We start from the raw sequence: 44,867 nt of genomic DNA on the forward strand, positions 1-44,867 counted from the left end.
GCTGCCCCAAAACAAGACTACTATTTCTTGGGCTGGGCGGAAACACCATCTGCGGCTAATGACGCGACACTTTATGTGCCAAGTGGTTATGGCGCTATCCAAAACAAGTTAAATCCAGTAGATAAAATCTATCTAGGCTATAATGTGAAATCTGAACATGAGATTAAAAATATCACGACAGATAAGACACTCTATGCCGTTTATTATAAAAAATTGAACGCAACAAAAAAAGCAGATGCGGCTCAGCCAACCGATCAAGAGTTCATCTGGAACGATGCCATCTGGCGTGTTGTCAATACAAAAGAGATGGGGAAAATCGTTTAGTTATCAAGTTTTCAGCTTTGACAGCAGATGAAGTGACAGGAATGGGATTTAGTCTTGAAAGCGAAGGTTCTTTAACTACCACAGGTGCTTATCCAGAAGTTACACAAGACAATGCCTTATGGATTCATTTCCAGTCGCAAGATGGTGTAGCAGATACAGATGATGAAACATACTTCTTTAACGGACCTAACGATGATGGCTATGGTCGCTCTCGTGTGAAATCAATCATTGATGCTTATTATAATCATTTAGGAGATAAATCTGCGGTGCAGGCTGTGACTCTCAATACGCCAAACCTGACAGAATTTCTCTCAACTGCCAACAATGGTTTTAATGGTACAGGTAGCACTTACGGTGATTGGAACTGGTCACGTACTAGTAGTAGTCCTTTCTATGATGATAGTTACCACCACCGAGATACACGATTTGAAACAACAGTTGGTAGTGGGAAGAAACAAGCCTTTGCCTTGAGCTATGGAGATATCCATGGGGCTATCGGTGTGCCAACGACACCTACAACGATACATAGTGCGCTTTTTGACTTTATCACTTCTCCCAACACCCACTTCAGTAATTTTTGGCTTCGCTCACCAGGTGCTGGCAGTGGGGATGTTGGTGGTGTCAGTAGACTTAATATGTTGGAAAATAACCTTAAGTACTATAGTGCGGTTCATACCAACAGTCCTGTCCGTCCATCATTATACCTGTCAGTTGATTAAGCTGTCATAAGCTTAAACTTGTTATGATATAGCAACACATGCTTAAATTGAAAGTAGTACTGATAGACTTCGGTCTAACTTTTAATCGACTACTAGTCCCATACCCACGTTAAGCATAAGTCAATTTGGGTATGAAGCTAAAGAATAGAGACTTTCCTAAAAGGAGGGTCTTTTCTGATGGCAAGCTCCCAGCACAAGAGAAAAGTAGCTTAGGTAATCAAATCAAAACGGCCAGTTTGTTTTTCTCTTTTTTGTATTCTTTCTCAGAAAGATTGCCAATTTCCTATGAAAACAGCGCTTTTTTAGACTCTTGTCGTTTTAATGACCTCACGAATTTTTTCAATCGTTTTGACGGCATTTGCCTTTTGATGATTGGCATAAATCAAGAATAGGGCATCAACAATTGTCAGTTGTGCAACCGTTGAGGAGATAGACTCTGGCCGATAGTTGGTCTCCTCAGCTATTGAAAGGAGTGTAACATGACTATTTTTGGCAAGTGGGGAGGAAGGAGAACTCGTGATGGCGATAATCGGGACATGGTTTCCCTGTAAAATATTGACAATCTCTAAGACTTCTTTATTGCGACCTGTATGAGAGACAACAAGGGCAACATCATTTTCATTTAATGTCGCAGCAGTCATCAGCTGGATATGATAATCTTGGTTGAAAAAACATTTGAGAGGTGTTCGAAGGAATTTGTGATAGGCTTCGAGGGTGACAACGCTTGAACCTCCCAGACCAAAAAGCGCCAGTGTATTGGCATTTTGCAGGAGTTTATAGGCTTTTTCTAACAGATTTTCAGAAAGCATACTCCCAGTTGCTTGCAGGGAGGAAATGTTGGTATTAAAAGTTTTACTGGCGATGTTTAAAAGGGTATCATCTTCGTTAATGGATGTGAAGAAGGAGTGTCTGGCAGAAGTGTTATTGCTAAGGGCAAGGCGCATTTCTTGAAAATTTTTATAACCAATTTTCTTAGCGAAACGTGACGTTGTTGCGACTGAAATTCCGATTTTATTTGACAAGTCATGGATAGATTGTCGACTTGCAATATCACTTTCATTCAACAAATAATCAGCTAACGATTTCTCTTTCTTACTTAAATCATGGTAGTAAATTTTAATCCTACTTTGAAATTCGATACTCATGTGAGAGACCTCCTTTATTTTTATTTTATCTGGTGATTACATTATACACTTTTGTAATAAAATTTAAAATGAAAGATAGCCAATTACATCAAACTTGCTGTCTATCAAAATATAAGCTATAATAGGGACATAAGCTTTTTATAGTGAAATCCTGATTATAAAGCCGTTTATCCACAATCCTTAAGCAGAATTCAGACAATAAAAATACTGAAATAAGGTGATGAGATATTTTTTTACAAAATAATGTAAAAAAATTACAAAACACACTTGACAAATGTAATAATTTTACTTATACTTAAAATATCAATTAAGGAAAGTAGGTATATCATGAAAGTAGGTATGATTGGTCTAGGCAAGATGGGCTTAAACCTTGTAACAAATTTACATAACAATGGTATTGAAGTTGTGGCTTATGATATTTCTGAGCAGTTAGTCTCGGAGGCAGAAGCAATTGGCGTAACAGGTGTCCATCGTTTATCCGAATTAATGAAAACGCTGCCATCTCCTCGCATTATCTGGCTAATGGTGCCAGCAGGTGATATCACCAAGCAGTTGGCTCTCGAGTTACTAGCGCTCATGTCTGCTGATGATATCCTAATCGACGGTGGCAATTCATTTTATCAAGATTCCATTGACAACTACCAGCTGGCTGAAGCTAAAGGGATTCATTTCTTTGATGTCGGTAGCTCTGGCGGTCAGGAAGGCGCGCTGCATGGTGGTAACTTTATGATTGGCGGGAACGAAGCGATTTTTCCGAGGATCCAACCGATTTTTGAGAAAATCGCTCAAGCAGAAGGTTATTTATTTACCGGTGCACCGGGCAGTGGTCATTATTTGAAAATGGTGCATAATGGCATTGAATATGGCATGATGGGAGCTATCGGGGAAGGCTTTGAACTACTCGAAAAAAGTCCCTATGCCTATGACAACGCAAAAGTGGCCAAGATGTGGAATCATGGGTCAGTGATTCGTTCGTGGCTAATGGAATTGACCTATTCAGCCTTTAGTAAGGATAATAAGTTGGCAAATGTCGATGGCGTCATGTATAGTTCTGGCGAAGGCAGATGGACAGTGGAAGAAGGCCTAAGATTAGGTGTTCCGATGCCGATTATCACCTCTTCCTTGATGATGCGTTATCGGTCGTTAGAAGACGATACCTTTACTGGGAAAGTTGTCGCATCACTCCGAAATGAATTCGGGGGTCATGCAATGAAAATTAAGAACTAAGTTCAAAAGTGTTGACCAATTCTAAAGTAAATACTTTTCTACTTTAGAAATAGTCAAGTGATAAAATAGAAATTATTATTGCGAATGTAAGCGATTCTAGTAATCGCAAGGAGGAAATTATGCACGTTACAGTCTTTCAAGCACTCATTATTGCCCTTTGGATTGCGGCAGTTATGTCTCGGTCATTCTTCGGTGGTGCAACGACAACGCTTCGTTTCACACCCATGATGACAGGTTTAGTTGTCGGTCTTGTTTTTGGTCAGGTTGCCGATGCAATGATTACCGTTGCGGCGATTCAGTTGATTTATATGGGCGTTTTCTCGCCGGGTGGTCAGATGCCGAGTGAGCCTGCGATTGCGGCAGCAGTAGCCGTTCCAGTTGCCTTGCTTGGTGGTCTAAAACCAGAAGCAGCCATTGCCATTGCAGTCCCCGTTGGTCTTTTAGGGTCTTACCTGTATCAATTTAGATTTTTCATCAATACGATTATTCAACAAAAATACACCGAAAAATACGCAGCAGCAGCAGATGCTAAAGGGATGTTTCGCTCGATTATCTTGTTGCCAATTCTGGTAGCCTTCCTAATTTATGTGCCCTTTATGTTTGTCACCCTGTATTATGGCACACCCGTTATCGCAGATATTGTCAAATCCAACTCAGGAAGTGTGCTCTTTCACATCTTAGAAGTCATCGGTGGTGGACTTGCTGCCATTGGTATCGCTGTAACGGTTTATGTCATTGGTAAGAAGAGCTATATTGCCTTCTTCATGCTTGCCTATTTTATGGCAACCATGCTTAAAAGCCTTGAAATTACAATGGTTACATATGCAATTGTGGGTGCAATTATCGCCTTCATTTATGTCCTTGTGACATCAGAGGCCAAAAGTAAAACAGTCTCTGCGACAGTAGATGCTAGTTCTACGGCTGTAGCATTTGATGAAGATGACGACGATTATTGATGAAAATTAACTAGGAGGTCTTAACATGACAAATGATGTACGAGCACCAAAAAAATTAGCACCAGAAAAATTAACCAAAAAAGATGTCAGTACGGCTTGGGTCAGATTCTATTTTGCCCAAGAAATTGCGCACTCGTTTGACAAATATCTATCACCTGCCCTGACATGGGCCTTAACACCCGTCCTAAAAAAACTCTATAAAGATCCTAAAGATCAGGCTGAAGCTTATCAACGTCATCTCTTATTTTTCAATACACAATTATCTTGGGGTGGTGGGACAATCACTGGGATTATGGCGTCACTTGAAGAAGCTCGGGCACAGGAAGTTTACAAGCAAGAAGAGATTACGATTGATGACGATTTGATTTACAATACAAAGTCTGGTTTAATGGGCGCCTTAGCAGGCATTGGAGATGCCATTGATTCAGGAACCATCCAATACATTTTGATTGCCATTGCCCTGCCTTGGGCGCAAGCTGGCAATGCGATTGGCGCCCTCTTTCCATTCATCGCTTTTTCACTCTATCAACTTGGTATCGGTAATTACTTTGCTCAACTCGGCTATAAACTCGGTCGAACAGCGGCGGGAGAAATCGTTGGCGATAAGATGAAAGGGATTATCGAAGGTTTATCTATCATGGGACTTTTCATGATGGGGATTCTCGCTTCAAGTTATGTCAAGGTAAGTTCAAGTCTGAAATTTAATCTATCTGGTAAAGAATTTGTGATTCAAGAAATTTTAGATAAAATCATGCCGGGCCTTTTACCTCTAGCTGTTGTTGTCGGCGTTTACCTCTTCTTCACACGTAAGGGAATGAATGTGACCAGAGCTTTGATTGGTTTAACCATTATTTTAGGGATTTTAGCTGGTATTGGTATCTTATAATTAAAAAAGAAAAATGGAGAAATAACCATGGGTAAAGTTGTAATCGCGCGTGTTGATGCACGTTTAATTCACGGACAAGTGATGACAAACTTGTCAAAAACGGCTGGTGCCAATGCGATATTTGTAGCAGATGATGCCGCAGCGCATGATGAATTCACGAAAAATATCATCTTAGGTGCTGGTGGACGGACAGGCTTAAAAGTGCGTGTCCTGAAAGAAGAAGGCTCTGTCCGTTATTGGCATGACCGTCAGTATGATAACTACAATGTCATTCTCTTGACGAAAACGATTGATGCCATGGCCACAATTATTGAAAATGGCGTTCCGATTGATGAGCTAAATCTGGGTGGCATCCCACAACGACCAGGTTTGACACCGATTATCAAAGAAGTTGCCATCACACGTGACCAATTAGAACGATTAGTTGCGATTGAAGCAAAATATGGTACTAACATTTATTTCCAAGCCATTCCGTCTTCTAAAAAAGTCACACTCAAAGATGCCATTAAAATTTTTGAAAGTGGGGAAAAAGCATGATCGGGATGATTGTTGTCAGCCACGGTAAAATGGCTGAAGGCGTTAAAGATAGCGTTGAATTAATCTTTGGTCAGCCAGAGCAATTTGAAACCAGCGCACTCGTTGCTGGTCAGGATTTTGAAGACTTCAAAGCAGATGTAGCGGCTAAAATAAAGGCAGTCGATACAGGTGACGGTGTCTTAGCGTTTGTGGATTTATTTGGGGCATCGCCTTATAATGCCGCAATGAAACTTTATCCTGCTTTTAAAGCAGTTGATAGCGAAGTTCGTGTCGTGACTGGCTTGAATTTACCGATGATTATCGAAAGTCTGGGCATGCGTTCGGTTAAACCATCAGTTGAAAGTCTGGCTAAGCAAGCCGTTTTAGCAGGTCGTGATGGGATTCAGGAACCGATTTCAGACTTACTTGCATCACTTGAAACTAATACGGAAGAAGATGACGGTTATTAAAAAGAATAAAAATCAACATGGCAAACATCATCTAAGGGCAATCTGCTTTGACTTAGATGGTCTTTTGCTTGATACGGAACAGACTTATCGAGACGGCTGGCTTGATGCTTTTGAAAAGATGGGGATTGATCAAAGCGCTTATGATATTAACGCTTGGTCAGGGCTTTCTTGGCTACAAACCCGTGCGATTTTAGAAGCATCATTTGGTGCAGCCATGGTAACAGAAATTCGTGAGGCACGTGAAACCTATATTTTGCAACAAATGACTGATGGAAAAATTCCAATCAAGTCAGGTGCTTCCGAAGTTTTACAAGCTGCCAAGAAAAAAGGTCTGCAACTTGCAGTTGTTAGCTCAACTGTCAGTAGCAGAGCCCTGCCTTTACTTGAAAACGCAGGTTTATTAACTTATTTTGATGTCCAAGTTTTTGGAGATGAAGTAATGAAACATAAACCGTTACCAGACCCTTATTTGGTAGCGCTAAGAAAATTAGGTGTCCAAGATTTTCAAGCTATTGCTGTAGAGGATTCTTTAACTGGTGCGCTTTCTGCGACAAATGCTGGTTTGAAGGTATTTGTTGTGCCTGATAAGAGTTTTGATAGAACGTTTTCCGATACAGAATTAGCACAGCTCAATCTTTTTGGAATCGGTAAAGACTTGCATGATCTAGCTGATATGATATGATTAAGAGGTAAATAAAGTAAGGAAAAAGACATGAATTATTGGATTGGCGTTGACATTGGGACAACAGCGACAAAAGCTGTACTTTTTACAGCATCAGGAAAAGTTAAGGCAAGTCATACGATAGCGTATGACCTTTATCGTAATCCTTCAGGGATGGCGGAAGAAGTACCAGAAGATATTTTTGATGCCGTGATTGGCACCATACGAGCGGTATCTGATAGCCTAACAGCAACAGATAAACTAGCTGGCATTGGTTTTTCGGCTCAGCAACATTCATTGATTGGAGCTGCTTATGATTTTAGGCCCCTAACACGCATGATAACATGGGCTGATACACGCGCAAATGAAGAAGCAACAACTTTAAGAAACTCTGCTCAGGGACATGCTATTTTCATGCGGACAGGCACACCGATTCAACCGATGTCACCCTTAGCTAAATTGCTTTGGTTAAAAAACAAGCATCCCGAGCGATTTCAGGCAGTGCGATACTTCATGGATATCAAAACCTATGTGTTTTGCCGTTTATTTGGTGTTTATAAGTTAGATTTATCACTTGCTAGTGCGACAGGTCTTTACCACCTAGAGAATCAGCAGTGGGATTATGAGATTCTTGATATGTTAGGTATCACACGTGATAAGTTGCCTGAGATTGTTTCACCTTACGAGATTGAATCCGGCTTATCATTAGACGATGCGCAAAAAATGAATATTCCACCCGACACACCATTTATCTGGGGCGCAGCCGATGGTCCGATGTCTAACCTAGGCGTTAATGCCATGCAACCGGGCGTTGCGGCTTTGACCATAGGGACATCAGGCGCTATTCGTGTCATGACCGACCAACCTCTTGTTGATGAAAAAGCAAGGACTTTCACTTATGCTCTAGATGAAACACATTGGGTTGTAGGCGGTGCGACAAATTCAGGTGCATCTGTTCTAGCCTGGCTAAAAGAGCAGGTATTTGCTGACAAACTCACGCTAGAAGAAATGACAGCAATGGCAGAAAAAGTCCCACCAGGCAGTCGAGGCTTGATTTTTCATCCCTATCTGGGAGGTGAACGGGCACCGATTTGGGATGCGACGGCGACTGGTGCCTTCTTTGGTCTTGGCTATGAACATGGTCAAGCAGAGATGTCGCGTGCTGTTATAGAAGGGATTACCTATAACATCCATGCCATTGCACATGCACTTGAGGAAGTAGTCGGCGAGATAAAAAGCGTTCAAGCAACGGGAGGCTTTGTAAACTCTGGACTTTGGTTACAGATTCTTGCTGATATTTTTGAAATGCCTATTCATATCCCTGAGAGTCAAGAGGCTGGCTGCTTGGGTGCTATGATTTTATCGCAAAAAGCATTGGGGGTGATTTCGGATATTGATGAGGTTGGCAAGCAAGTAACGTCTAGTGCAGTCTATACACCTTTGCTAGAGCATTTTTCTACTTACCGTGAACTAGAGAAACTCTATACTGAGTTACTCACGCATTACCAAACGACCTATGGAAAATTATCATCATTTAAAAGAAGGTAAATTCACAACCTTTTTCTGAAAATTCTGTTAAAAAATATGGTATAATTTTTATAACTTGAAAAAATGAAAGGCTTTCCAAACATGACTTTTGATAACACTGACCAACTCGCGGTCAATACGATTCGCACACTGTCTATTGATGCCATCCAGAAGGCAAATTCAGGTCATCCTGGACTTCCGATGGGTGCTGCACCTATGGCTTACGTTCTTTGGAGTAAGTTTCTGAATGTTAATCCCTTGACGCACCGTGATTGGTCTAACCGTGATCGGTTTGTCCTCTCTGCGGGTCATGGTTCTGCTATGCTTTACTCGCTTTTACACTTGGCAGGCTATGATGTGACGATTGACGACCTTAAAAACTTCCGTCAATGGCAAAGTAAGACACCAGGTCATCCAGAAGTGGATTGGACAGATGGTGTTGAAGCAACGACTGGGCCACTAGGTCAAGGGATTGCTAACGCTGTTGGTTTAGCTATGGCTGAAGCACATCTGGCTGCGACTTACAACCGTCCTGGCTATGAAATCGTTGACCACTATACTTATGCGCTTAATGGTGATGGCGATTTGATGGAAGGGGTTTCGCAAGAAGCCGCATCTCTCGCAGCTCAGCTCAAATTAGGTAAGCTTGTTTTGCTATATGATAGCAATGACATTTCATTGGATGGTCCGACTTCAAAATCATTTCCAGACGATATTAAGATGCGTTTCGAATCATACGGCTGGCAACATATTTTGGTCAAAGATGGCAATGACTTAGAAGAAATCGAAGCAGCGATTACACGTGCCAAAGCTGAAACGGATAAACCAACGATTATTGAAGTGAAAACAATCATTGGCTTTGGTGCTGAAAAACAAGGGACTTCAGGTGTCCATGGTGCGCCATTAGGCCCTGATGGTGTTGCCTTTGCTAAAAAATCATATGGTTGGGATTACCCTGACTTTACAGTCCCTGCTGAAGTCAATCAACGTTTCCTTGAAACGCTTCGTGCGCGTGGTGAAAGCCTTGAGCAAGTTTGGCGCGAAACATTTGATACCTATGCTAAAGACTATCCAGACTTGGCCAAACAATATGCGGATGCTTTCAGCAATGTGACACCAGAGCTTGACTTGCCTAAGTATGAGCTCGGCACATCAGCTGCAAGCCGTGTGACCTCACAAGAAACGATTCAAAAATTATCAGCACAAATGCCAAACCTTTGGGGTGGCTCGGCTGACCTTTCTGCCTCAAATAATACCATGGTTAAAGCCGAAAGCGATTTTGAAGCTGATAATTACGTCGGTCGTAATATCTGGTTTGGCGTGCGTGAATTTGCCATGGCAGCAGCTATGAATGGTATTGCCCTTCATGGTGGCACACGTGTTTATGGCGGGACATTCTTTGTCTTCTCAAACTACCTATTGCCAGCTGTTCGGATGGCTGCCTTGCAAGATATCCCTACAGTTTACGTCTTGACACATGACTCAATCGCAGTCGGTGAAGATGGGCCAACACATGAACCCGTTGAACAATTGGCAAGCGTTCGTTCAATGCCTAATCTTAATGTGATTCGTCCTGCGGATGGCAATGAAGTGATTGCGGCTTGGCGCCGTGCGGTAACAGAAACCAAACGCCCAACGGCTTTGATTTTGACGCGTCAAAACTTGCCAGTTTTACCTTATACAGCACAACTTGCTGAAGAAGGCGTTAATCGTGGTGCCTACATCATTTCACCTGAGCAAAAAGATACTAATCTTGATGGCATTATCATCGCAACAGGGAGTGAAGTGAAACTTGCCATTGATACACAAGCTGAGCTTGCCAAAGATGGAACAAATGTGCGCGTGGTCTCAATGCCAGCACAAAATATCTTTGATGAACAGTCAGCTGATTATCAAGAAGAAATTTTACCACTTGCCGTGACGAAACGCCTAGCTATTGAAGCGGGTACAAGCTTTGGTTGGGGTAAATATATCGGTCTAACAGGTAAAACGTTGACCATCGATACTTGGGGCGCTTCTGCACCGGGTGATAAAGTCTTCCGAGAATACGGCTTTACCGTTGAGAACGCTGTTAAGATTTATCGTGATTTGTAAATTATTTTGATAGAAAATAAAAATAGTCTGAGGCTTATGCTCCAGACTATTTTTGATATCATTTACAAGGTTAGAGCGTGCTGTCTAACTTTATTAAGAAAGAGTTGGCGTTTTTTTAACATGTTGCTTTCGCGTCCTAGATTACCCAAGACCATTATTTTCTTTGTTTTAATGCCACAATGGTTGAGTACAGCATTTTTTAGGCTAGAAATGCCATAAGAATCTGGAACGGAAATGAAACCTGAGAATAAGCGATACCAGAAACTTGGCGCCATAGAAGTCGTGATAATATCTGCTGTTTTACCTTTCAAGAGTGGTTTAAATTGGCGACCACGTAAATAATTTAGGAAGAAGTTGCCTTGCTGATTACTTGAATAAGCAATACGAGGTGTGAAAACACGGTCAATCCAACCTTTTAACAGACTTGGCATGGTACTCCACCAGATCGGATAGATAAAGATAAAATGGTCAGCCCATTGAATTAACGCTTGTGATTTTTCAATTTCAGGGTCGTCAGGCATGTGTTCACGATAACCTAAACGCAAAACAGGGTCGAAGCTCATTTTGTTAAGTTCAAGTGTTTCAATCTCATGTTTACTACGGTCTAGATTGTTGACAACTTCATCAAAAATTGCTGCTGAGAAACTTTGTTCGTCGGGATGCCCATTGATAACTAAAATCTTCATGATTATTTCCTATCCTTTATCTGATTTTCAATATGTGTAACACCTAGCGCTAACTTCCCTAAAAGGGTCTGGAGTTGCGAGATTTCATTTTCCTCAAATGATTGAAAGAGCAGTTTGAGTGCTGATGTTTCGATTTCTAGATTTCTAGTTTTAACATGCCCACGCTTTTTCGGTTAATTCAAGCCAAACGGCATTTTGCTTGCCTGAGTGAAACTGGACGTAATCATTTTTAGCTAATGATTGTGCTAATTTTTTGATATTTTGACGCGAACAACCGAGTTTGACGGCCAATTCACTCAGGTTGCTAGGTTCACTACTTGCCTGTAATAGGGTGATGAGCATGTATTGTTTCATCGTCACTTCTTCTTGCAAGAGATTTCCAGCCGTTTGCATTCTGTTTGCAAGTATAAAAATAGAAGCGAAAACTTCTTGCGTTTGGGTAGGGGCGTGTTCAATCATGTTTTTACCTCGTATCGTAATTAATTACCACAATACAGTAATTAGTTACGATTTGCAAGTTATTTTTTTAATTTGTATTTCAAAAAAATATTTATTTTTACCCGGAGTGTTTGATTCGGGGCAATTCCCATGGTATTAATTATTTTTATTTTATCAAAAAAATTATGAAAGCGCTTGACAAAATAGAAACAAGGCAGTATAATTAATTTATAAAAACAAGTAAAACGTTTTACTTTATTAAGTGGGATTAAAATGGCGAAAATCACAATAAAAGATATTGCCAAGGAGGCAGGGGTAAGCATATCAACTGTTTCAAATGTATTAAACAAACGCAATAACAAAGCTTCTAAAGCAACAATTGAAAAAATTAATGATGTGGTCAAAAAATATGACTACTCTATTAATCTAAACGCTCGTAGTATGGTGACTCATGAGTCAGGTATGATTGGTGTGCTGTATTATACTGAAAAATCTGAAGTTAACTTTAGTGATCCATTCTTATCAGATATTTTGACAGGGATTGAGTACTCAAGTAAAATTCATAAGAAGTTTATTCTGGTTCATGGTTTTTCTGACATTCATGATGTGAAAAGTATTCAACAAAAATGGCGTTTTGATGGTTATGTTGTGATTGGTGCGGTGCAAGCGATTCATGATAAGCTGACTTGTATTATTGAGGCGCCAGTTGTCTTTGTCGATACGTACTTGGATAATAAATCACTCAAAGTTGATTATCCGCGTTATTACATTTATAATAACGATTTTGAAATGAGTTATTTAGCGACCCAAACACTTATCGAGCATGGACATCATGCCATAGCATTCGTATCGCCGCTACTTGGTAAGCAAACAGCTGGTGTTGTTCACGAAAGATTTTCAGGTTACATAAAAGCTCTGGAGCAAGCGGATATCTCATATTCTAATCATTTGTTTTTTAATGAAGATGAAGTCGCAGTAGCTGTTGAAAAATCAAACAACTATACGGCAATTCTTGCTAATTCAGACTTTCTAGCGGGTGAGTTAATCAATGCTTGGAAGGAATACGGTATTGCAGATAAATCAATTATTAGTTTTGATAACTCATTTTTCTCAGAATTTTTGGAACCTAAATTAACAACGATTGATCTTGCTCAAAAAGAAAAAGGGAAAAAAGCTGTTGAGGTACTTGTTGATAATTTGAAATCACAAAAACAAACGAAACAAAAATTCTATATCCAAGGATCACTCATTCAACGTGATTCAGTCAAAAATTTATAAAAAATAATTTTTTTTACAGCACAAGTAAAACGTTTTACTTACAACGGAGGTATTATGAAAAAACAAAAGAATTGGCTCTGGGTGCTCTTGTTTTTAGGGCCTAGTCTGTTAGGATTTTCAGTCTTTATCGCTTTTCCTATCTTATATAGTTTAGTGATTAGCTTTACAGACTGGAATTTACTTAATCCTATGAAATTTGTCGGGATTGATAACTACGCAAGCCTTTTAAGAGATAAAAATTTCTGGGTAGCTTTAAGGAACACAGGAACTTTTATTATAGGTTATCTCCCTGGTGTCATGATTTTAGGCTTAACCATTGCAATCTTACTCAACAGTAAGATAAAATTTAAAACATTTTTCCGTGGCATTTATTTCTTGCCTGTTGTGACAAGTTGGGTTGCGGTTTCCTTGGTTTGGAAATGGTTATTAAATGGTCAGTATGGCTTACTCAATTACTTCTTATCACTCGTTGGTATACATGGTCCAAGTTGGTTGACAGATCCTCGAACAGCCATGCTTGCGATAATTATCACATCTGTTTGGAAGGATATTGGCTTTATCATGGTCTTGTATTTAGGTGGACTACAAGCCATCTCACCTTCGCTTTATGAAGCTGCTGAAATTGATGGTGCTAGTCAATGGCGACAATTTTGGCATGTGACCTTGCCTGGATTGCGTCCGACGACTTTCTTTGTGTTAATGATTAGTTTGATTAATTCTTTCCAAGTTTTTGATCAAGTCAATATTATGACGGGTGGCGGTCCTGGTAATGCGACAACTGTTATGGTGCAAAACATCTATAATTCAGCATTTAACTTTTTTGAAATGGGACGCGCTAGTGCGATGAGTTGGTTACTCTTCTTGATTATCTTCGCCGTTTCATTGTTTCAAATGTTTGGAGAAAGGAGACATAAATGAAAATCGTAACTCAAACTTTAAAGTATACCATATTGATTTTAGGCATTGCCATTATGATTTTGCCCTTTCTCTGGATGATTTCAACCAGTCTGAAAAATGGTGGGGCAACGATGGTTTTTCCACCTAAATTCATCCCTAATCCAATGACCTTTGCCAATTATCGTGATGTTTTTGAACAATTTCCAATGCTAACCTTTTTATTTAACTCTATCTTGGTGGCAGTTCTTAGTACCAGTGGCACAATACTAGTTGCAACTATGGCAGCCTATGCTTTTGCTAGAATGCAATTTAAGGGGCGAGACAAGCTATTTCTATTGTACTTGGCAACGATGATGATTCCTGCACAGGTGACAATGATTCCGCAATTTATTTTATTGAAAAATCTAAATTGGATAGATACCTATCAAGGCTTAATCGTTCCCAATATCTTTGGTGTCTTTGCGGTATTTTTGATGAAGCAAGCTTTCATGTCTTTACCTAAAGAGTTAGAAGAAGCAGCATTTATTGATGGTGCCAATCATTTCACGGTATGTTTCAAAATTTTCTTACCCTTAGTTAAACCGACAATTGCAACCTTGTCCATATTTACTTTTATGTCATCATGGAATAACTATCTCTGGCCATTAATTGTGACGAGTTCTTCCGATAAAGCAACCTTGCCTTTAGGGCTTGCCATGCTTCAAGGACAATATGCGACCAATTGGAATTTAGTGATGGCTGGCGTTGTGATTAGTGTTATTCCGATTTTAGCAGTTTATATTTTTGCTCAAAAGTATTTTATCCAAGGCATGGCAATGGCTGGGATGAAAGAATAATCATAAGTTAGAAATCGTAGTGAAAAAATCACTACTAGAATATATTATAGGAGAAAACTCATGAAAAAACTCGTTCTTGTAGGTCTAGCACTTGCAACTCTCGCAACACTTGGCGCGTGTGGTAGTAATGGTAAAAGTAATAAGTCGGAAACGACGATTACTTATATGAACTACACCTCATCGCCAAACTATACAAAACAATTAGATCAAATGGTAAAAGCATTTGAGAAAGAAAATCCGAAGATCAAGGTAGAGGTTCAAACAGTACCGTACGATACGTACTTTACAAAAATACAGACTTTGTTAGCTGCTGATAAGGCACCAGATACATTTGAAATGAATTATGAAAATTTTGTTTCCTATGCTAGTAAGAATGTTTTGCTTGATTTGAGTGATTATGTCAGTAAAGATGAGGCTTTAGATATGGGGGCAGTCAACGAAAAAGCCTTTGATGCTTCGAAATATGATGGTAAACAATACGGTATGACGGAGTCTTTCTCAAATGTTGTAACTTATTACAACAAAGATTTGTTTGATAAAGCAGGCGTTGCTTATCCAACGAGTGATTGGATATGGGCAGATGAAGTTGCAGCAGCTAAAAAATTAACCAATAGTAAAGAAAATGTCTGGGGAACTTATTCTCCTGTTTCGATGAATGAGTTTTACAAAGTTGCAGCGCAAAATGATGGTAAAATATACGATGGCAAAACACTAGCGATTAACAGTGAAGCTAATATCGCAGCTCTAACACATATGACCGATTTAGTTACAAAGGATAAAGTGAGCCCATCACCAGAGCAAATGTCAGGACAGACTTCTGAAGATTTATTCTTAAATGGGCAATTAGCAATGGTGCATACAGGAATTTGGGATTTTGGTACTTTTGCTGATGCATCATTTAAATGGGATATTGCAGTTGAAGCTGGCAACAAAGAAAAAGCCACGCATTTCTTTGCAGATAGTATCGTTGTATCTAAAAAAACCAAAAATGCTGATGCAGCTTATAAATGGGCGAAATTTATGAGTACGAGTGAAGCAGCAGCCAAAATTAGAATTGATGCTTCTTGGAGTCTACCTATTATCAATACAAAAGATGTTCTCTCTAAATATTTAGAAGCCACACCACCAGTAAATCGAAAAGCAGTTTTCGAATCATTAGATTCATTAGTTTTACCACCAGTATCAAATAACTGGCAAAAACTAAGCGAAGCCACTGATAAAGAATTCCAAAAAGTATTGCTTGATCAAGTGACACCAAAAGAAGCATTAGACACTTTACAAAAAGAATTTAAGTAAATAAGTAATAAGAGGCTGGGTGAAATATAGCTCACTCAGCCTCTTTCACTAAGAAGGAGGAAAAATGGCAACATTTATTTTAGACAGTCAAACATCTCAAACATTTTCGATTGAAAATCAAGATGTGCATTTAACCTATGATCCAACAGGTGTTTTGCGCATTGATTTGACATATCAAGCAGCTTTTGGCTGTGGCGAGCGTTATCATACTTTAAATTTGAAAGGACATCGAATTTCGATAGCAGTAGAAGAAAAATTCTGCGAACAATTTGATAAGACTTACTATCCTGCACCTTTTTTCTTGACAGATAGTGGATTTGGTCTTTATGCGGCGACCGGACAAGCTTTTGAGATTGCTTTCAAAGATGACTTTATCGAAGCCAATATCCCATTAGGAACGGAAATTACGTTGTTTTCTGGAGACGCACCGAAGATTATATCTGATTACATGGCGATTTTTGGTCAAGCTATTTTGCCACCAGATTATGCCTTTATGCCATGGATTTCTGCTAATCATTGGGATAGTCAAGCCAAAGTTGAAGCACAGCTTGACTTGCTGAAAAAGCATGATTTTCCAGCAGGCGTTATTGTGTTAGAGGCTTGGAGTGATGAGGCGACTTTTTACATTTTTAATGGTGCCAATTATAAGGCAAAGTCAGAAGGTTATTTGACTTATGAAGATTTTGAATACTCGGAAAAAGGTTTATGGCCCAATCCTAAGGCGATGATTGAAAAATGTCATGCTACTGGCTTGCGCGTGATGCTTTGGCAAATTCCTGTTTATAAATTACAGGGAGAAGATGAAGTTATCTCACCTCAAAATGAGCTAGATCGTGCTAATGCGATTAAACATCAATTCATGGTCAAGAAAAATGATGGTCAACCCTATCAAATTCCTGAGGGGAATTGGTTTGCAGGTGCTATGATTCCAGATTTTACAAATCCAGAAACTTGTCAAGATTGGTTTGCCAAACGGCAATATTTACTTGATATTGGGATTGATGGATTCAAAACTGATGGTGGTGAGTTTATCTACCGAGATGATTTGACTTTTAGTAATGGCAAGTCAGGAAAAGAGATGAAAAATCTCTATCCGCAGACTTATACAGCTGCCTATACTGACTTTTTATCTGAACAGCATATTTTATTTAGTCGTGCAGGCTTTGCTGGTCAGCATACAACGCCGATTTTATGGGCGGGAGATCAGAAGTCAACTTTTTCAGAATTACGCGCTCAGCTAAAAGCAGGTTTGTCTGCTGCCATGAGTGGGATTATTTTCTGGGGCTATGATATTGCAGGTTTTGCAGGGCCTTTACCAGATGCCGATTTATATTTGCGCGCAACTCAGATGGCATGTTTTAGTCCGATTATGCAGTGGCATTCGGAGCCAGATGGTGGTCAGTTTAAGGAAGTCATGGCATCGCAAGATACAAATAATGAACGCAGTCCTTGGCATATTGCGACACGTACTGGAGATGAACATCTTTTGGAACGAACACGTTTCTATCATAAATTGAGAGCTGAATTGCAACCTTACATTATCGCAGAAGCTAAAAAATCAGTTGAAAATAATCGACCATTAATGATGCCTTTAGCCTACTATGACATGGCTGATAGTGCAACGCATGGTGTTGTTGATGAATTTATGTTTGGAGCAGAATTTTTGATTGCACCGATTGTTGAGGCGGGTATGACATCACGTGATGTTTATTTACCTGCGGGTAAGTGGGAGAATTATTGGACAGGGGAACAGTTTACCGGCAAGCAAACGATACAGTTTAAACACGACTGGCATATACCTGTCTACAAGAAAGTGAAATAGAAAAGAGAAGACGATGAAAAAATATTGGTGGCAAGAAATTGTCATGTATCAAATTTATCCGCGTAGTTTTCAAGATTCAAATAACGATGGCATTGGTGATCTTCAAGGCATCATTTCTCGTTTAGATTACTTACAGAAACTAGGCATCGGTGGCATTTGGTTAAGTCCAGTTTACCAATCCCCTAACGATGATAACGGCTATGATATCTCAGATTATGAAGCGATTATGTCTGAATTTGGCACAATGGCTGATATGGAAAAGTTGATTGCCGAGGCAGACAAACGCGATATCAAAATTATCATGGACTTGGTGGTCAATCACACCAGTGATGAGCATCAGTGGTTTGTAGAAGCACGTCAATCCAAACCAAGTGACTATCGTGATTTCTATGTTTGGCGTGATGCACAAGAAAATGGTGACTTACCCAATGACTTGCAGTCTATTTTTAGTGGTAGTGCTTGGGAATGGGATGAAGTAGCTGAACAGTATTACTTACATTTCTTTAGTAAAAAACAGCCAGATTTAAACTGGGAAAATGCTAAACTCCGACAAAAAATCTATGAGATGATGAATTTTTGGATTGATAAAGGAATCGGTGGCTTCCGTATGGATGTGATTGATATGATTAGTAAAGTACCTGACCAAAAAATTATTGGGAATGGGCCGCATTTACATGATTATCTAAAAGAAATGAATCGTGCCACATTTGGTGATAAAGATTTGCTGACAGTTGGCGAAACTTGGGGAGCAACACCAGAAATTGCCAAACAATACTCGAATCCTGCGCATCACGAATTATCCATGATTTTCCAGTTTGAGCATGTTGGTCTAGATGAAGTTCCTGGTAAAAGTAAATGGGATTTACGGCCATTACAAATTTCTGAACTCAAACAAGTCTTTTCAAAATGGCAGACAGAACTAGGAGATGAAGGCTGGAACTCACTTTTCTGGAATAACCATGATTTACCCCGTATCGTTTCTCGTTGGGGAAATGATAGTGACTATCGTGTTGAGAGTGCCAAAATGCTTGCGATTTTACTACACATGATGAAGGGAACACCCTACATTTACCAAGGTGAGGAAATTGGCATGACCAATAGACCGATATCAACTATTTCCGAAGTCAATGATATCGAAAGTATTAATATGTATCAGAAACGCTTGGCACAGGGCTTTGAAACTTCTGATATCATTCATTCAATTAATGCGAAGGGGCGTGATAATGCACGAACACCGATGCAATGGGATGCAAGTGATAATGCAGGATTTTCAAAAGCTGAACCTTGGTTACCAGTCAATCCCAACTATCAAACGATTAATGTTGCAGCTGCTTTGGCAGATAATCAGTCAATTTTTTATACTTATCAGCGCTTAATTCAACTTCGGAAAAAGCATGATTTAATTAAGTTTGGTGATTTTGAATTGATCAACGAGACTGAAGCTGAGGTTTTTGCTTATCTACGGGCTTCTCAAGGCGAAAAATGGTTAATTGTCGCGAATTTTTCAGAGCAATCCAATCTTTTCACTTTTGATGGTGAGGTTGACAAATTAATCATTGCAAATATGACAGATTTGAGTCTTGATCTAAATAACAAATTATTGCGTCCTTATGAAGCATTTGTCGTGAAATTGAAAGGATAAGCAGATGGAAAAAACAATCATTTTTGACAATGCAAGATTTACTGTCTTAACAGATGCTTTGATTCGGATAGAGTACTCAGATACAGGGATTTTTGAAGATAGATCAACACAAATCGTTTTGAATCGGGAGTTTGCGTCAATTGAATTTGAAGTCATCAAACAGCCGAATCATCTTGAAATCATAACCGAGCATGTTCATCTATACTATGAAGGAGGTCAATTTACAGAGAGTAGCTTGTATGCGGACATGAAGTTTTCATTCTCAGATTATGCCAATCGCTGGTATTTTGGTCAAGCGATTACTGGAAATCTAGGTGGCACAACACGAACACTTGATAATATTGATGGTGCTTGTGACTTAGACTCAGGCATCATGTCTCAGAATGGCTTTGCTATCTTGACAGATGATAGCTTGACCTTGACAGAGACTGATGATATATCTGAACCTTCTAATAATCAAGTAGATCTCTATCTTTTTGCCTACGGACGTGATTATCGGGCAGCTTTGAAAGATTATTATCATTTAACAGGGCCAACACCACTTTTACCACGGTTTGCCTTGGGAAATTGGTGGAGTCGCTTTTATGATTATACGGCAGAAAGTTATTTGGCTTTAGTGGATAAATTTGAAGCCAAAGGGATTCCCCTATCTGTGTCAGTCCTTGATATGGATTGGCACCGTGTGTCAGATGTTCCTACTAAATACGGTTCAGGTTGGACAGGTTACTCATGGAATAAAAAATGGTTCCCAAATCCTAAAGGTTTTATCCAAAAATTACATGATAAAGGGTTAGCAGTCACATTAAACGATCATCCAGCGGATGGCGTGCGTGCTTTTGAAACTGTTTATCCTACCGTCGCCAAGCGTTTAGGACTTGATGCAACAAAAGAAATTCCTGCCGTTTTTAATTTTGAAAATCCAGCCTTTCGAGCAGCTTATTTTGACGTGGTACATGATGCATTGGAGCAAGATGGTGTTGATTTTTGGTGGTTGGATTGGCAACAAGGCTCTGTCTCACGGTCAGGTGCAGATCCGCTTTGGTTGCTGAATCATTATCAATATCGGGATACCCAGAAAAAAACTGCTAGTTCAATCATTTTGAGTCGCTATGCAGGCCCCGGTTCGCATCGCTATCCGATTGGCTTTTCAGGAGATACCATTATTTCATGGGCGAGCTTAGATTTTCAACCTTATTTTACAAATACAGCGACAAATATCGGCTATACATGGTGGAGTCATGATATTGGCGGTCATATGGCTGGTATCAAAGATGCTGAGTTGACCTTGCGTTGGCTACAATACGGTGTTTTTTCGCCAATCAATCGCATGCATTCATCAAAGTCAGCATTTACCAGCAAAGAGCCATGGCATTTTGAGATGGGGATTGAAGCAACTATGACAAAAATTTTGCGACTGCGTCATGCCTTGCTACCCTATCTTTATTCAGCAAATGTGCGGACAGCGACAGAAGGTCGCGCCTTGGTTGAACCGATGTACTATGAATATCCTTTGGAAGTATCAGCTTATGAGGTTAAAAATCAATATTTCTTTGGTTCAGAGTTGCTGGTTGCACCTATCACACAAAAAATAGTAAGTGAGTTACAATCCGCCTCAGTATCAGTTTGGTTGCCAGAAGGCACTTGGTATGATTTCTTTACTGGACAAGTTTATAAAGGAGATGTGACACTCAGAGTTTTTAGAGAGACAACAGCCTACCCTGTATTTGCAAAAGCAGGGGCTATTGTGCCTATGGATGCTAACCCATTAGTAAAATCTGATGTGCCACAACATATCATCTGGAAAATTTTTCCAGGCGCAGATAATAGCTATGTTTTATTTGAAGAAGAGAACGAAACAACCGTAGAAGTTATCAATCAAAAACTTAAATTAACAGAAAAACTTAAAACAGAACGCTATCATACCATCGAATTTGCTGGACAAATTATCTTAAAAGATGTTCAAGGTGATATTGAAGTAGATTTACAGAAATTTGAACCGCAATTTGATTGGCATTTTGCATCTGATTTGCTACACCGTTTAGATATTGCCGAGATTGCTTATGTTGAGAAGGATAAGATTTATGCGCAATTAACGCACTTAGATGATTTTGATAAACGGATGGCATTTGTTCAGCGATTAGATAATCAAAATCTGAAGAATACCTTGTTCGAATTAATTTATTCTGATAAATCAAGAGATGTTTAATCTATAAGGGAGTTAAAAGAAAAATAGCCTAGTCAACAATAAGACAGGCGTTTTTTATATTCACAAAATTTATTTATATACTTCTCCACATTTTCGCTTGTTAAAACATCAAAAGTAGTTTATAATGTTTTAGCGGAACCGCTTACGAAAAATATGTAAGTGGCGAAAATAGGAGACAAATGAAACAAGAGAAAACACGCAAATTTGGCCTTTTGATGTCGATTGCGATGATTATTGGGATTGTGATCGGCTCAGGAATTTTTTTCAAAGCGGATGATATTCTAATTCAAACTAACGGTAATGTCATGATGGGCTGTCTCGTCTTGTTATTAGGGGCGTTCGGTATTATATTTGGTGGGATTACCATTTCAGAATGGGCTAAGCTGACTGATGATGCAGGAGGGCTTATTTCGTATGCAGAAAAAGCTTTTGGTAAATTGTTTGCTTTTTTACTGGGTTGGTTTCAGAGTACGGTTTATTTTCCGGCGTTAGTTGCGATTGTTGCCTTTGTGGCAGCCAACTATACTTTGGCGCTTTTTCCTTTCTTAGGTAGTGCGACATATGGTATCTGGCTGATGACTTTAGTCTATTTAATAGCTATTTATGGCATGAATCTTTTGTCGAGTAAACTATCAGAGATTTTTCAGACATCATCTATGTTTATTAAATTAATGCCTTTGTTTTTGATTGCCATTTGTGGCTTAATTTTTGGGGACCCACATGCTATTTCATCACATACGATTACTTTGCCAGTTGTGTTATCGTCAACAGGTGCCATCGTAGCTGTTGCTTTTTCTTATGACGGTTGGGCTGTTGCGCCGTCCATTGGTCATGAAATCAAAAACTCGAAACGCAATTTACCCTTGGCACTCATCATTAGTCCTCTTATTATTTTGACAGTCTATGTCAGCTATTTTGTCGGCATTTCCTTGATGATTGGGCCTGGTGAGATTATGAAAATGGGAGATTTAGCTTTTTCTGCAGCGGCTGAGCGTTTGTTTGGACCGGTGGGGGAGCGACTTATGTTGGTTGCGGTGATTATCTCTGTTCTGGGGACGCTTAATGGCTTAGTCGTGGCGAATATTCGTGCCCCGTATTTCTTGGCTTTAAGACAGGAACTACCTTATAGTGACAAGATAGCCGTACTGCATCCCAAATTCAGCATTTCCATCTTATCTGCCTTCTTTAGTTTTGTCCTGACTTTGATTTGGTTGGGTATTCATTATTTGTCTATCGTAGTGCCTAGCATCAGTAAATTAGGCATTGATATTTCATCCATACCAATCGTGATTATGTATCTGTTTTATGGCGGTTTATATGTTGGCGTGATGATTCGAACATCTAAAGGTTTAATTCAAAATAAGATTGTTGGCTATGTTTGTCCGATTTTAGCGACTTTAGGCGCTCTGATGATTCTATATGGTGGTCTGACAGCATCGAATGGCGTGATTTATCTCATCGTTTCAGGCATGATTTTGTTTAGTGGTCTTGTATTATACGCATTCAAGGGTCGAAAAGATAGGTGATATTTTGAGGGTATCTCAGATGATAACCAAACTCCAATAATATTTGAAGTTTGTCTTTTTTCTTTGTAAAATAAAGGTATCAAGTCAGTGATTAGGGAGGTTTAGGCATGTTTCATAAACAAACAATGATTGGTCGTGGTCAAATGGGCTTCTATTCTCTTGAAGATCTGGTGCCCCAAGACCATCTTTTACGGCATATTGATCGATATGTTGATTTTGACTTTATCTATGATTTAGTTGTGGATAAATATAGTCTTGAACATGGCAGACCAAGCCTGGATCCCGTTATGTTGCTTAAAATTCCAATTATCCAATACCTCTTTGGTATCCAAAGCATGCGTCAGACGATTAAAGAAATCGTAGTGAATATGGCTTATCGTTGGTTTCTTGGTCTTGATTTTCAAGGTGACGTGCCACATTTCACGACTTTTGGTAAAAATTATAGCCGGCGTTTCAAAGACACTGACTTATTTGAACAGATTTTCTATCACATTTTAGATCAAGCTTTTGCGGCGAAATTAGTTGAACCAAAATTGATTTATCTTGACGGTACCCACATTAAAGCACATGCCAACCGCAATAAATTTGTTAATCAAGAAGTTGAGGTTGAAGATTTGATTTACCAAGAAAATTTAGAGAAGGAAATTGATGATTTGCGGGTAAAATCTGAAAAAAAAGCCTTCAAAAAATCAGAAGAAAAAGTCGTCAAAAATAATAAGGTGTCAACGACAGATTCTGATAGTGGTTGGTTTCATAAGGGGGAACACAAAGAAGTTTTTGCTTACTCGGCTCAAGTTGCTTGTGATCCTAATGGTTGGGTACTAGGTTATACAGCAGATCGTGGTAACCTCCATGACAGTCGGACATTCTTTGATTTGTACGCTAAACTGATTCAAAAATTTCCAGAAATTGATACGGTTGTCGCAGATGCAGGCTATAAAACACCTGCCATCGCTAAAAAATTGATAGATGATGGTCGAACGGGATTGTTCCCTTACACACGACCACGTGGGAAAAAGGAACTTTTTCGCAAACGAGATTATAGTTACGACTATTTAAGCAATACATATATCTGTCCAAATGGTAAGCAATTGATTTATAAAACGACCAGACGTGATGGTTATCAGGAATATCGTACGACTAAAACAAACTGTATCACTTGTCCGCTTTTGACACAATGTACGCTTTCACAAACCAAGCAAAAGACTGTATTCAGACATATTTGGCAGCTTTATCTGGATAAGATTGAGCAGAATCGATTAACAACTTGGGGTAAAGTAACTTATAATCGACGAAAAGAAACGATTGAACGATTATTTGGGACTGCCAAAGAGCACCACAATCTCAGATATACACATGAAAATGGCCGAGATAAGATGCATATGAAACTTGGTCTTACTTTTGCGTGTCTGAACATGAAGAAAATGGCGAAAATCATGGCTAATCGAGATAGAGGGAGGGCGTTTATTTCCCATTTTCGGATGATATTTAAGCTTATGAGTTATCAAAAAGCACAATTCGCTTAGGAATTGTGCTTTTGCCTGCAGTCTGAAATAAACCCCAAGGCTTATTTTGATGTTTTAGTTTCTGGATCTTTTGGAATTGCGATTTTGTCTAGGACAAAAATGAAGACAGTGAAGGCAACACCAATAATCGCAAGCAAGTTAGGTTGGAAACTTGTATCATTGAGTTTACCGATAACAAAGCCAGCAAGTTCACTTAGAATCAATGACCAAAATAGAACAACGAAAAATTTCATAACACCATCTGCTTTCTAAAGGGCTTTCTAAAATAGAAAATGAAAATTTTAGATATGTCCTGATATGTTTCTTCTCTCAAAATAAAGTATAATAGAAATAAGGAAATTTTGCAAGAAAAACATCAAAAAATAATGGCTAGATGTAACTCGTGAGACCTCTAACCTAGTAACCAACAGCATCAAGTTGTCTAACAGAAATAAAAGACCATGAAAGGAGTTAAGATGTACGCCCAACTTAATACGAAAACCGTTTTTAGCTTTATGGATGCTACGGTCAAACTCACCGACTATATCATTGCAGCAAAAACGCTCGGTTATCAAACGCTGGGCATTTCGGATGTTGACAATCTACACGCTGCCCATCAATTCATCACGCAAGCCCAAGCAGCAGATATTCGACCAGTCATTGGCTATGAAACAACACTTTTGTTGGATGGCCTCGCCATCAATTTCACTTTCATTGCCAAAACAAATGCCGGGCTTAGAAATCTTTACAGTATTTCGAGTAAGAAAAATTTCGGCTTTAACGATTTTTCAGACATGCAAAGTCATCTGAGCGACGTTGCCCTCATCATTCCCGCTGACTCAGCTGTTGATAGTATCCTTTCCCAATTGCCCCCAAAAGATGTTTATGTCGGTTTGGCGCAGCCAATGGCATCAGGCTTTTTGCGGCCGACCATTCCTTTTTTAACGGTAAGATATCTAAACGCCGGGGATGCAGAGACGCTAGCAATTTTACATCACATTAAAAATGGCACCAAGTATGATGATAGCTTGACCAGCAACCATTTCGAAAATTTACGGGCGGAAAGCGAAGTCCGCGCTTTATTTGATACGGAGAGTTTGAAAAATTTGGAACGGCTGGTTTCAGAAATCAGCTATGATATCGCGCTTGACACACTTGCTCTACCGCGCTTTAATCCTGAAAAGCCAGCAGCAGATGAATTGCGTGAAACTGCTGAAAACTTCTTAAAGGCTAGACAGTTAACCTCAGTTAATTATCAACAGCGACTCGACCATGAGCTAAGTGTCATTCATGAGATGGGCTTCGATGATTATTTCTTGATTGTTGCAGACGTCATTCGCTATGCACGGTCACAACAGATCTATACAGGGATGGGGCGTGGGTCTGCGTTAGGCTCTCTCGTGGCTTATGCCTTGCAAATCACAGGTGTCGATCCGGTTGCTAATAACTTGCTCTTTGAACGTTTCCTCAATCCTGAACGGGCCAGTCTACCCGATATCGATATCGACATGCCGGATAATCAGCGTGCTGAAATTTTGACCTATGTCAAAAATCGGTATGGGAGCAGTCATGTTGCGCAGATTATGACCTTTTCTACTTTTGGTATGAAACAGAGTTTTCGTGATGTTGCCAAGGTCTTTGGCATGACAGAAGTTGAAATTTCACACGTTTCAAGTATGATTGGTCGTTCGGATAATCTCGCCCAGGAATATGAGAAAAATAACCGTTTTAGAGCTGAAATCATTAACGATTCGCATCTACAAAAAATCTTTGTCTATGCGCAAAAGATAGAAGGCATGCCACGTCAGAAATCTGTCCATGCCTCAGGTGTTGTTCTTGCGGCACATGACTTGACAGATTACCTGCCTTTAGCACCAGGTGAAACCTTGCCCATCACTCAGTTTGAGGCACATGATGTCGAAGCGATTGGTCTGATTAAGTTTGACTTTCTGAGTATCAAAAACCTGACTTTCATCAATGACATGCGGGATTTAGTTGCGAAAAAGCATGAACAGCAAATCGACATCAGCCAAATTGATCTCAATGACGATGCGACGTTAGAAATTTTCAGAAAGGGTCAGACTTTGGGGATTTTCCAGTTTGAAAACCCTCAGATGATGAATTTTTTGCGCCAATTAAAGCCGACAGAGTTTGCGGATGTTGTTGCAGCGACCTCGATTTTCAGACCTGGACCATCAGCCTTTATTCCTGAATTTATCAGACGGCGTCATGGTGAGGAGACGGTTATTTATCCGGATGATTCGATTGCTGATATTTTAGCACCAACCTATGGGATTATGATTTATCAGGAACAAATCATGCAGGTTGCCCAGATTTTTGCAGGATTTTCACTGGGTCGTGCAGATTTACTGAGACGTGCTATTTCTAAAAAACAAGGCAGTGAATTTGAGCAGTTAAAAGCTGAATTTATTTCAGGTAGTTTGAAAAAAGGACACACAACAGAAAAAGCGACTGAGATTTATGAACTGATTGAACGTTTTGCCAACTATGGTTTTAATAGGTCTCATGCTTTTGGCTATGGTGCTCTAGCAGTTCAGATGACCTATTTCAAAGCACATTATCCAGATGTCTTTTATGAAATTATGTTACGGGATAGTAAGCGTATCGCGCTGCTCAATGATGCTCAAAATCTAGGCTTTAAACTGGCACAACCAACGATTAATCGCATGCCCTACTATGATAAATTATCTAAGGGACAGATTTTTTTAGGCCTGCGGGCGATTAAGAGTTTGCCGCGTGATTTAGCCCTTTGGGTCATTGAACGTCGGGAATTTTCGGGTCTGCAGGATTTTATCCAGAAATTACCAGAGAATTATCGTAAGGAAACTGTCATCAGACCCTTGATTGAGGTTGGTGCTTTTGATCATTTTGATCCGAATCGCCGAAAATTAGTTGAAAATCTTAAGAAATTACTGGAATTTAACTCCGTTTTCCAAACGGATCTCTTTTCGGAAACCTCCACAAATTTAAAATTTGCTTATGTTGACTATGAAGATTACAGCAATGCTGAAAAATATCAGATGGAGTTTGATTTGATGGGTGTGGCAGTGACGGAACATCCTCTAATGCGGATTGCAAGAACACGCCGTGGTAATTTTACTGAGGTGAGTCAGCTTACGGCGGGTCAAAAAGCAACGATTTTAGTGCAACTGACGCATTTCAAGACGCATCGAACAAAAAACGGTGCGACCATGGCTTTCTTGAATGTGACGGATACCAAGGCTGAGCTTGATGTGACCATGTTTCCGGAAAGCTATCATCATTTCCTGCCAGAGATTGAGGTGAATGATTTTTATCTGATTACGGGCAAGGTTTCAGAGCGGAATGACCGCTTACAGTTGGTAGCTGAGGGACTAGTCAAAGTAGAAGAAATGGATAAAAAACTCTGGTTAGCTGTTTTAGACACGACCAAAAATGTCAAAATCGCCCAGATTTTAAGAGAATTTCCGGGCAATTCACCTGTGATTTTGTATAATGAAACCACAAAAACGACGCAAATGACAGGCATTTATGTGGACGAGTCTGAAATTTTATTGAAACGCCTGACGGGATATGTGGATAAGGCGGTTTATAAATGATTTTCTTCTCAATTTATCAATGCTAAAATAAAACCAAAAAAATACGCCTCTTGTCGGATGACTTGGGCGTATTTTTTAGATAAATTTATAAACTGAAATCCACATGAGCACAGCTGCGGCAATGACGAATAAATGCCAAACAACGTGTGCATAAGGGAATTTGAGCGAGTAGAAGAAAGCACCGCAAGTATAAAGCATCCCACCGACAAAGAGTAGCCAGACACCAGTATGTGGTAAGGCATGCCAGAGTGGTTTTAAAGCGAAAACAATGATCCAACCCATGATGACGTATAAGACGGTTGATAGGCGTGGGACATGATCCCATTTTGGTAGAAAGACTGATTTAAGCACGATACCTGTGATGGCACATGCCCAAACAATACCAAACAAGGCCCAACCTAACCAGCCATTGAGCGTAATCAAACAGTAAGGCGTGTAAGTTCCGGCAATCAGAAGATAAATGGAAGAATGGTCAAAAACTTGGAAAACTTGGTTGGCTTTGGTGAAAATGAGACTGTGAAACAAGGTGGAAAAGAGAAAGAGTAGGACGAGGGTTGTCCCATAAATGGTATAGCTGACGACTTGTAATGCGGAATGTTGTGCGATACCTTTTAAGATGAGCAAAACCAGCCCTGCGACTGCCAAGCCAAATCCGATACCGTGTGTGACGGCGTTAAAGACTTCGTTAGTAATGATGTAAGCTTTAGAATTTTTCAAAAGACACCTTTTTTCTATTTGAGAGGGCATGATGCGATTAACATTTAAGCTGTAACAGGATGAATTGAGAAATTTTATTCAAAATTTGATATAATAATCTTGGAAGTAATTCAAATTCTACTATCTAGTTTTGATAACCACTTCATCTCAAGTATAACATATTTTGGGGAATTACTAGAAAATAATTTTTTATTTTTTTAGTCATTTCCGACAGAAAAGAGTTTTTAAGCATGACGATTAAAATTGTGACGGATTCAACGATTACAGTTGAACCAGAACTGATTGAAAAATACGGGATTACGATTGTTCCCTTAGCGATATTAATTGATGGTGTCCTCTATCAGGATACAGATTTATCAGCTGACCAATTCATGGCAAAAATGAAGGTCAGTAAGAATCTGCCTAAAACATCTCAACCCCCAGTTGGGGTATTCTCGGAAACTTACGATAAACTAGCAGAAGACGGCAGCCAAATCATCAGTATCCATTTGACGAAAGCTTTATCAGGCACAGTAGAAGCGGCGCGGCAAGGTGCTATGCTCTCGAATGCAGATGTGACAGTGATTGATAGCGACTTTATCGACCAAGGATTGAAGTTCCAAGTCATTGAAGCAGCGAAATTGGCAGCGAAGGGTGCGACGAAAGAAGAGATTTTAATAGCGATTGAAAAAACAAAAGAGAATACGGAGCTTTTCATCGGAATTTCTAACCTTGATAATTTGGTTAAAGGTGGCCGTGTCAATCGTGTGACAGGTGTTCTGAGTGGCCTTTTGAACATTAAGGTGGTAATGGCACTAGTCGATACATCACTAGATCCGATTTTAAAAGGTCGCGGCAATAAGACTTTCCAAAAATGGTTAGATGAATTTGTAGATAAAATCACAAATCGAAAGATCAAAGAGATTGGGATTTCCCATGCGGAAAACTTGACTTTCTCTGAGCAAATGAGAGACACATTACAACCTTTTGTTGATAAAAAAATTCCAATCCTAGATACTAACTCAACGGTTGCGACACATACCGGTTCAGGTGCTTGGGCGCTCATGATTGAGTTTGAATAGAGAGTTGTTGGTTGCTTGACAGTGCTAGTTACACAGTTAGTACATGAACACATAATAGGAAAAACTATGGAAAAAAATAAGTTCAAAGGGCGTGTGCGCCGTTGGTTGATTGAAATTGCTGTCTTCGTGGTGGCAATTTTTGCCATCTATACTGGCGTTAGTCATTTTTTAATTCGACCTGCAGGATCAGGACTTTCTAATAAAGAGTTGAAATCTGCTCTGACTCAGAAACGTCTGAACTATGTCGCTATCGGCGATTCCTTGACAGAAGGTGTTGGGGATCAAACCAATCAAGGAGGCTTTATTCCTTTGTTTGCCAATGCTATGGGTGAAATTTCTGCTGTGGATGTCGTGTCGCAAAATTTTGGCGTTGCTGGCAATACATCTACTCAAATTTACAAGCGCATGACCAAACAAAAGAAAATTCAAGCGGCGCTTAAGAAGGCTGATGTGATTACCATCACTGTTGGTGGCAATGATGTCATGAAAGTGATTAGAACGCAGCTCACGGATTTGACAGAAAAATCATTTGATAAGCCTGCTCAAGCCTATCAAAAACAGTTGATGGCAATCTTTGCCTTTATCCGAGATTATAATCCAGAGGCACAAGTTTATGTTCTCGGCATCTATAATCCTTTTTACCTCAATTTCCCTGATATCACGGAGATGCAAGATATCATTGACCGTTGGAATCAAGCAACACAGGAAATCATTGCCCAGCAAAAGAAGGTGTACTTTGTACCGATTAATGACCTTTTGTATCAGGGGGTAAATGGTAGTAAGGGCGTGACAACTAGTGAAGGAGATGTTCAAACAATTACAAATAATGCCTTGTTTGAGGAAGATCGTTTCCATCCTAATAATATCGGTTATCAAATCATGAGTGACGCAGTAACTGAGGTTTACAAGGAGCACCATAATGAAAAATAATTATTGGAAATATCTCTTTTTATTCATACTTGCCATCAATATCGCACTCGTTGCGGTCGTTGGTTTTCAAGTAACCAAACATCGTGATCAAGAAGTATTGGATAAAGTGAGCGTCATCAAAGGCGTGAATAAAGCAGCAGAAATCTCAACCAATACTGAGCAACTGAATACGGTCATTAACAAATATTTAGGAGATTTTCAAGATAAGAAGATGTCTTATAAATTTTATCTCTCAGATAAAGCCGTTCTTGAAGGATCCTACCAGTTATTTGGGAAAGATATCCCTTTGTATGTCTATTTTGAGCCTTATGCCTTAAATGATGGGTCAGTCAATCTGAAAGTGACTAGCATCTCAATAGGGACTTTGAGTTTACCTGCTAAGACTGTCTTAAACTATATCAAAGGGACATATGATTTACCTAAATTTGTCATGATTAAATCTGAAAAACAAGAAATTTTAATTGATTTACCGCAAATTGCGATTGCTAAGGATACGTTCTTGCAAGCCAGTAAACTTGATCTGAAAAATGATAAATTTGTCTTTAATCTCATGCAAAAATAGCAAAAAAGCGATTTTTATGTAAAAATTTCTATAAAAAGTGTTAGAAGTAGCATTTTTACTTGCTTTAATGGCAGTTACTTGCTATAATAAAGTTTGCCTAAGGGTAAAAATAATTATTGGAGGACATTTTTAAAATGGCTAACAAACAAGAATTAATCGCAAAAGTTGCAGAATCTGCAGATCTGACTAAAAAAGATGCTGAAAAAGCAGTAAACGCTGTTTTCGCTTCAGTTTCTGAATTCCTTGCAAAAGGTGAAAAAGTTCAACTCATCGGTTTTGGTACATTCGAAACTCGCGAACGTGCAGCTCGTGAAGGTCGTAACCCACAAACTGGTAAATCAATCAAAATCGCAGCAACAACTGTTCCTGCATTCAAAGCTGGTAAAGCTTTGAAAGACGCTGTTAAATAATTCAGTGTTCAAAATATAGCAATCACAGTCTTCTGTGGTTGTTTTTTTGTTGCGCTGAAATAGGAAAGTGTAGAAAATAACTTTCAAAAGTAGGAGTTATCAGTTTGATTAGAGGTCATTTTTTATGATGTGTCAATAACATTAATCTCATTAATTATCTGATAGCAGATGTGAAGACACGCTACTAAGTAAAACATTTTTGAAAACTGTAAAAGCATCTTATTGTTTTCTGGATACATCTTAAAACAAAAACGTGATAAAGGAAATTCTCTGTTTAGTTGAACAAATGTAAGAATACTATTTTTAAGGCTTTTATGCTATACTAATCTAAGAGATTTTTAGAAATGAGATATTATAATTATGAAAAATTGGCAAAAACTGTCCCTCACTTTTATTATCGCAATTATTGCATTAGTATTAGATTTTGGCTTTAAGCAGCCGACGATGACACGTTTACTTGTGACAGTTTCGGGGGCGATTTTGGCTATTTCGATGTCTATTGAGATGATTAAGACATTACGCAGCGGTCGTTATGGCGTTGACTTACTCGCTATTATCGCAATTATTTCAACCTTGGTCATTGGTCAATACTGGGCAAGTTTGATTATCATTGTCATGCTTGTTGGTGGGGAGTCGTTAGAGGACTACGCAGCCCACCGTGCAAGTCGTGAACTGCATAAACTGCTAGAAAATTCACCAACCTTTGCTCATAAAAAAGTTGGCGATGGTTATGAAGATACCCCCATTGATGAGATTGAAATTGGCGATGTTTTGCTCGTTAAGGCAAGTGAAGTTGTGCCGATTGATGGGATTGTTTTGGAGGGCGATAGCTGGTTTGACGAATCGTCTCTAACTGGGGAGTCTGAACCAGTTACGAAAGCAGTTGGCGATGACGTTTTGTCTGGTAGTGTCAATGGTGAAACAGCCGTCTTGATTAAGGCGAGCAAAAAAGCATCCGACAGTCAGTACCAAAAAATCGTTCAATTGGTCAAAGAAAGTGAAGCAACGCCTGCCCAGTTTGTCCGTTTGGCAGACCGTTATGCCGTGCCATTTACGATTGTGTCCTTGTTGATTGCAGGAGCGGCTTGGCTTGTTTCTGGTAGTATGACACGTTTTGCTGAAGTGCTAGTTGTCGCAAGTCCATGTCCTTTGATTTTGGCGGCACCGATTGCTTTTGTCGGTGGTATGAGCCGGAGCTCGCGTAATGGCTTACTCGTTAAAAATGGCACGACGATTGAAAAATTGTCACTTGCCAAGACGGTCGCTTTTGATAAAACAGGCACCTTAACGACTGGTATTTTACAGGTCAAATCGATTACGCCTGGGGTGGTAACGTATTCAGAAAATGATTTACTTCAAATCGCAGCTGCCTTAGAAATCGGAAGTAACCATATTTTAGCTAAATCATTGGTCAAACTCGCCACTGAAAAAGGCTTGACACTTTTAGAAGTATCAGATTTAAAAGAATCAACTGGTCTTGGCTTGAGCGGTATCATTGACACTAAAACCTATCGTATCGGTCGTGCAAACTTTGCCAATGCAGCAGATGAAAAAGTGACTGGCACAGCTGTTTTCATCAGTGAAGATGATGTCTTTATCGGAAAAATCTTGTTTGAAGACAAAATTCGACCAGAATCTCAACACGTGATTGAACGCTTGAAAGCTCAAGATGTCCAACACATTTTGATGCTGACAGGTGATAATGAAAAAACTGCTGAACTGGTTGCGGGTGAACTAGGGATTACAGAAATGCATGTAGGACTCATGCCAAGTGAAAAAATTGGTATCTTAAAAGCATTGCCAGAAACGCATCGACCTATGGTCATGGTCGGAGACGGCGTTAATGATGCGCCAGCCCTTGCCTTATCTGATGTTGGGATTGCCCTTGGTGCCAGTGGCTCAACAGTCGCCAGTGAAAGTGCTGACGTTGTCGTCTTGCGAAATGACTTAAATCTTGTACCTGAGAGCATCAAAATTTCTAGGGAGACGATGAAAGTCGCGAAAGAGGCCGTTTTAATCGGTATCTTCATTTGTATTGCACTCATGCTGATTGCTTCAACAGGTGTCCTCCCTGCCATCATTGGTGCTCTGCTCCAAGAAGTGATTGATACCGTTTCAATCCTTTACGCTTTGAAAGCACTGAAAGATAGAAAATAAACGCTTGGAACCTATTGGTTTTTAGCCATCAATTTGTTATAATAGACGAAAGTCCTTTAAGTCACGCCGAGAGCGTGATAAGGTTGCAGCGTCAGATGAAAGCAAACTGCGGGATTTTTCCTGCGGTTTTTTATATATATGCTTTAACCAAGTACGATTTTGTACGAAATGTATTAAGAAAGGTTACGATGATTTTACAAGAAAACATGACAATTATGTCAAATGTTAAAATTGGCCCGCGCGTTTTTCGCATGGTGCTACAGGGAGAAATGGTGCTAGATATGACAGTGCCTGACCAGTTCCTCCATATCCGTGTGCCAAGTCCTGATAAGGTTTTGCGCCGTCCGATTTCGATTTCTGAGTATGACCGTAAAGCCAAAACCTGCGTCATCATTTACCGTGTCGAAGGACCCGGTCTTGCGGACGTTTCTCAAATGACACCTGATCAGAAACTAGATGTCATGGGGCCACTCGGCAATGGTTTCAATCTCAATATGCCTTTTCCAAAACAAAAAGCCCTCATCATTGGCGGCGGCATCGGCACCCCACCTCTCGTGCAACTCGCGCGTGATTTGGTGGCAATGGGGGTAGCAGTGACAGTTTTGTTAGGCTTCGCCCAGAAATCGGCAGTTATTTTAGAATCAGAATTTACTAGCGTGGCATCTGAACTCAAAATCGTCACAGATGATGGGTCATACGGTCGTGATGGTAATGTTGGCGTTTTAATGGATGAAATTGAAGTGATGGATTTTGATGCTGTCTATGCTTGTGGTGCTACAGGTATGCTTAGAGCAGTTGCCAGTCGCACAGAAAATCATCCCAATGCTTTTATTTCAATGGAAGCTAGAATGGCTTGTGGCATGGGTGCTTGTTACGCTTGTGTCGTCCATGTGGCAGGTGATGAAACAGGTCAGCAAGCCTTGAAAGTCTGTGATCAAGGCCCAATCTTTAGAACAAGTGAGGTAATCATATGATGACAAACAATAGATTAGCAGTTAAATTACCGGGGCTTGACCTGAAAAATCCGATTATCCCAGCATCAGGCTGTTTCGGTTTTGGGCAAGAATATGCCAAATATTATGACATCAACCGTTTAGGTTCAATCATGATTAAGGCGACAACAGCAGAGGCGCGTTTTGGCAATCCAACGCCACGTGTGGCAGAAACGCCGTCTGGCATGCTCAATGCCATTGGTCTGCAAAATCCGGGTGTCAACGCTGTCATTGCAGACAAATTGACATGGTTGGCACGAGAGTGTCCAGACTTGCCGATTATTGCCAATGTTGCTGGTTTTTCTAATGCAGAATATGCCTTGGTTACGGAGAAGATTTCTAAGGTTAAAAATGTTTCAGCTATTGAGCTCAACATTTCTTGCCCCAATGTCGATCACGGTAATAATGGTCTACTCATCGGTCAAGTCCCTGAACTTGCCTATGATGCTGTCAAAGCTGCTGTTTCAGTGTCTGATGTGCCTGTCTATGTTAAATTAACGCCGAGTGTCGCAGATATTACAACCATTGCTAAAGCGGTCGAAGATGCTGGGGCAACTGGGTTTACGATGATTAACACCTTGGTTGGGATGCGGTTTAATCTGCAAACGAGACAGCCGATTATCGCCAATGGGACAGGGGGGATGTCAGGGCCTGCTATTTTTCCTGTAGCGCTTAAACTCATTCGTCAAGTGTCGCAAGTCTCAAGTCTGCCAATTATTGGGATGGGTGGGGTTGATTCTGCTGAAGATGCTTTGGAGATGATGATTGCTGGAGCGTCAGCCATTGGTGTCGGTACAGCTAACTTTACAGATCCTTTTATCTGTCCGAAAATCATCGAGACCTTGCCAGAGGTCATGGATAAGTACGGTATTAGCGATTTAGAAACTTTTATTAGAGAATGTCAGGAGGCGATTCGTGGGTAAATTTACAGAAAACAGACCAGTCATTGCATTAGATTTTGCAGGCATAGCAGAAGTCAAAACGTTTTTAAAACAGTTTGACACAGATGAGCAGCTCTACGTTAAGGTTGGCATGGAATTGTTTTATGCCGCAGGGCCTGATGTTGTCAAATATATCAAATCTTTAGGGCATGATGTTTTTTTGGATTTGAAATTGCATGACATTCCAAACACGGTCAAGTCAGCCATGAAAGTCATTCGTCATCTTGGTGTTGACTTGACTAATGTCCATGCAGCAGGTGGCGTGGAGATGATGTCTGAGGCTTTGGATGGCTTGGCAGGAACGACAAAATTGATTGCTGTGACACAGTTGACCTCAACGAGTGAACAACAGATGCATGATTTTCAAAATATTCAGACGAGCTTGACTGAATCAGTCGTGCATTATGCACAAAAAACTCAAGAGGCAGGGCTTGCAGGCGTGGTCTGTTCAGCTCAAGAAGTTGAGTTGATCAAATCAACGACCTCATCAGACTTTATTTGTCTAACACCGGGTATTCGTCCCGCGGGTGCAGCAGTTGGTGATCAAAAGCGTGTAATGACGCCAAGTCGTGCGAGACAAATTGGCAGTGATTTTATCGTTGTCGGTCGGCCGATTACGCAAGCGAAAAGTCCTGTCACAGCCTATCATTTGATCAAAAGTGAATGGGGAGGCAAGCAAAACTAAGACAAGTGTGTCACGTGCAATTGACACGAATAGTCAACCATGTTATGGTAAACATAGTTTTGTATGAAAACGTTTAAATAACGGAGGACGAAGTTGTGAGTCAAATACTTAAACACACTAGAAAGAAATATAATCGGTATATCGTCTTAGCTACTCTAATCATTATTATCGCAATCGTATTGATTGCAGTACATGAAATTTCACTTGGTACTAGCTCCAAAAAAGAAGTTGAGAATTTTAAATCTGATCGTTTAACAAAGGTAGAAAAAAATCTAACACCAGCCAAATTTGATTTGACAAGTACGCAAAATGGTCTTGAGATTAAGCTGACCAAATTTATGGCTACAAAAAAGAAATTTATCTTTGATTATCAGTTTAAGCTTGATGATGACAGATTGCAGCAATTACTAGATAAGGAGCTTGCTGCAGGGGTAGACTATCAAAATATTTTCTTCTCTCTTTTTGCGCCTAGCGATAGGTCAAATGACCTCGTTGGTGGGGGCATCACGCTGTCAACTTTCCGAATTGAAGGTGATACGTTTTATGGTAGGGTCAACTTCACTTTTAACTCAAACAAAATGCCAGATGATACAAATCTAATCCTTCAAATCTCGGAGTTATCATGGGAAGAGTGGAACGAGCATGAGGGAGCTGAAGCTACAGCATCTGAAACAGGTGAGCTATCTACCATACCGCCAGCCTTAAAATACGAGGGAGAATGGCATTTTGATATTAACTATCAACCCTTGCGTCAAACAGCTAAACCGTATATTAAGCAGGTGAAAAATATTGAAGACATTAAAGCTGAGAGTGATGCCCTTCAAACAACTGTTAAATTCACGGCACCTATCAAGGTAGAAGAAATACCTGACTTAGAAATCTATCAAGATGGCGTTAAAATCAAGACACCAAGTTTCACGACAAAGTTGCAAGGCGAGAAAACCCAATTCGAGCTATCACTTGATATGAGTGTGTTAGATGAAAAATCAGTTTATAAGATACAAGTGAATAGCGCAGATATAGCAGGACAACAAACAGCAGAGATAGGGACATTCTCCATGCAAAATAAATCATCCTAGACATCTCCAAATAAGGAAAAAGTCTTGATTGAATGGTCATGTTGTCAGAAACGAGAAAATCAGAAAAAGCGATAAGAAGGCTAAAAAGCCAACAAAAGCCGAACATTGAAGGTGCTGATAGGAGTAAATAAAAGGAAACAAAGGCAATTTGAGAGTTTTTTGGTATAATATAAGGTAATAATGAAGAAATTGGAGACGCATCGTGGTAAAAACTGATATTGAAATCGCTCAAGCCTCACCTATGAAAGGCATTACGGACATTGCTGCTAAAGCTGGCATTTCTAGTGACGACATTGAACAATACGGCAAATATAAAGCTAAAATTACCTTTGAAGCACTTGATAAGTTACAAAAAAATGATAATGGAAAATTGATTCTAGTTACTGCCATCAATCCAACCCCTGCAGGTGAAGGCAAATCAACCGTCACGATTGGTCTGGGTGATGCGCTCAACCAACTTGGTCAGAAAGCTATGATTGCCTTGCGAGAACCTTCTCTTGGTCCTGTCATGGGTATCAAAGGTGGGGCTGCAGGTGGTGGCTATGCTCAAGTTTTACCGATGGAAGATATTAACCTCCATTTTACGGGAGACTTGCATGCCATTACGACGGCTAATAATGCGATTGCTGCCCTCTTAGATAATCACATCCACCAAGGCAATGACCTCAACATTGACCCACGTCGTGTCATCTGGAAACGCGTGGTTGACCTTAACGACCGCGAACTGCGTCAGATTATTGCTGGACTTGGCTCACCGATGAATGGCATCCCTCGTGAAGATGGTTTTGACATTACCGTTGCCAGTGAAATCATGGCGGTCTTTTGCTTAGCGACTTCGATAGACAACCTCAAAGCACGTCTGGCTAAAATCGTCGTGGCCTATACTTATGACCGTCAACCGGTGACCGTTGGTGACCTCGAAATTCAAGGGGCGATTACCGTTTTGCTTAAAGACGCCCTCAAACCTAATCTTGTGCAAACGATAGAAGGCACACCAGCCTTTGTTCATGGCGGGCCATTTGCCAATATCGCCCACGGCTGTAACAGTGTCCTTGCAACGACAACAGCCCTGAAAGCGGCGGATTTCACCGTCACTGAAGCGGGCTTTGGCGCTGACCTCGGCGGCGAGAAATTCCTTGACATCAAAACACGTGAACTCCCTAAAAATCCTGATGCCGTCGTCATCGTCGCAACCGTCCGTGCTTTAAAAATGAATGGTGGTGTGGCGAAGACCGATTTGGCGGCGGAAAATACGTCTGCACTACGAGCAGGATTTGCAAATCTCAATCGGCATGTTGATAACATCCAAGGCTATGGTTTACCTGTAGTTGTCGCAATTAACGAGTTTGTGACAGATACGGCAGAAGAAATCGCAGTTCTTTCGGAATTATTAACGGCTAAAAATGTTGATTTTTCACTCACACAAGTCTGGGCTAAGGGTGGTGCTGGCGGTTTAGACTTGGCTGAAAAAGTGATTAAAGCAACTGAAAGAACATCTGATTTCCACTATTTGTATGACTTAGAAGCGTCAATTCCTGAAAAAATTGAAACGATTGTGACCCAAATCTATGGTGGTACATCTGTTACTTTGACCAAGAAAGCACAGACACAAATCGCAATCTTTGAACGAAATGGTTGGGATAAGCTGCCGATTTGTATGGCGAAGACCCAGTATAGTTTTTCAGATGACCAAAACATTTTAGGGGCACCAGAAGGGTTTGGTATTACGATTCGGGAACTTGTTCCCAAGCTCGGTGCTGGCTTTATTGTCGCCTTGACAGGGGATATCATGACCATGCCGGGGTTGCCGAAAAAACCTGCGGCTCTTAATATGGATGTGGACAATGCAGGTCACATCTCAGGTTTGTTCTAATTTAAATATGACAAATCAATAACACGTTTGTCAGTAATATGACAATTTGACAAGTCGGTTAAGAGATGATGAAAACGCCTTTTGGGGTGTTTTTTTTGTGGTACAATACTACTTATGTTGAAAAAAATAAATAACAAAAGTAAAATGACTTTAGCAACTCTCATACTGGTATCAATTGGATTTGGTGTTTCTGCTAAAGCAGATGAGATAACAAGACATCATTTAAAGTTTCAAGATGATATCACATATCACCAATCAAAGCCTAATCTAGATTACTTTACAGGAATTGTTCACGGGGCGCTCAAGACAGTTGAAAAAGGACATACAACTGTTCAAAAACAAGTTCATGAGACTGAAAAAGCAACAATTCCGGCTCCTGCACCAGTCAAAACACGGGAAGAAAAATTCATCGAAACAGCGAATCGCTATCAAGGTGTCCCTTACGTTTATGGTGGCACGACGCCTGATGGTTTTGACTGTTCTGGTTTTACATCGTATGTTTATCGTGAAGCGTTGGGGCAAGAAATTGGTCGGACGACTTGGACTCAGATGACTGTTGGGCAGCAAGTCTCAGTTGAAGAAGCAAAAGTCGGCGATGTCCTCGTTTTCTTCGGCGGCAACCATGTCGGTATCTATCTCGGAAATGGTCAATTTATCCATGCGCCACAGCCGGGGGATGTCGTGAATATCTCATCACTTTCGACCATGCCTGCAGATTTTGCGCTCCATTTTTGAGCAAAAAAATTAAAAATAAACGCAATGAGGTTGGGACAAAAGGCTTCAAAAATGGATAGACTAAATGATACTAATTCTCGACTTTTCACAGTTTCTTGATTTTTTAAATGCTAGGAGCGCTTTTAACAAATTCGTATCATTTCTAAAGAAATAGGATATGAAGCACTCAGATTAATATCAGATATCAGTCATAGTTCATTTTTTAGAGGACATTTGTCCCAGACTCTTTCACACAAAATCAGCACTATTCTTGCTAATTTCGTATTGTTTTGGCAAAAGAATACCAATTTCACACAAAAACAGCACTTTTCTTACTATATTTCGTATTGTTTCCGATGATTCACCATGTAGCTTGACAATTTTTCAAAAAGCGACACAAATTAGGCTATGAACGATTAACACGGAAATCGTTCATAGCCTATTTTTTAGAGGTCTTTTATCCCAACCTCTTTTGAAATATAAAAAATACAACTTTTTTAATAATGTTTATGTTTTTTATGATACAATAAAAGTATGAAAAAGATAAAATATGGCATTGTTTCCACAGCACAAGTTGTACCTAGATTTATAGAAGGTGTTCGTTTAACAGAGAACGGGGAAGTCGCTGCGATTTCAAGTCGTACCCTGGAAGCGGCACAAGCATTTGCAGCTGAATATCATATTCCTAAAGCCTATGGTAGTCACGCTGAACTTTATGCAGATTCAGAGTTGGATGTGATTTATATTGCGATTTATAACAAAGGGCATTTTCCAGAAGCCAAGCAAGCCTTGTTGGCAGGAAAAAATGTCTTGTTAGAAAAACCGTTTACCCTGACTTTAGCTGAGGCAGAAGAACTTTTTGAGCTAGCGCGTGATAAAAATTTATTCTTGATGGAGGCACAAAAATCGATCTTCCTACCTGTCACACAGCTCGTTAAAGAAGTCGTCCAGTCAGATGAAATCGGTGATATTTTGGCGGTCGATAGCGTGACGGCCTATGCCAACATGGAGCATATCTCTTGGTTCAATGACCTTAAAGCTGGCGGAGGCACCGTCCATTTCATGCTGCCTTATGCGATAAGTTATTTGCAATATATTTTCGATGCCCAAATCACAGATTTTTCAGGCATTGCCGATATGGTAAATGGTGAAGCAGACACACAAGCCAAAGTCTTGTTAAAACTTGATAACGGTGTCTTGGTTAACATCTTTTTGACGACTCAGGTCGCCTTGGATAAAGTCATGACGATTCAGGGGACGAAAGGAAAACTCGTCATTCCAGAATTTTGGCGTGCCCAAACAGCAACCGTTCGATTTGCGGATGGTGGCATCAAGCGTCAACTCAATGCTGATTTTGAGAGTGATTTTGTCTACGAAGTTCAGCATGTTAATGAGCTCATCCTTTCAGGAGAACGTCTCAGTCCTAAGATGACAGCAGATATGACTTTGACTGGTGTGAAGATTATGGATAGTCTCTATCAATCTTGGCAAAAGAAATAATTTTGTTTAATTTTTGACTGTCGTAGTTTATCTATTTTAAGTTTTGATTGTTAGTTTATTTAGTTTGTTGTCTTAAGATGGGGTTGTTTATGGAAAAAGACTGGAGGCACACGGATGACTAAACCAATCTTTTCTGTCAGGAAAATGATTATTGTGATGACGACAACAGTATTTTCAATTTCCAGTTCGACAACAGCTTTTTTTACCATGGGATTAAAATCACTATTTTGGTTAGCGTTAGCAGCCATATTCTATTTTCTCCCCTTTGCCATGATGAGCGCTGAATTTACTAGCGCCTATCCCAAATCTAGAGGGTCTTTATATGATTGGCTCGCAGATAATTTAACACCTAAAATTGCTTTTATCACAACTTTTGTGTGGTATGCGAGTTATTTTGTTTGGATGACCTCACTAATTTTAAGACTTTGGATTCCTTTTGGTTTACTTGTTTTTGGCCGAGATGTCTCGCAGATGCCAACTGTTTTCGGGATATCTACCAAAGTGGTGTTGATGCTGTTATCTCTTCTAGGTTTATATATTTTGACATTTATCATTAATCAAGGCTTTCTTAAAATTGCTAGGTTGATGTATGTTGCTGCTATCCTGACAATTGGATTAGTTGTCTTAATGTTTGGACTGAACCTCATTCGTTCATTCCAGCAACCAGCAGAGATTTTACCGCATGTTAAAAACGCTATGACATCAGATACTTTTTTTGAAACCTCAAATTTGACAGGTTTTTTATCACAGCTACCATTTATGATTTTTGCAGTTACAGCATTTGGTGGACTAGATACGGTGTCAAGTTTGGTTGAAAAAGTTGGCAATCAACAGCATAAATTTTCCAAAGCTTTATTGATAAGTGGCGGTTTGGTTCTAACTTTCTATTTTTTCAACATCCTTTCTATGTGCATTGGGACAGATTTCTCAGCCATTCATACGAACTCTCAAAATCATCTGGGCAATCTCATGTATCGCTTAATGGCACATTTATCAGGACAAGTTTCGACAAATGCTTTGTTTCGCGAATTCTGTGTCCGCTATACGGCATTAATGATGTTTGTCTCCTATCTAGCCTTACTTGTGACCATTGGCTATGCCCCTTTAAAAGTTTTGCTACATGCGAGCCATCGATTTGTTTTTCCGAAGCGACTACTTGTTAAAAATAAACAAGGCATCCATTTTAAAGCAGTTCAAATGCAGGCTTTGGTTATCGGTGGCTTTATTATCTTGGTATCAATCGGCACACCATTTGTCAATACGCTCTATAATCATCTGACTTTGATGACAAATGTCTCCAGAAGTTTACCCTATCTCATTGTAGCTTGTGCTTATCCATTTTTTAAAGCTAAGTTTTCAGGCGAGTATTTGAAACTTGTCCACCACAAGTCTACTGTTAAGTATCTATCACTATCTGTTGTTGCTATGGTGTCACTGGCGATTGTCTTTGAGATTTATGCTAGCCTCATATCAGATGGCTTGATAGCTGGTATCTTTTTAGTTATCGGCCCGTTATTTTTTGCCCTCTTAGCAAACTATTTATATGAAAATCATGCTGACGATAACGATATTTTTGAGCTTTATGATTCTTAATACTGACTATAAAAAATCTGTGAGCAATCACGGATTTTTTCCGTATAAGAGAGTAAGAGGTAATGATGTTAGTCGCACTGAATGAAATAGAAGAAATCGTCAATTTATTAGCACTTAGTACAACAGACCTTGCAGATTTGACAAGACAATTTTTGCGTTGTCCCGTCTGCAAAAGTCAGGTACGTTTGAAAAATGGGCATGTCAAAATACCACATTTTGCCCATGTGAATTTAGCAAATTGTCAGTACTATTCAGAAAATGAAAGTCTGCAACACCTAACCCTGAAAAAACGATTATATCACTGGTTTAAGCAAACAGAACAGGTTAAAGTCGAACATTTTTTACCAGAATTACAGCAAACACCTGATTTACTAGTCAATGATCAGATTGCCATCGAAATTCAATGCAGTCACTTATCTATTCAACGTCTACGGGAGCGGACGGAAACTTATCGGGCGCATGGTTATACCGTTCTCTGGCTCATGGGAAAAGACTTATGGCTAGGTCAGAATTTGACGACACTCAAGCGACAGTTACTCTATTTGTCGCAAAATGCTGGTTTTTATTATTGGGAGCTGGACCTGCAGCGTGAAAAATTGCGTTTAAACTATTTATGCCATGAAGATTTGACAGGTCGCTTGCATTATTTAAAGCGTGAATTTACTTTTGGTGTGGGGAGTTTACTTCAAGTCCTCCGAACACCCTTTGCATCAACGTCAGAAAAATTGACAGTCCAGTTATCGCAGGATATTCAGACATTTATCATGCGACAACTTTATTATCAGAGCCCCAAATGGTTACAGATTCAAGAAAAATATTATCAGAATGGTCAAAATTTAATGACTGTCAAAAATTTCCCCATTCAGTTATACCCGATTGGCTTGAACATTTTAACCTATCAATTTGAAGGCATCATCAAGCCTGACTTTTGCCAAACGACAAGCGATATCAGTGTTTATTACCACCATTTTCTGGATTATCCTCAGCATGACGTTGTTTATCCACCGGGATTTTATGCCAAAGTTGTCAAGGATTAATTGCGGACGGGTTAGCGGTCTGGTCACGGTCGTTTCATAAACTTTTTATTACGTCAGTCAATATCTTCTCATTCACCAAGCATTTCAATAGATTCTGCTTGACACTAACCCTTTTATTTACTTGTTTCAAATAAGTACGATGGGCCAAAATGGCGAATTTTCTAAACACATTCAAAACTTTTTGCGCATTCTCTGAGATGACATGACACTCATCCTCAGAAAATACAACATCCAGCACCCAATGTAAACTCTCAATTTTCCAGTGCTCACGGACAATCATTAATAATTTTTCAGGTGTCGCCTCAAGACTTGAGATATAATAACTCATTTCTTGCGTTGTTTTGTGCTTAGATTCAACCG

General features: G+C 39.8%; 40 protein-coding genes. 34 read left to right on the top strand and 6 right to left on the bottom strand.

Features of this window, described 5'->3' with window-relative positions; translation table 11 throughout:
- Positions 1 to 324: hypothetical protein (locus ACYQ21_RS04090; RefSeq protein ID WP_460055476.1), on the top strand; the 324-nt coding region annotated here is incomplete at its 5' end.
- A gap of 17 nt (positions 325 to 341) precedes the next feature.
- On the top strand, positions 342 to 1,043 hold the full coding sequence (locus tag ACYQ21_RS04095; protein WP_460055479.1) for a hypothetical protein: 702 nt from the start codon (positions 342 to 344) through the stop codon (positions 1,041 to 1,043).
- 302 nt (positions 1,044 to 1,345) lie between these two features.
- Here ACYQ21_RS04095 and ACYQ21_RS04100 read toward each other — a convergent pair whose 3' ends face one another.
- Complete coding sequence (locus ACYQ21_RS04100) at positions 1,346 to 2,188, bottom strand: MurR/RpiR family transcriptional regulator (RefSeq protein WP_460055481.1); 843 nt, start codon at positions 2,186 to 2,188, stop codon at positions 1,346 to 1,348.
- Positions 2,189 to 2,515: 327 nt separating this feature from the next.
- On the opposite strand from ACYQ21_RS04100, the gene gnd reads away from it, so the two are divergent.
- The 8 genes from gnd to tkt all read left to right on the top strand — a co-directional run bounded on the left by gnd (position 2,516) and on the right by tkt (position 10,525).
- Positions 2,516 to 3,415 carry a phosphogluconate dehydrogenase (NAD(+)-dependent, decarboxylating) gene (gnd, locus tag ACYQ21_RS04105; protein ID WP_460055484.1) on the top strand — a complete coding sequence of 300 codons (900 nt, stop codon included), beginning with the start codon at positions 2,516 to 2,518 and terminating at the stop codon, positions 3,413 to 3,415.
- A 116-nt stretch (positions 3,416 to 3,531) separates the two neighbouring features.
- On the top strand, positions 3,532 to 4,371 hold the full coding sequence (locus ACYQ21_RS04110) for a PTS mannose/fructose/sorbose/N-acetylgalactosamine transporter subunit IIC (RefSeq protein WP_460055590.1): 840 nt from the start codon (positions 3,532 to 3,534) through the stop codon (positions 4,369 to 4,371).
- A 25-nt stretch (positions 4,372 to 4,396) separates the two neighbouring features.
- Complete coding sequence (locus ACYQ21_RS04115) at positions 4,397 to 5,257, top strand: PTS system mannose/fructose/sorbose family transporter subunit IID (protein WP_460055487.1); 861 nt, start codon at positions 4,397 to 4,399, stop codon at positions 5,255 to 5,257.
- Positions 5,258 to 5,284: 27 nt separating this feature from the next.
- Positions 5,285 to 5,794, top strand: a complete 510-nt coding sequence (locus ACYQ21_RS04120) for a PTS system mannose/fructose/N-acetylgalactosamine-transporter subunit IIB (protein WP_460055490.1) — start codon at positions 5,285 to 5,287, stop codon at positions 5,792 to 5,794.
- A complete protein-coding gene (locus ACYQ21_RS04125; protein ID WP_460055493.1) occupies positions 5,791 to 6,243 on the top strand; it encodes a PTS sugar transporter subunit IIA in 453 nt (150 codons plus the stop codon). The genes ACYQ21_RS04120 and ACYQ21_RS04125 overlap by 4 nt, the downstream gene beginning before the upstream one ends.
- Positions 6,230 to 6,925 carry an HAD family hydrolase gene (locus ACYQ21_RS04130; protein WP_460055497.1) on the top strand — a complete coding sequence of 232 codons (696 nt, stop codon included), beginning with the start codon at positions 6,230 to 6,232 and terminating at the stop codon, positions 6,923 to 6,925. Before ACYQ21_RS04125 ends, ACYQ21_RS04130 begins: the two co-directional genes overlap by 14 nt.
- Positions 6,926 to 6,955: 30 nt before the next feature.
- The gene (locus tag ACYQ21_RS04135; protein WP_460055500.1) at positions 6,956 to 8,452 is read left to right on the top strand and encodes a gluconokinase; all 1,497 of its coding nucleotides are present in this window, start codon (positions 6,956 to 6,958) and stop codon (positions 8,450 to 8,452) included.
- A gap of 81 nt (positions 8,453 to 8,533) precedes the next feature.
- A complete protein-coding gene (tkt, locus tag ACYQ21_RS04140; RefSeq protein WP_460055503.1) occupies positions 8,534 to 10,525 on the top strand; it encodes a transketolase in 1,992 nt (663 codons plus the stop codon).
- 62 nt (positions 10,526 to 10,587) lie between these two features.
- Here tkt and ACYQ21_RS04145 read toward each other — a convergent pair whose 3' ends face one another.
- Together ACYQ21_RS04145 and ACYQ21_RS04150 are read right to left on the bottom strand one after the other, a co-directional pair.
- Positions 10,588 to 11,211: an NAD(P)H-dependent oxidoreductase gene (locus ACYQ21_RS04145; RefSeq protein WP_460055506.1), complete on the bottom strand. Its 624-nt coding sequence runs from the start codon at positions 11,209 to 11,211 to the stop codon at positions 10,588 to 10,590.
- 150 nt (positions 11,212 to 11,361) lie between these two features.
- Entirely contained in the window at positions 11,362 to 11,670 is a 309-nt protein-coding gene (locus tag ACYQ21_RS04150; protein ID WP_460055509.1) for a MarR family winged helix-turn-helix transcriptional regulator, read from the bottom strand.
- A 252-nt stretch (positions 11,671 to 11,922) separates the two neighbouring features.
- Here ACYQ21_RS04150 and ACYQ21_RS04155 point away from each other — a divergent pair, with 252 nt between their 5' ends.
- From ACYQ21_RS04155 to ACYQ21_RS04195, 9 genes are all read left to right on the top strand, one after another.
- Positions 11,923 to 12,927, top strand: coding sequence for a LacI family DNA-binding transcriptional regulator (locus ACYQ21_RS04155; RefSeq protein WP_460055512.1), 1,005 nt, complete (start codon positions 11,923 to 11,925; stop codon positions 12,925 to 12,927).
- 54 nt (positions 12,928 to 12,981) lie between these two features.
- On the top strand, positions 12,982 to 13,845 hold the full coding sequence (locus ACYQ21_RS04160; protein ID WP_460055515.1) for a carbohydrate ABC transporter permease: 864 nt from the start codon (positions 12,982 to 12,984) through the stop codon (positions 13,843 to 13,845).
- Positions 13,842 to 14,660 carry a carbohydrate ABC transporter permease gene (locus ACYQ21_RS04165; RefSeq protein WP_460055518.1) on the top strand — a complete coding sequence of 273 codons (819 nt, stop codon included), beginning with the start codon at positions 13,842 to 13,844 and terminating at the stop codon, positions 14,658 to 14,660. The genes ACYQ21_RS04160 and ACYQ21_RS04165 overlap by 4 nt, the downstream gene beginning before the upstream one ends.
- A 60-nt stretch (positions 14,661 to 14,720) precedes the next feature.
- A complete protein-coding gene (locus tag ACYQ21_RS04170; protein ID WP_460055521.1) occupies positions 14,721 to 15,956 on the top strand; it encodes an ABC transporter substrate-binding protein in 1,236 nt (411 codons plus the stop codon).
- Between the two features lie 64 nt (positions 15,957 to 16,020).
- A complete protein-coding gene (locus tag ACYQ21_RS04175) occupies positions 16,021 to 17,778 on the top strand; it encodes a glycoside hydrolase family 31 protein (RefSeq protein ID WP_460055524.1) in 1,758 nt (585 codons plus the stop codon).
- 13 nt (positions 17,779 to 17,791) lie between these two features.
- Complete coding sequence (locus ACYQ21_RS04180; RefSeq protein ID WP_460055527.1) at positions 17,792 to 19,420, top strand: glycoside hydrolase family 13 protein; 1,629 nt, start codon at positions 17,792 to 17,794, stop codon at positions 19,418 to 19,420.
- Positions 19,421 to 19,424: 4 nt separating this feature from the next.
- Entirely contained in the window at positions 19,425 to 21,626 is a 2,202-nt protein-coding gene (locus tag ACYQ21_RS04185) for a glycoside hydrolase family 31 protein (RefSeq protein WP_460055529.1), read from the top strand.
- A 179-nt stretch (positions 21,627 to 21,805) separates the two neighbouring features.
- Positions 21,806 to 23,152 carry an APC family permease gene (locus ACYQ21_RS04190; RefSeq protein ID WP_460055532.1) on the top strand — a complete coding sequence of 449 codons (1,347 nt, stop codon included), beginning with the start codon at positions 21,806 to 21,808 and terminating at the stop codon, positions 23,150 to 23,152.
- Between the two features lie 107 nt (positions 23,153 to 23,259).
- The gene (locus tag ACYQ21_RS04195; protein WP_460055535.1) at positions 23,260 to 24,678 is read left to right on the top strand and encodes an IS1182 family transposase; all 1,419 of its coding nucleotides are present in this window, start codon (positions 23,260 to 23,262) and stop codon (positions 24,676 to 24,678) included.
- A gap of 41 nt (positions 24,679 to 24,719) precedes the next feature.
- Here the strand turns inward: ACYQ21_RS04195 and ACYQ21_RS04200 are convergent, their stop codons facing one another.
- Positions 24,720 to 24,911 carry a YjzD family protein gene (locus tag ACYQ21_RS04200; RefSeq protein WP_460055538.1) on the bottom strand — a complete coding sequence of 64 codons (192 nt, stop codon included), beginning with the start codon at positions 24,909 to 24,911 and terminating at the stop codon, positions 24,720 to 24,722.
- A gap of 222 nt (positions 24,912 to 25,133) precedes the next feature.
- Between ACYQ21_RS04200 and ACYQ21_RS04205 the strand changes: the two genes are divergently transcribed.
- Positions 25,134 to 28,256: a DNA polymerase III subunit alpha gene (locus tag ACYQ21_RS04205; RefSeq protein ID WP_460055540.1), complete on the top strand. Its 3,123-nt coding sequence runs from the start codon at positions 25,134 to 25,136 to the stop codon at positions 28,254 to 28,256.
- 75 nt (positions 28,257 to 28,331) lie between these two features.
- Here the strand turns inward: ACYQ21_RS04205 and trhA are convergent, their stop codons facing one another.
- A complete protein-coding gene (gene trhA, locus ACYQ21_RS04210; RefSeq protein ID WP_460055543.1) occupies positions 28,332 to 28,973 on the bottom strand; it encodes a PAQR family membrane homeostasis protein TrhA in 642 nt (213 codons plus the stop codon).
- 230 nt (positions 28,974 to 29,203) lie between these two features.
- On the opposite strand from trhA, the gene ACYQ21_RS04215 reads away from it, so the two are divergent.
- The 14 genes from ACYQ21_RS04215 to ACYQ21_RS04280 all read left to right on the top strand — a co-directional run bounded on the left by ACYQ21_RS04215 (position 29,204) and on the right by ACYQ21_RS04280 (position 44,507).
- Positions 29,204 to 30,034, top strand: coding sequence for a DegV family protein (locus ACYQ21_RS04215; RefSeq protein WP_460055546.1), 831 nt, complete (start codon positions 29,204 to 29,206; stop codon positions 30,032 to 30,034).
- Positions 30,035 to 30,100: 66 nt separating this feature from the next.
- Positions 30,101 to 30,964: an SGNH/GDSL hydrolase family protein gene (locus ACYQ21_RS04220; protein WP_460055549.1), complete on the top strand. Its 864-nt coding sequence runs from the start codon at positions 30,101 to 30,103 to the stop codon at positions 30,962 to 30,964.
- The gene (locus ACYQ21_RS04225; RefSeq protein WP_460055552.1) at positions 30,954 to 31,526 is read left to right on the top strand and encodes a YpmS family protein; all 573 of its coding nucleotides are present in this window, start codon (positions 30,954 to 30,956) and stop codon (positions 31,524 to 31,526) included. The genes ACYQ21_RS04220 and ACYQ21_RS04225 overlap by 11 nt, the downstream gene beginning before the upstream one ends.
- Positions 31,527 to 31,660: 134 nt before the next feature.
- The gene (locus ACYQ21_RS04230) at positions 31,661 to 31,936 is read left to right on the top strand and encodes an HU family DNA-binding protein (protein ID WP_460055555.1); all 276 of its coding nucleotides are present in this window, start codon (positions 31,661 to 31,663) and stop codon (positions 31,934 to 31,936) included.
- Positions 31,937 to 32,296: 360 nt separating this feature from the next.
- The gene (locus ACYQ21_RS04235; RefSeq protein WP_460055558.1) at positions 32,297 to 34,093 is read left to right on the top strand and encodes a heavy metal translocating P-type ATPase; all 1,797 of its coding nucleotides are present in this window, start codon (positions 32,297 to 32,299) and stop codon (positions 34,091 to 34,093) included.
- A gap of 188 nt (positions 34,094 to 34,281) precedes the next feature.
- Positions 34,282 to 35,067 carry a dihydroorotate dehydrogenase electron transfer subunit gene (locus ACYQ21_RS04240; RefSeq protein WP_460055561.1) on the top strand — a complete coding sequence of 262 codons (786 nt, stop codon included), beginning with the start codon at positions 34,282 to 34,284 and terminating at the stop codon, positions 35,065 to 35,067.
- Entirely contained in the window at positions 35,067 to 36,008 is a 942-nt protein-coding gene (locus tag ACYQ21_RS04245) for a dihydroorotate dehydrogenase (protein WP_460055564.1), read from the top strand. Before ACYQ21_RS04240 ends, ACYQ21_RS04245 begins: the two co-directional genes overlap by 1 nt.
- The gene (gene pyrF / locus ACYQ21_RS04250) at positions 36,001 to 36,711 is read left to right on the top strand and encodes an orotidine-5'-phosphate decarboxylase (RefSeq protein WP_460055567.1); all 711 of its coding nucleotides are present in this window, start codon (positions 36,001 to 36,003) and stop codon (positions 36,709 to 36,711) included. The genes ACYQ21_RS04245 and pyrF overlap by 8 nt, the downstream gene beginning before the upstream one ends.
- Positions 36,712 to 36,806: 95 nt before the next feature.
- On the top strand, positions 36,807 to 37,790 hold the full coding sequence (locus tag ACYQ21_RS04255) for a hypothetical protein (protein ID WP_460055570.1): 984 nt from the start codon (positions 36,807 to 36,809) through the stop codon (positions 37,788 to 37,790).
- A 202-nt stretch (positions 37,791 to 37,992) separates the two neighbouring features.
- Complete coding sequence (locus ACYQ21_RS04260) at positions 37,993 to 39,663, top strand: formate--tetrahydrofolate ligase (protein ID WP_460055572.1); 1,671 nt, start codon at positions 37,993 to 37,995, stop codon at positions 39,661 to 39,663.
- Positions 39,664 to 39,777: 114 nt separating this feature from the next.
- Positions 39,778 to 40,398 carry a C40 family peptidase gene (locus ACYQ21_RS04265; RefSeq protein ID WP_460055575.1) on the top strand — a complete coding sequence of 207 codons (621 nt, stop codon included), beginning with the start codon at positions 39,778 to 39,780 and terminating at the stop codon, positions 40,396 to 40,398.
- 513 nt (positions 40,399 to 40,911) lie between these two features.
- Positions 40,912 to 41,877, top strand: coding sequence for a Gfo/Idh/MocA family protein (locus tag ACYQ21_RS04270; protein ID WP_460055578.1), 966 nt, complete (start codon positions 40,912 to 40,914; stop codon positions 41,875 to 41,877).
- A 114-nt stretch (positions 41,878 to 41,991) separates the two neighbouring features.
- Positions 41,992 to 43,470, top strand: a complete 1,479-nt coding sequence (locus ACYQ21_RS04275; RefSeq protein WP_460055581.1) for an amino acid permease — start codon at positions 41,992 to 41,994, stop codon at positions 43,468 to 43,470.
- Positions 43,471 to 43,535: 65 nt separating this feature from the next.
- Positions 43,536 to 44,507, top strand: coding sequence for a competence protein CoiA (locus ACYQ21_RS04280; RefSeq protein WP_460055584.1), 972 nt, complete (start codon positions 43,536 to 43,538; stop codon positions 44,505 to 44,507).
- Positions 44,508 to 44,541: 34 nt separating this feature from the next.
- Here ACYQ21_RS04280 and ACYQ21_RS04285 read toward each other — a convergent pair.
- Positions 44,542 to 44,867 (bottom strand): ISAs1 family transposase (locus ACYQ21_RS04285; RefSeq protein WP_460055587.1); only part of this gene is annotated, 326 nt, incomplete at its 5' end.

The sequence above is a fragment of the Pseudolactococcus yaeyamensis genome (assembly GCF_054658615.1).

Excerpts from the sequence above, each read along its gene's own strand:
- ACYQ21_RS04130 (WP_460055497.1), top strand. The coding sequence starts at position 6,230 with ATGACGGTTATTAAAAAGAATAAAAATCAACATGGCAAACATCATCTA.
- ACYQ21_RS04275 (WP_460055581.1), top strand. The coding sequence starts at position 41,992 with ATGACTAAACCAATCTTTTCTGTCAGGAAAATGATTATTGTGATGACG.
- ACYQ21_RS04195 (WP_460055535.1), top strand. The coding sequence starts at position 23,260 with ATGTTTCATAAACAAACAATGATTGGTCGTGGTCAAATGGGCTTCTAT.
- ACYQ21_RS04220 (WP_460055549.1), top strand. The coding sequence starts at position 30,101 with ATGGAAAAAAATAAGTTCAAAGGGCGTGTGCGCCGTTGGTTGATTGAA.
- ACYQ21_RS04100 (WP_460055481.1), bottom strand. The coding sequence starts at position 2,188 with ATGAGTATCGAATTTCAAAGTAGGATTAAAATTTACTACCATGATTTA.
- ACYQ21_RS04160 (WP_460055515.1), top strand. The coding sequence starts at position 12,982 with ATGAAAAAACAAAAGAATTGGCTCTGGGTGCTCTTGTTTTTAGGGCCT.
- ACYQ21_RS04145 (WP_460055506.1), bottom strand. The coding sequence starts at position 11,211 with ATGAAGATTTTAGTTATCAATGGGCATCCCGACGAACAAAGTTTCTCA.
- ACYQ21_RS04170 (WP_460055521.1), top strand. The coding sequence starts at position 14,721 with ATGAAAAAACTCGTTCTTGTAGGTCTAGCACTTGCAACTCTCGCAACA.
- ACYQ21_RS04225 (WP_460055552.1), top strand. The coding sequence starts at position 30,954 with ATGAAAAATAATTATTGGAAATATCTCTTTTTATTCATACTTGCCATC.
- ACYQ21_RS04230 (WP_460055555.1), top strand. The coding sequence starts at position 31,661 with ATGGCTAACAAACAAGAATTAATCGCAAAAGTTGCAGAATCTGCAGAT.
- ACYQ21_RS04215 (WP_460055546.1), top strand. The coding sequence starts at position 29,204 with ATGACGATTAAAATTGTGACGGATTCAACGATTACAGTTGAACCAGAA.
- tkt (WP_460055503.1), top strand. The coding sequence starts at position 8,534 with ATGACTTTTGATAACACTGACCAACTCGCGGTCAATACGATTCGCACA.
- ACYQ21_RS04200 (WP_460055538.1), bottom strand. The coding sequence starts at position 24,911 with ATGAAATTTTTCGTTGTTCTATTTTGGTCATTGATTCTAAGTGAACTT.
- ACYQ21_RS04120 (WP_460055490.1), top strand. The coding sequence starts at position 5,285 with ATGGGTAAAGTTGTAATCGCGCGTGTTGATGCACGTTTAATTCACGGA.
- ACYQ21_RS04150 (WP_460055509.1), bottom strand. The coding sequence starts at position 11,670 with ATGATTGAACACGCCCCTACCCAAACGCAAGAAGTTTTCGCTTCTATT.
- gnd (WP_460055484.1), top strand. The coding sequence starts at position 2,516 with ATGAAAGTAGGTATGATTGGTCTAGGCAAGATGGGCTTAAACCTTGTA.
- ACYQ21_RS04235 (WP_460055558.1), top strand. The coding sequence starts at position 32,297 with ATGAAAAATTGGCAAAAACTGTCCCTCACTTTTATTATCGCAATTATT.
- ACYQ21_RS04245 (WP_460055564.1), top strand. The coding sequence starts at position 35,067 with ATGACAAACAATAGATTAGCAGTTAAATTACCGGGGCTTGACCTGAAA.
- ACYQ21_RS04270 (WP_460055578.1), top strand. The coding sequence starts at position 40,912 with ATGAAAAAGATAAAATATGGCATTGTTTCCACAGCACAAGTTGTACCT.
- ACYQ21_RS04180 (WP_460055527.1), top strand. The coding sequence starts at position 17,792 with ATGAAAAAATATTGGTGGCAAGAAATTGTCATGTATCAAATTTATCCG.
- ACYQ21_RS04265 (WP_460055575.1), top strand. The coding sequence starts at position 39,778 with ATGTTGAAAAAAATAAATAACAAAAGTAAAATGACTTTAGCAACTCTC.
- ACYQ21_RS04135 (WP_460055500.1), top strand. The coding sequence starts at position 6,956 with ATGAATTATTGGATTGGCGTTGACATTGGGACAACAGCGACAAAAGCT.
- ACYQ21_RS04185 (WP_460055529.1), top strand. The coding sequence starts at position 19,425 with ATGGAAAAAACAATCATTTTTGACAATGCAAGATTTACTGTCTTAACA.
- ACYQ21_RS04115 (WP_460055487.1), top strand. The coding sequence starts at position 4,397 with ATGACAAATGATGTACGAGCACCAAAAAAATTAGCACCAGAAAAATTA.
- ACYQ21_RS04175 (WP_460055524.1), top strand. The coding sequence starts at position 16,021 with ATGGCAACATTTATTTTAGACAGTCAAACATCTCAAACATTTTCGATT.
- ACYQ21_RS04280 (WP_460055584.1), top strand. The coding sequence starts at position 43,536 with ATGTTAGTCGCACTGAATGAAATAGAAGAAATCGTCAATTTATTAGCA.
- ACYQ21_RS04125 (WP_460055493.1), top strand. The coding sequence starts at position 5,791 with ATGATCGGGATGATTGTTGTCAGCCACGGTAAAATGGCTGAAGGCGTT.
- ACYQ21_RS04240 (WP_460055561.1), top strand. The coding sequence starts at position 34,282 with ATGATTTTACAAGAAAACATGACAATTATGTCAAATGTTAAAATTGGC.
- ACYQ21_RS04165 (WP_460055518.1), top strand. The coding sequence starts at position 13,842 with ATGAAAATCGTAACTCAAACTTTAAAGTATACCATATTGATTTTAGGC.
- ACYQ21_RS04205 (WP_460055540.1), top strand. The coding sequence starts at position 25,134 with ATGTACGCCCAACTTAATACGAAAACCGTTTTTAGCTTTATGGATGCT.
- ACYQ21_RS04190 (WP_460055532.1), top strand. The coding sequence starts at position 21,806 with ATGAAACAAGAGAAAACACGCAAATTTGGCCTTTTGATGTCGATTGCG.
- ACYQ21_RS04155 (WP_460055512.1), top strand. The coding sequence starts at position 11,923 with ATGGCGAAAATCACAATAAAAGATATTGCCAAGGAGGCAGGGGTAAGC.